General features: G+C 50.7%; 48 protein-coding genes (2 of these 48 running past the window's edge). 25 read left to right on the top strand and 23 right to left on the bottom strand.

The features are described 5' to 3' along the window. From ACKWCC_RS07210 to ACKWCC_RS07275, 14 genes are all read right to left on the bottom strand, one after another. Positions 1–809 carry the 5' portion of a glycosyltransferase family 2 protein gene (locus ACKWCC_RS07210; RefSeq protein ID WP_413995240.1) on the bottom strand. It extends 103 nt beyond the left edge of the window, so only the first 809 of its 912 coding nucleotides appear in the window; its start codon is at positions 807–809; its stop codon lies beyond the left edge, outside the window. Further along, positions 806–2,011, bottom strand: coding sequence for a glycosyltransferase (locus tag ACKWCC_RS07215; protein WP_413995241.1), 1,206 nt, complete (start codon positions 2,009–2,011; stop codon positions 806–808). The genes ACKWCC_RS07210 and ACKWCC_RS07215 overlap by 4 nt, the downstream gene beginning before the upstream one ends. 6 nt (positions 2,012–2,017) lie before the next feature. Further along, positions 2,018–3,502: an O-antigen ligase family protein gene (locus ACKWCC_RS07220; RefSeq protein WP_413995242.1), complete on the bottom strand. Its 1,485-nt coding sequence runs from the start codon at positions 3,500–3,502 to the stop codon at positions 2,018–2,020. 1 nt (position 3,503) lies between these two features. Next, positions 3,504–4,868, bottom strand: a complete 1,365-nt coding sequence (locus tag ACKWCC_RS07225) for a lipopolysaccharide biosynthesis protein (protein WP_413995243.1) — start codon at positions 4,866–4,868, stop codon at positions 3,504–3,506. 17 nt (positions 4,869–4,885) lie between these two features. Then, a complete protein-coding gene (locus ACKWCC_RS07230; RefSeq protein ID WP_413995244.1) occupies positions 4,886–7,264 on the bottom strand; it encodes an exopolysaccharide transport family protein in 2,379 nt (792 codons plus the stop codon). Between the two features lie 10 nt (positions 7,265–7,274). Then, the gene (locus ACKWCC_RS07235) at positions 7,275–7,985 is read right to left on the bottom strand and encodes a TolC family protein (RefSeq protein ID WP_413995245.1); all 711 of its coding nucleotides are present in this window, start codon (positions 7,983–7,985) and stop codon (positions 7,275–7,277) included. 25 nt (positions 7,986–8,010) lie between these two features. Then, complete coding sequence (locus ACKWCC_RS07240) at positions 8,011–9,231, bottom strand: sugar transferase (protein WP_413995246.1); 1,221 nt, start codon at positions 9,229–9,231, stop codon at positions 8,011–8,013. Next, a complete protein-coding gene (locus ACKWCC_RS07245; RefSeq protein WP_413995247.1) occupies positions 9,231–9,596 on the bottom strand; it encodes a response regulator in 366 nt (121 codons plus the stop codon). The genes ACKWCC_RS07240 and ACKWCC_RS07245 overlap by 1 nt, the downstream gene beginning before the upstream one ends. A gap of 755 nt (positions 9,597–10,351) precedes the next feature. Then, positions 10,352–12,127 (bottom strand): MutS-related protein, encoded by a 1,776-nt coding sequence (locus ACKWCC_RS07250; protein ID WP_413995248.1) that lies wholly within the window; start codon positions 12,125–12,127, stop codon positions 10,352–10,354. 42 nt (positions 12,128–12,169) lie between these two features. Beyond that, positions 12,170–12,526: an MmcQ/YjbR family DNA-binding protein gene (locus ACKWCC_RS07255; RefSeq protein ID WP_413995291.1), complete on the bottom strand. Its 357-nt coding sequence runs from the start codon at positions 12,524–12,526 to the stop codon at positions 12,170–12,172. A 5-nt stretch (positions 12,527–12,531) separates the two neighbouring features. Continuing rightward, a complete protein-coding gene (locus ACKWCC_RS07260) occupies positions 12,532–12,930 on the bottom strand; it encodes a Dabb family protein (protein ID WP_413995249.1) in 399 nt (132 codons plus the stop codon). Between the two features lie 212 nt (positions 12,931–13,142). Continuing rightward, positions 13,143–13,766, bottom strand: a complete 624-nt coding sequence (locus tag ACKWCC_RS07265; protein WP_413995250.1) for a DUF4230 domain-containing protein — start codon at positions 13,764–13,766, stop codon at positions 13,143–13,145. Positions 13,767–13,917: 151 nt separating this feature from the next. Next, on the bottom strand, positions 13,918–14,670 hold the full coding sequence (locus ACKWCC_RS07270) for a cyclase family protein (protein WP_413995251.1): 753 nt from the start codon (positions 14,668–14,670) through the stop codon (positions 13,918–13,920). An 805-nt stretch (positions 14,671–15,475) separates the two neighbouring features. After that, positions 15,476–15,631 (bottom strand): hypothetical protein, encoded by a 156-nt coding sequence (locus tag ACKWCC_RS07275; RefSeq protein WP_413995252.1) that lies wholly within the window; start codon positions 15,629–15,631, stop codon positions 15,476–15,478. 876 nt (positions 15,632–16,507) lie between these two features. Here ACKWCC_RS07275 and ACKWCC_RS07280 point away from each other — a divergent pair. Next, positions 16,508–18,382: a tetratricopeptide repeat protein gene (locus ACKWCC_RS07280; RefSeq protein WP_413995253.1), complete on the top strand. Its 1,875-nt coding sequence runs from the start codon at positions 16,508–16,510 to the stop codon at positions 18,380–18,382. 258 nt (positions 18,383–18,640) lie between these two features. Then, positions 18,641–20,731: a thiol-activated cytolysin family protein gene (locus tag ACKWCC_RS07285; protein ID WP_413995254.1), complete on the top strand. Its 2,091-nt coding sequence runs from the start codon at positions 18,641–18,643 to the stop codon at positions 20,729–20,731. Positions 20,732–21,239: 508 nt separating this feature from the next. Here the strand turns inward: ACKWCC_RS07285 and hemW are convergent. Genes hemW through ACKWCC_RS07300 form a run of 3 tightly spaced genes read right to left on the bottom strand, consistent with a single transcriptional unit; the run spans position 21,240 to position 23,566 of the window. Then, on the bottom strand, positions 21,240–22,475 hold the full coding sequence (gene hemW, locus ACKWCC_RS07290; protein WP_413995255.1) for a radical SAM family heme chaperone HemW: 1,236 nt from the start codon (positions 22,473–22,475) through the stop codon (positions 21,240–21,242). Between the two features lie 5 nt (positions 22,476–22,480). Beyond that, a complete protein-coding gene (ruvC, locus tag ACKWCC_RS07295) occupies positions 22,481–23,083 on the bottom strand; it encodes a crossover junction endodeoxyribonuclease RuvC (RefSeq protein WP_413995256.1) in 603 nt (200 codons plus the stop codon). A gap of 6 nt (positions 23,084–23,089) precedes the next feature. Next, positions 23,090–23,566, bottom strand: a complete 477-nt coding sequence (locus tag ACKWCC_RS07300; protein WP_413995257.1) for a hypothetical protein — start codon at positions 23,564–23,566, stop codon at positions 23,090–23,092. Positions 23,567–24,365: 799 nt separating this feature from the next. On the opposite strand from ACKWCC_RS07300, the gene ACKWCC_RS07305 reads away from it, so the two are divergent. From ACKWCC_RS07305 to ACKWCC_RS07325, 5 genes are all read left to right on the top strand, one after another. Then, complete coding sequence (locus tag ACKWCC_RS07305) at positions 24,366–24,578, top strand: hypothetical protein (RefSeq protein WP_413995258.1); 213 nt, start codon at positions 24,366–24,368, stop codon at positions 24,576–24,578. Between the two features lie 64 nt (positions 24,579–24,642). Beyond that, the gene (locus tag ACKWCC_RS07310; protein ID WP_413995259.1) at positions 24,643–25,434 is read left to right on the top strand and encodes a GLPGLI family protein; all 792 of its coding nucleotides are present in this window, start codon (positions 24,643–24,645) and stop codon (positions 25,432–25,434) included. An 84-nt stretch (positions 25,435–25,518) separates the two neighbouring features. After that, the gene (gene tnpC, locus ACKWCC_RS07315) at positions 25,519–26,985 is read left to right on the top strand and encodes an IS66 family transposase (protein ID WP_413995260.1); all 1,467 of its coding nucleotides are present in this window, start codon (positions 25,519–25,521) and stop codon (positions 26,983–26,985) included. An 8-nt stretch (positions 26,986–26,993) separates the two neighbouring features. Continuing rightward, on the top strand, positions 26,994–27,839 hold the full coding sequence (locus tag ACKWCC_RS07320) for a GLPGLI family protein (RefSeq protein ID WP_413995261.1): 846 nt from the start codon (positions 26,994–26,996) through the stop codon (positions 27,837–27,839). Beyond that, on the top strand, positions 27,836–30,469 hold the full coding sequence (locus ACKWCC_RS07325; RefSeq protein WP_413995262.1) for a TonB-dependent receptor: 2,634 nt from the start codon (positions 27,836–27,838) through the stop codon (positions 30,467–30,469). Before ACKWCC_RS07320 ends, ACKWCC_RS07325 begins: the two co-directional genes overlap by 4 nt. Before the next feature lie 156 nt (positions 30,470–30,625). On the opposite strand, the gene ACKWCC_RS07330 is transcribed toward ACKWCC_RS07325, so the two are convergent. The 3 genes from ACKWCC_RS07330 to ACKWCC_RS07340 all read right to left on the bottom strand — a co-directional run bounded on the left by ACKWCC_RS07330 (position 30,626) and on the right by ACKWCC_RS07340 (position 35,287). After that, a complete protein-coding gene (locus tag ACKWCC_RS07330; protein WP_413995263.1) occupies positions 30,626–31,774 on the bottom strand; it encodes a tetratricopeptide repeat protein in 1,149 nt (382 codons plus the stop codon). A 109-nt stretch (positions 31,775–31,883) separates the two neighbouring features. Beyond that, the gene (locus ACKWCC_RS07335; RefSeq protein ID WP_413995264.1) at positions 31,884–34,772 is read right to left on the bottom strand and encodes a TonB family protein; all 2,889 of its coding nucleotides are present in this window, start codon (positions 34,770–34,772) and stop codon (positions 31,884–31,886) included. A gap of 155 nt (positions 34,773–34,927) precedes the next feature. Beyond that, positions 34,928–35,287, bottom strand: coding sequence for a BlaI/MecI/CopY family transcriptional regulator (locus tag ACKWCC_RS07340; RefSeq protein ID WP_413995265.1), 360 nt, complete (start codon positions 35,285–35,287; stop codon positions 34,928–34,930). Between the two features lie 224 nt (positions 35,288–35,511). Between ACKWCC_RS07340 and ACKWCC_RS07345 the strand changes: the two genes are divergently transcribed. After that, on the top strand, positions 35,512–36,024 hold the full coding sequence (locus ACKWCC_RS07345) for a DUF456 domain-containing protein (RefSeq protein ID WP_413995266.1): 513 nt from the start codon (positions 35,512–35,514) through the stop codon (positions 36,022–36,024). Positions 36,025–36,082: 58 nt separating this feature from the next. Here ACKWCC_RS07345 and ACKWCC_RS07350 read toward each other — a convergent pair whose 3' ends face one another. Together ACKWCC_RS07350 and ACKWCC_RS07355 are read right to left on the bottom strand one after the other, a co-directional pair. Beyond that, complete coding sequence (locus ACKWCC_RS07350) at positions 36,083–36,637, bottom strand: nitroreductase family protein (protein WP_413995267.1); 555 nt, start codon at positions 36,635–36,637, stop codon at positions 36,083–36,085. Between the two features lie 20 nt (positions 36,638–36,657). Beyond that, complete coding sequence (locus ACKWCC_RS07355; protein WP_413995268.1) at positions 36,658–37,548, bottom strand: LysR family transcriptional regulator; 891 nt, start codon at positions 37,546–37,548, stop codon at positions 36,658–36,660. A 79-nt stretch (positions 37,549–37,627) separates the two neighbouring features. On the opposite strand from ACKWCC_RS07355, the gene hutH reads away from it, so the two are divergent. From hutH to ACKWCC_RS07385, 6 genes are all read left to right on the top strand, one after another. Continuing rightward, positions 37,628–39,199 (top strand): histidine ammonia-lyase, encoded by a 1,572-nt coding sequence (hutH, locus tag ACKWCC_RS07360; protein WP_413995269.1) that lies wholly within the window; start codon positions 37,628–37,630, stop codon positions 39,197–39,199. 107 nt (positions 39,200–39,306) lie between these two features. Continuing rightward, positions 39,307–40,566, top strand: coding sequence for an imidazolonepropionase (hutI, locus tag ACKWCC_RS07365; RefSeq protein ID WP_413995270.1), 1,260 nt, complete (start codon positions 39,307–39,309; stop codon positions 40,564–40,566). Positions 40,567–40,631: 65 nt separating this feature from the next. Continuing rightward, a complete protein-coding gene (locus tag ACKWCC_RS07370; protein WP_413995271.1) occupies positions 40,632–42,635 on the top strand; it encodes a urocanate hydratase in 2,004 nt (667 codons plus the stop codon). A 28-nt stretch (positions 42,636–42,663) separates the two neighbouring features. Continuing rightward, positions 42,664–43,623 (top strand): formimidoylglutamase, encoded by a 960-nt coding sequence (gene hutG / locus ACKWCC_RS07375; protein ID WP_413995272.1) that lies wholly within the window; start codon positions 42,664–42,666, stop codon positions 43,621–43,623. 646 nt (positions 43,624–44,269) lie between these two features. Further along, on the top strand, positions 44,270–45,433 hold the full coding sequence (locus ACKWCC_RS07380) for a hypothetical protein (protein ID WP_413995273.1): 1,164 nt from the start codon (positions 44,270–44,272) through the stop codon (positions 45,431–45,433). 150 nt (positions 45,434–45,583) lie between these two features. Continuing rightward, entirely contained in the window at positions 45,584–45,814 is a 231-nt protein-coding gene (locus ACKWCC_RS07385; protein ID WP_413995274.1) for a hypothetical protein, read from the top strand. On the opposite strand, the gene ACKWCC_RS07390 is transcribed toward ACKWCC_RS07385, so the two are convergent. After that, positions 45,804–46,709 (bottom strand): universal stress protein, encoded by a 906-nt coding sequence (locus ACKWCC_RS07390; protein WP_413995275.1) that lies wholly within the window; start codon positions 46,707–46,709, stop codon positions 45,804–45,806. The two genes, ACKWCC_RS07385 and ACKWCC_RS07390, sit on opposite strands and share 11 nt — an antisense overlap. A gap of 215 nt (positions 46,710–46,924) precedes the next feature. Between ACKWCC_RS07390 and ACKWCC_RS07395 the strand changes: the two genes are divergently transcribed. From ACKWCC_RS07395 to ACKWCC_RS07445, 11 genes are all read left to right on the top strand, one after another. Continuing rightward, entirely contained in the window at positions 46,925–49,318 is a 2,394-nt protein-coding gene (locus tag ACKWCC_RS07395; protein ID WP_413995276.1) for a heavy metal translocating P-type ATPase, read from the top strand. A 113-nt stretch (positions 49,319–49,431) separates the two neighbouring features. Beyond that, positions 49,432–49,632 (top strand): cbb3-type cytochrome oxidase assembly protein CcoS, encoded by a 201-nt coding sequence (ccoS, locus tag ACKWCC_RS07400; RefSeq protein WP_413995277.1) that lies wholly within the window; start codon positions 49,432–49,434, stop codon positions 49,630–49,632. Positions 49,633–49,638: 6 nt separating this feature from the next. Then, complete coding sequence (ccoN, locus tag ACKWCC_RS07405) at positions 49,639–51,843, top strand: cytochrome-c oxidase, cbb3-type subunit I (protein ID WP_413995278.1); 2,205 nt, start codon at positions 49,639–49,641, stop codon at positions 51,841–51,843. Between the two features lie 52 nt (positions 51,844–51,895). After that, positions 51,896–52,090 carry a CcoQ/FixQ family Cbb3-type cytochrome c oxidase assembly chaperone gene (locus ACKWCC_RS07410; RefSeq protein WP_413995279.1) on the top strand — a complete coding sequence of 65 codons (195 nt, stop codon included), beginning with the start codon at positions 51,896–51,898 and terminating at the stop codon, positions 52,088–52,090. Positions 52,091–52,132: 42 nt separating this feature from the next. Continuing rightward, positions 52,133–53,119: a cbb3-type cytochrome c oxidase N-terminal domain-containing protein gene (locus ACKWCC_RS07415; protein ID WP_413995280.1), complete on the top strand. Its 987-nt coding sequence runs from the start codon at positions 52,133–52,135 to the stop codon at positions 53,117–53,119. Between the two features lie 199 nt (positions 53,120–53,318). After that, positions 53,319–54,737, top strand: coding sequence for a cytochrome c oxidase accessory protein CcoG (gene ccoG, locus ACKWCC_RS07420; protein ID WP_413995281.1), 1,419 nt, complete (start codon positions 53,319–53,321; stop codon positions 54,735–54,737). 11 nt (positions 54,738–54,748) lie between these two features. Beyond that, positions 54,749–55,195 (top strand): FixH family protein, encoded by a 447-nt coding sequence (locus ACKWCC_RS07425; RefSeq protein WP_413995282.1) that lies wholly within the window; start codon positions 54,749–54,751, stop codon positions 55,193–55,195. Between the two features lies 1 nt (position 55,196). Beyond that, entirely contained in the window at positions 55,197–55,937 is a 741-nt protein-coding gene (locus ACKWCC_RS07430; protein ID WP_413995283.1) for a sulfite exporter TauE/SafE family protein, read from the top strand. After that, positions 55,918–56,424, top strand: coding sequence for a GTP-binding protein (locus tag ACKWCC_RS07435; RefSeq protein WP_413995284.1), 507 nt, complete (start codon positions 55,918–55,920; stop codon positions 56,422–56,424). Before ACKWCC_RS07430 ends, ACKWCC_RS07435 begins: the two co-directional genes overlap by 20 nt. Positions 56,425–56,541: 117 nt before the next feature. Then, complete coding sequence (locus ACKWCC_RS07440) at positions 56,542–56,943, top strand: group III truncated hemoglobin (protein ID WP_413995285.1); 402 nt, start codon at positions 56,542–56,544, stop codon at positions 56,941–56,943. Between the two features lie 110 nt (positions 56,944–57,053). After that, positions 57,054–57,671: the 5' portion of a nucleotidyltransferase family protein gene (locus ACKWCC_RS07445; protein WP_413995286.1), read on the top strand. It continues 261 nt past the right edge of the window; the window shows 618 of its 879 coding nt (coding positions 1–618); it begins with the start codon at positions 57,054–57,056; its stop codon lies off the right edge, out of view.

Raw genomic sequence — 57,671 nt, forward strand, 5'->3', positions numbered from 1 at the left:
TTCTTGGGCAGTGAAATGATATGAAAGTAAAGCATGGCCAACAAAAACCGGGAACCGCTGCTGTTGCGCCTTAAAAAAAGCACCCTGTTGCGGTTCAGGTAATAGGTTTTAAGCGGACTGTTCTTTCCGGTGGAGATGGACTCCTTATGCCAGATGGTGGAGTTGGGCTGGTAGTAAATGCTATAGCCGGCCTGCCTTACCCGCTCCGCAAAGTCGTACTCTTCGTAGTACAGAAAATAACCTTCGTACAACAGCCCCAATTCCCTGAGCACACTGGCCCTGATCATCATGCAGGCCCCGTGGGCATAGTGGGTCTGCTTGACCTTGTCATGCTGTCCGTGATCCACTTCCTTGTCCCCGTCACTTCCTCCCCTGGAGGTGATCGGGTTCAGGGCGGGGATTCCCGCATACTGGATCACATTGTCCTCGTGGAAATAGCGTATTTTGGAGCTGGCAATGCCAATCTTTTCATCGGATTCCATCAGGGACACCAAACTGTCCAGAAAATCCGGGGCCACCTCGGTATCATTGTTCAGCAGCAGCACATACTCCCCTTTGGCCTGTCTCAAGGCCAGGTTGTTGCCCCCGGCAAATCCCAGGTTTTCCTTGCTGATGATGAGCTGGATCTCCGGATACCCTTCCTTGATCATCTGCGGGTCCGTGGTAGGGGAGCCGTTGTCCACGATCAAGGTTTCAAAATTGGGGTAGGTCACCTGCCGTAGCGATGCCAACATTTCACAGGTAACCTGGGGCTGATCGTAGTTAACGCTAACGATGGACACCAAGGGTTGGGCGGGTCTTTTCTTCATGATGCTTTCTCTTGTTTTGCCCGTTCAATGGCACGGCCAATTTCCAATACGTTGTTCTCCCAAGTATGGCCTTGGGCAAATGCCATGCGCCGCTGTTCCCTATCCTCACTGTTCTCTTCCAATGCCCTCTCAATGAGTTGGATGTAATCGGTGGCCGTTTCCCCCAAATACACGTGGTCCTTGAAAATTTCCATGGTGGGGGTCTGGGTGGCCACAGTGGGCTTGCCCATGGCCAGGTACTCATCTATTTTCCTGGGATAGTTTCCTATGGTGAGGTCATTGACCAATTGGGGGTTCATGCAGACATCAAAATACTTGATGTAGGCCGGGAGCTCGTCCACATTCTTGCTTCCCAAAAAATGAACGTTGGGCAAGTGGTGCAGTGCGCTCCTTTTAAAGGCACCATCTTCCGGGCCAACCAAGACCAACTGCCAATCTGCCCTGGCCTTTGCAAGCTCCACCAACAGCTCAATGTCCAAGCGCATCTCGGTTAAAAAACCGATATAGCCGATCTTTACGCCATGGATGGTTGCCAGGTCCTGGGGTTCCTGGACACCGTTTTGCGAAAAAAGCTCCAGATCACAGCCCTGGCCCACATAGTAGGCGTGCCTGTTGTAGGGCTTGGCATAGTCCCTTAGATAAGGGGAGTTGGAGACCACAAGATCGGCAGACCTCATCGTTTCCGGCTCCAATCGCACCCCATGCCTCTTAAAATAGTCTTGGGTGATCAAATTGTCCCTGATGTAGTAAATGTTCAGTGCCGGCTCCAGCAGTTCCTTTAAATAGACCCCCCTGAACATGGAACTGTCATTGAACAGGATATAATCACTGAACCCGAGCTCCTGGGCAATTCTCCGTATTTCGGATGCCAGTCTCTTTGTGTTGAGCCTATTGAAATAATCGTACACTTTTTTGTTCTTGATCCAGTTGGCCGATTCAAAGACCATCTTGGGATAAAAAGACCAGAACGCATTGCCCAGATCCACCAGGCCACTGCTTCTTCCCTTTAGTACGGACAACCTCCTGAGGTCATTGGGATCCGTGAACCTTCTTTTTAGGAACTTCTTGCGATCCAAGGGCACATTTACGTAGATGACCCTGTTGTGCTGGGCAAGCACCGCAGCAATGTTTTTACAGTTGCTGCCTATGGATATGTCCCAGGACTGCATTCCCACAATGACAATATCTTTTCCTTTGATCATGGTAACTTATTTTTCAATTGGTTTGGGTAAATAATCTTCCTTTGGCCTTTCAAAGATCTCCGGAACGGAGATGATGGCCATAGTGGCGTAAATGAGCAGGGAATTGGGCATTTGGCCCAACACCTCGTTGCCGTAGGAGGCCACCATAACGCCGGCCATGCCCGCTATCAAGGCGCTCATCCGCAGCTTTGTTATGGGGTCCCTGATCCGGAACATCACTTTAAACGATGCCGTTCCAATGACGTAGAATAGGATGATGAGGTGCAGCACCAGACCCACAATGCCCATCTCTACCCAGATCATGACGTACCAACTGTCCGTGGCCACATGGGAGAGAAAGGCATGGGGCAAAAAACGCTGCGCCTTATCGCCACCATGGCCCACACCGCCGCCAAAGGGCCGGGAAGCGAGATAGGTCTTAAGAATGGCCTGGTTTTTTTTCCGGACCATCAAAGAAGGGTTGTTGGGATCGAAGCCGGTTCTCATTCTTCGTATCTGGTCATTGCCGTTGCCTATGGTGGTAAACTTAAAGAAGACAAAGACCAGGGCCACGAACAGCACACCGGCGGTGAGCACCTTGATGTTCTTTCTCAAAACGAAAAAGGTCATAAAACCAATAAAAGGAACGGCTATGGCTCCCCTGGTGCCCGATATGAGCATGCCATAGAGCCCAAGAACCCCAACCGTGATAAAGAATATTTTGGCCCTTCCCTTTTTGGTCATGGCATAGATCAGGGCCACGACGGCAGAATACCCTTGGTTTGCACCGTAGTTTCCGGCATCGGTATAAAAGCCAAAGATGCGCAGTTTCCCAAAGAGCACATGGGTCTGGGCGGCACCGCCATCCAGCCAGGCCTGCTCGGCAGCGTCCACACCAAAAAACAACTGTCCCATACCCTTGAAGGACGCCAGAATGGAAAACACGCCCCAGATGTACAAAAAGGTATCCAACCTCTTGTTGCTATCCATGAACATCAGGGTAAGGACCACCACAAAGAGAAAGTGAAACCCCGTGCTCCTGCCCGCGATCCAAGCCTCCGTGCTGCGGGCCTCGGGGTTCATGAGCTGAAAAATGAAATAGCCCAACCAAAGCACCGCCAAAAAAGTAACGGGCTTCCCGGCGGGCGACCAGTCCACCCGCTCCCTGAACCGGGAAAAAATCAAGGCCAAAAAGCTCAGCACCAAGATGCCGTCCATGACAAAACCAACGGGAAAGGGAAATTTTACATAGCGCGTGGAACCGAGTATCACAAAGTTGAGGACAATGGCAGAGTAAAACCCAAGAATTGGGTGCTTGAACAGGGCGTATGCATAGATGCCACCAAAGAAAAGGGCCAACAACAGCACCGCCCCGGCCACTTTCATCTTAACCAAGAGAAAGGCCAGGGCCACCGTTGCCAAGAGCACCCCTAGAATGGCGGTGCCACTTGCCAGGCCGGCAGAGCCGCACAGCTTGTCAAAGGGGTTTATATGGTTGGTTCCCGTATTCATTTTACTTGTTTGCCAGGGCATAGCGCCCATGCACCAGTTTCTTGAAATTGTTTTTGTAAAAATTCGCCCCACAAGAAAAAATGGCCCCGTAGGTGAGGTTTAACTCCTTGTTCAAAAAGTACATTCCCACCCCAATGCCGATCAAGGTAAAGGCAATGGAGGCCACGGCCACCAGAAGCAAGGATTCAAACACAAAGACTGCGATGAGGTCTCCCGTAACATTTGCCGCCACCATCACAAATACCTTGAAGGCGTTTACCTTTGGCCTGTTCACACTGTCCAGACCAACCCCGGTCATTCGGTCAATGGGCAGGAGCAGCCCATAAAGGGCAAAGACACGGACAATGGCCACCACATTGGATCCCATTTCCGGAGATGCCCGTAGATAGTGCTCCCCAGAGAGCATGAGCACCAAATACTCGGCAAAGACAAATACAAAAATGCTCATGGCCGCGAACAAATACGTCAACGCACCGGAATAGGTATAGAACAAATACCTAACCTGTTTTAGGTTGTCTTGAATACTGGCTTTGGACATTTTGGGAAAAGCGGTGGCCACAAAGCTCCGTAGGGGGATCTGGAGCAATTCGGTGAGCTTTAGGGGAATGCTGTACATAGCCACGGCCGCACTGCCCATGGGGCTTAAACTGATGATCACCGCATCTGCACTGACCAAGAAGTTGGTCCCTATCAAGGTAATGGTGGTGTATTTTCCAAAATTCAACAAGGTCTTGTTGGTCTCTGAACCTGCCCTGGTGATCAGCTTTGTGCCATCCCACCCCAGGACAATGGTGAGGCCGGAGGTGATGCCGTTAATGACGAGCAGGGTTATGACCAGCTCGTTCAGGGCCATTTCCACAAAAAAGAAATGGAACAGAATGACCAGAAAAAAAAGGCCACTGTTTATGGATTTTATGAGCAGCATACGATCGTACCTGCGATCGGCCTGCAAGACCACCAGCGCATTGTTCCAAGGCAGGTTGGCAAAGGCCAGTACGGGGTACCATTTAAAGAACAAGTTATAGGCAGAACCTGCAAGGGCATCATGAAACACCTGATAGCAAAGAGCGATGATGAAGGCCACCAGGACCGTGGCGCACAGTCCAATGAGGGCGTTGGAGCCTATGAGCTTGGTCCTTGAGCTCTGATCGGCACCGGACAGGAAACGTATGAGCCCGGTATTGGTAATGCCAAAACGGAACATTTCCACAAAAGAACCACCGGTAATGAACAGCACCCATTCCCCAAAGACATCCAGGGAAAGGCTCCGTGCCAGCAACGCAAAGCCAAGGAGTCCCAAAACGGCAATGACCACATTGCCCATCAAGGAAAGGAAGTTATCTTCGCGTGCCAATTTTTTGAACATATGCATGGGATGGTTTTCTATATCTGGCTTTTGGAAAGGAACTGGAAACGGAACATGGCCTTCAACTTTCTTCTGAACTTGTTCCTGGTCTTGGGCAGATCGCCCAAAACGGCCTCGGTCTCGTTAATTTGAACCCCGTTTACAATAATCCCCAATGTTGAGGCACAGGATTCCTTTAAGTACTTCAAGGCCATTTCATCGGCATCCGTCCAAACCCTATTGGAGCGGCACACCATGACGTTCAGATCTGCATTGAGCATTAATTCCGCAGGATATTTGTTGTGGATAATGGCCGGTAATTCAATGATCACAACATCTGGGGTGGCATTGGCAAATGTGCTGTCCTGGGCCAAAATGTCCTTGTAGCCCTTTGCGTTGTAAAAGGTATTGTCCAGCTTGTACGTGAAATATTCTGAAGACTCCAGGTAGTTGTCCACGGGATCCAAAAAAGGATTTCCAAAATCTATCCGCGTGTCCGGATAGCCTAACATCTTGTTTATGATAGAAGTTCTGGCAACTTCTTTCAGCGGGGGTCTTTTTTCGCTGTAATTCAGAACCAGTACCTTTTTGCCCTCTTGCTTCAAGGTCTTGGCCATATTGCCGGCCATGACGGTTTTGCCTTCCCATTTTTGGGTACTGAACACGGTGATGACCTTGGTCCGTTCTCCTTGGTGCAATTTGCCAACATGCTGCAATACGTTCTGGACAATGATGCCCAATAACCGTTCCCTGACAAAGGCCAAATTGGTGCCCCCGGTGTTCTGCACGATCTTTGGCATCATTCCCAAAGGTTCCAATCCCGTCTTCTTGGCCCCCTTGATGGAATTTTTGAGGGTATCATCAAAGTACTCCATGACAAAAATGACCCCAAGGGTCAATATGCCGCCCACCAAGGCGGCGGCAATGATCAAGATGGCCCGTTTGGTAGGGTTGGGCTTAAGCGGGTAAAAAGGGGCATCCACCGTTTTTAGGTTTGCAGAGAGCTCACTGTCCGTCAATTTTAGCTTGGCCAGGTTCAACCCGTGCAAAATTTCCAGATACCCTTGTTCCGCAACCGAGATCTCGCGTTCCAGTCGCTTCATATTGGCGCCGGCAGGGGCATAATTGGCGTAGGTTTCCTGAAACTGCTCTTTTTGGCCCTCAATGACCTTGATCTTTGCTTTTAGATCTTCGGTATCCACCGAGCTGGCCATCCAGTCCGGGAGCACTTTGGAAATGGGAAGGCCATCAATGGAATTCTGGTAGGTGTACATCTCGTCCACGCTGGTCTTTATGCCCGCGTCCAATAGCTTAATTTTTGCTTTGAGCTCCTGAAGTGTCCGCCTATCTGCCTCCGTACCTCCGGATTGCAGTTTGGCCCGGGCCATGCCCATTTGGAACTTTAGGTCTCCCAGTTCCTTTTTCTTTTCAAGGACATCATTGCTCTTGGCCTGTATGATCTCCTGGATCTTCAATTTCTCTTCCAATCTTTTGGATCCCGCCTGGATGCCCGCCAGGTCGGCGATCTTCTTTTTATAGTCCACCTCCAGCTCCTCCTTTACCACCGCCACGGCCTTGCTCTGCTCATAATAATTTATGATGTTGGATTTCTTGTTGAACTCCAACAGCTTGTTCTCCGCTTCCTTGAGGGCCTCCTTGGCCTTGTCCAGTTCATTCTCAAAATACTTTACCACCGCATCGGAGCTGTTCTCCTTGATGGCCTTGTAGTTAATGGTACAGACCTCGTTGTAAATGGCAAGGGTGTGCTGGCAAATGCCAGGGTCATTGGCCGTATAGGTGAGCTTGATCAAATCACTGTTGCCAATGCGCTGGGCCTTGACGCCCGATACGGCCTTTATGGAGTAATGGGCGTCATCATCAAAACTGAGCAGGCCATAGATGTAGTTGTCGCTGCTGCTGCGCATCAATTGCAGCAGGTTCTGTACCGTCTTCTCGTAGGCAAGGCGATCGATCTGTGGTGGAAGCGGATTGTTGATCATCCTTTCCCGGTCCAAGGTGGCCGGATCCACTTCCCCGGTTTCCACATAGGTGTACACCCGCTCCGGAACCTTGAGCCTAAGCTCGTTGTAGAAGGCCTCGGAAATGTACTTGGGGTCTGCCTCCGGCAGCATGAGGTGCAGGGCCAAGAGCCTTACCGCCACTTCTTCCTGGGTTTCCCTGGAATTGATGATGTTGATCAAATTATCAAAAGCCGTGTTGGTGGCCTGGTAGTTGAAGGTCTTGTCCATTTCAATGGAAGAACCGGAGGCCAGGCCGGTGTACAGGACGGTTTGCGAGGAATACTCAAAGGTGGGGTTCATGGTAAGGACCATGACCAACACCGCAAGCAGTATGGGCACCAGCAGCAAGAGCCGCAAGTGCTTTAAAATCAACCTAACAAAATCAATCACCGTCATGTTGCCACTTCTAGTTGGTTATCTCAAAAGCAAAGCCCGCCAATGTTTCCAAGCGTTGCTTTGCCGTAATGAACTGGGACATGGCCACTTCATACTCCTCTTCCATGGATGCGGTAATGCCTTTGATGCGCACATATTCGGATATGGGCACGATCCCGTTTCTAAATTCCTTTTCCACCATTTGCATGTTCACGGTGCCATCTCCCAGGGTTTTGGATTTTATGTGCAGGAGCCGCTGTTTCAACAACAAATCCTGGTACAGCGCTATGACGGCCTGTTTGATCTGCTCGTGCTCAAACTCGATCATTTTCTTGGCCGCTTCCATTTCGTATTGGGCCTGTTCAATTTGATTTCTTCTGTTGATGCCGGCAAACAAGGGGAACTTCACATAGACCCCAACACTGTAGTTAAACTGCTTGGTTGTGGTCAATACCTGTGAAAGGGCCTCCCCATCCTCGTTGCTGGAAAAATTGTTGAGGTTTCCATATCTGGAATCCACCTGAAGGCCCAGATTGTCGGACCAGCGTAATTTCTCCGAGGCCAGTGCGGCCTCTTTGGCCTTGACGTTGTTGCTCTGGAAGCCCACCATGGCACTCCGCTTCAAAACGGAATCGATCACCACCTGAAGCGGCGGAAAATTGAACTCGGCAGCCTGGAACTCCATATCTGCCGTAGGCGCTGTCTGCCCTTGTAGTCCGTTGATCGATAGCAGTAGGAACATCCATACTGGTGTTAACTTAAAAGGTCTACACATTCTCTTTCTGAAAAACAGCTTTAAACGTTCTGATGATGATCCACATGTCCATCCAAAAAGCGTATTTGCCATTTGCCCGTTCCACGTAGTCCACATCCAGTTGTTTTCGTTCCTCGGGAGACATCTTTGAGGTTCTCCCGCGGGCCTCTACCTGCCAGAGCCCGGTAATGCCGGCCGGGCCGTTAAAACGCTGTGTCCACTGGTCCGTGGTGAGCATTTCCGCCTCGTAGAGCGGCAGGGGCCGGTTGCCCACAATGGACATGTCCCCGCGCAAAACATTGACGAGCTGGGGCAGTTCATCTATGCTCAACTTTCTAATGATGCGCCCCACTTTGGTAATGCGCGGATCATTGTCAAACTTCACAAAGGCACTTTCCGTTTCCTTCTTTCGCCTTTCATGAAAAGTGGTCTCTGGCACCACCACATCGTCGCCGATCAACTGAACGTCATCGGCAAGGGCCCTGTGCTGCTCCCTTTTTTCTTCACTTTCGCCCTCTTGGCCATGATCCACGTATTGGTTCAGGTGCTCAAACTCCTTTAGGCGCTTGTCCGCATCGGGATACATGGAGCGCAGCTTTAAAAAGTTGAAGATCCGGTATCCGGTGCCCACGCGTTTGGAGATGTAGTACACCTTTCCCTTGGATTCCAGTCTAATGGCCGCGATGACCAAAAGCAGGAAAGGGGCGGCCAAGAGCAGCGCCGACCCCGCCACGACCACATCAAAGGAGCGTTTCCAAAAACCTATGGCATAGGTGTGCACATGGGGCGTATTGATCTTAATGCGCTGCTCCAGCAAGTTGCTCTTCAGGGCCCTAAGGAAGCGCACACGCTCCAAAATCTGATCAAAGCCTATGGGATAGGGAAAAAAATCGTCAAAACCATTTTCCAGGGCCAACCGTTTTTCTTCCTTGCCCAAGGACTTGCCCAGGTACACAAAAGGTACCGTGCCCACTTGTGTAAAATGGCGCTCCATAAAATGGCGCAACCGTTGCAGTTCCGGGCTTCCCGTACCATACTCGCAAAGCACCGCATCCACGGGCACCCGCGCGGGCCCCGGCTCTTCTGCCCTGCCCCCTAACCAATGAAGGGCTTTCTCCACGTTGCTCACCATGTGAATGGAGACCCCGCCCTTTGTTTCGTTCACCTCTTCCATCAATACTTCATAACTGCCTATGTAAAGTACCGATTGGGTGCTCTCCGTGACCATCTCCATTATTGACGCACCAAGAGTTTATCTACCCTGATCAAGAGCTCTTCCGGGTTAAAGGGCTTGATCATGTAATCACTGGCCCCCAACTTTAGGCAGGCGATGCGATCGGCACTGCTCTCGCGACAGCTGAGCACGATCACCGGTATATCTGCAAAGATGCCGGATGCCTTGAGCTGTTTTATGAATTCAAAACCATCCATCTCCGGCATTTCCAAATCGGTAATGATCAGATCGGGCAGGTTGCCCTGTTGCAACCATCCCAGCGCCCGTAGGCCGTTTGCTTGGGTATGTACCGTGTAGGAACGTCCCAGAAATTGGGCCACCAAGGCGCTCAGGGTCTCCTTGTCATCTACTACCAATATTTCCATAATCATTTAATTTGTAGGTTAAAATTATAACGCAATGTAGGATTTATATTACTTTATGGAATTTCAATGTTGTGAAGGCCCTAATACTTGTTGTGAGATTACATTTTGAGTTTACTTTTCTTACAAAAAGTCCGTTTCGTGCTTATTTTCCCACTCTAAACACCCCTAAAAACAGTAAAAACCGATATCGCTATCGGTTTTTACATCAGATTTGGGGGATGGGCTCCTGCCCTAACAGGCTCCCTTTTAACGGGCACCCGCTCAGGTATTGTCACCAACACGCCGATCCGGGGTCCCAAACTTAACCTAACATTATTTGAGGGCTTTTCGTTGCCCGGGTCAAAGGTAGCGTCTTGTGCCTTTGGGGCCGCAGCCTGCAAGACGAGTGGTGCACCCAAGTGCGTTGAACAACAAGTAACTGTAGACGAACGGTTGTTGGAACCCCAAGACAGATTTGCAGATGGACGGGGCATCCGGTGAAGGGCCCACCAAAAAGGGTTGGGCACCACTCCTTCCCAACGGTATGGGAAAATGCGGCAGGGCAAAGGGGACCGGAAAAACCGTTCCTGCAAGGTCTCTCTGGGTCACCTTATACCAGTTCTCGTTTGAAATGCAGCCCTAGAAATGGAATTATTTTTTTGGCCTGCGAAAATGAAAGATCAGGCATAGCCCAGCTACGGCTTATTTTTATTTTGAAGTAGGGCGTAAAAAGAAACCATTTATCGGCTTATTTTCAATTGGGAAATGGTATTAGGTCATTCGGGGAGCACAATGCCCATTTTTTTCAAGAGAAAGGAAGCGTTCATGTTCTTGCAGATGCCTTCTTTGAAGGTATAGTCAAAATGCAGTTCACCATCCACGATCTCGGCATCAAAATAATAGTTCTTTACCTGTGGGCGTTCCTTGGCCACCTCACAGAGGGTAAGGTCATGGGTGGCAATGATGCCGGTGCTCTTGGAAGCGGCCAATCTTTCCAGGAACTGTCTGGAGCCCTTGGCCTTGTCCACGCTGTTGGTGCCCTTAAGAATCTCATCCAAGACAATGAAATAGCGGTCCTGGGCGATCTCGTTCACCACAAACTGCAAACGTTTCAATTCCGAGAAGAAATAAGACGCATCGTCCGTTAGGGAATCCGTGGTGCGCATGCTGGTTATGAGCTTTATGGGCGTGTACTCCATGGACCGGGCACAGACGGGCAAGCCCATATTGGCCATGATGATCTGCAATGAGACCGTGCGCAGAAAGGTGCTCTTCCCGGCCATGTTGGCCCCGGTGACAATAAAAAACTCCCCCTGCCCAATGGCGTAATCATTGGCCACCCGCTTTTTGGGGTCCAACAAGGGGTGTGCCGCGGCCCGGGCCCTAATCTGCCCGTTATTGGTGATCTTGGGGTAGGTAAATCCCGGATGGTTAAAGGCAAAGTTCCCCAGACTTATGTAGGCATCAAAAAAGGCAATGGCCTGGAACCAAGCGGCCACCTCACCGCCGTGTTCCTTGATCCAGTCCTCCAATTTGCCAATGGTGGAGATACTGCGCAAGAAAAGACCGTTGGCCACAATGAGATAGACAATGTTATGGTTATCGTCCAAACTGTCCAAGAGCTTGGAAAAGCGCCCCAACAGGACAGAGGTCTTCTCGCCATTGCGCAGCAACCGCCCCCGCTCCCGGGACAGCACGGCACTTTTAAAAGGGGTGTCTTCCAAGATGGTGACCAGTTGATTGTACTGCTTAAAGGTATCCACGATCTTGGAGGTCACTGCGCCCAGGCGCATCATCCGCTTTGCGAACAAGCCGAAGAGCAACAGCCCAAAAAGCACCCAATAGATCAAATGGGCCTCTGACAGTATTTCCATAAAATAGGCGGTGAGCACGCCCACACTGGCCACGGAAAACACCAGGGGCACGTAGCGCATGGCCCTGGGGAGAAAAGGGGTATAGTCTCCCAACCACGTTACGATGCTCTCGGTACTTGTTTCCACCTTGGCCAAACCGGCCACCGCCAGGTAATCCTGTCGCCAGTCGGGCATTTGGGACAGTTCCCGTACGGCGGCCTGCTTGGCGGGGATGCCATCTATGGCATTGGCGGTTATCCATTGGGCCAATGCGGCGCTTCCGGCCGGCAGGGCGGTGCGGTTCATGTACTGATAGAAGGATCCCTCACCAAAGAGGTCAATGTCCCCACTAAAGTGATGGCCATCTTCTGCATGCTCCCCCCCGGAGGGCAGGTTGGCGTACCTACGGTGCAGCACGGCCACCTCCCGTTTGTTCATGGCCAAGAGGGCCTTGATCTTTTCCTTTTTGTACTGGAGGTTCACGTGGCGCCTCACCAAAAAGAGAAAAACGGCCGCGGCCAAAAAGAGCACGGCCACCAGCCACCTTGTCTGCCCCCAGAGGCCGTAGGCGGCGGCAACGGCCCCGAGAAAGACCAGCAGCCGCAGCATGCTGCTGGCGTACAGTTGTTTTTTTGCCCGGGCCAGTGCGGAACCATGGGCAGCTATTTTCTCCTGATAAAAGGTGTGCAGCTCTTGCATAAGGGAATGCGTTTCTTCCTAGGGGCAAAGATAGGCATACCCCTAGGAAAGGGCGGCCAGGGCCGCCTGCATTTTCTTGGTGAGCTTGGCCACCACCAAGGCATAGGAGTGATCTATGAGGGATCGGGTCAGGGCGGGGTCCAACTGCTCCATGTACACGGTGTTCCAGTGCACCTTGCTCATGTGCCAGCCCGCAATGATCTCCGGATGCGCCTCCCGAAGCTGAATGGCCCTTTCGGGGTCGCACTTTAAATTCACCTGCGGTGGCATCCGTTCCAGCCCACAGAGGGCGAACATTTTTCCCATCACCTTGAACACCAAGGTAACGTCGTCAAAGGGAAAGCCCTCGGTGACCCCTTTCTTGGCCAGGCAATACGTTCTAAGTTCCTCTACGTTCATAGGGGTCATATCCCGGTGGAGTCATAGACAATGACCTTTTCCCAAAGGTGGGCGGCCTCTTCCACAAATTTCTGGTGCGGCACCTCGTCCTGGTAGCGCTGTTGGTCCTCTGCCGAGGCAAAAGTGACGATGAGGGAATAGGTGAAGGACCCGTCCACCACCTCCCTGCTGGCTTGGGGCGGGGTGCCAATGAACTTGGTCTTGGCGTAGGCGGAACGCTCCAAAAAAGTACGGAGCGAAGCCTCAAAGGCGGCACGCTCCGCCGCGTTGTCCGGATTCTTGAGCCAAAAATACACCGTGTGGGCAAAATGGGGGTCAAAGGTCTGCATGGGTTCTTTGGTTTGTGCTTGGGCCATGTGTAGGCCCAAAAGCAATGTTGTGGCAAAAATTAAAAGTGTTTTCATAAGGTGTTCATAGAGATGAAAAAGTTATTCCTTGTTGAGACGCAAAACATTGCGTCTGTACAGGTGGAGATGCAAAAGAAATTGTTCCTCCTTGAGACGCAAAATATGGCTTCTTCTAGCTATAAATTCAAAAAAAAAATCCTCTTTTGTGTGGAGACGCAACATATGGCGTCTGCACGGGGAGGGCCCCGGAAAAGCCGGCCAGTGACCGTTCAGGTCTCCAATTTTTTCTTCTGTTCCTCGGTAATGTGCAGCGCCGTATAGTCCAGTTCCCAACCAATGGTCTCCACGATCTTTTCTATGAGCAACACGGTCTGCAAGGCCTCTTTCCGGGCCGTTTCCATCAGTCCGCTTTCGGGTATCTTTTCCATGATGTGCTTCCGGGCCTCCTGGTTCAGGGTGGTAAGGTCATCTGGTTTAAAGGTGTTGAACATGCCGTTCTTGATATCGTAAAAATCCAGCTCGGGCTCCAGGGAGAGCACCTCGGGTTGGGGAAAATTGGTGAGCACGATCTTCTTTTTGCCCTCATTGGCGTGCATGAGCACCTTTTGTAGATCGTAGCCGATCTGGGCCTTGGCCTTAATGACGATCAAGGCCTTTTTCTTGCTGGTGACCAAGCTCAAGAAATGCTCCTTGGTGTTTTCATATTTATAGATCTCGGCAAAATCCCCTTCCACCGAAATGAGCTTGCAGACACTCTTGATCTTTTCCAACAAGACGGTGCTTTGGTGGGAGGTAACCTCCTTGCGCTTCTTTTTGTTGAAGAATGTGAAGAGCCAGTACATACAAATGGCCCCTAGGATCAAGCCCAATAAGACTTCCAAAACATCGTTCATAATTGTTGTTTGCGTGGTTCACGTACGGGCCCAGACCATTGTTTTCCTTTCTTGTGCGGCTGGGCGCACCCCGGCCCCTTTTTTTCAAAAGTACAAAGACCGGGCCAATTGGCGTACGCCATACCAAATCCGTGCACAGCAGGCAAGGGCGCTACACCGGGTGGACAGGGAAGAGCACGGGCCTGCTGGGACTGGCATCGTTCTCAAAAGGGGCCAATTGCAGGTTTAGAAAATAGGGGCCGTCTGCAATGGCACTGTCCACAAAAACAAACTCCGTGATGGTGGCCCGGTCCCGCACCTTGCCCCCCACGTTCCAAAAGGCGCGGTGGGCCAATAGGGCGCCCCCGTCCTTCTCCTTGTCCACCGAAGGGAGGTCCACCAGCAAGTGCCCCACCCCCATCTCCGCCAAGAAACGGGCGGCGGCCTCGGAAAGGTAAGGCGGATCGGTATGGGCGTACTGCCGGCTGCGTTTGTCCCTGCTATTGGGCAAGGTGCGCAGCACCAGGGCCTCCGGGCGCTCTGAGCCTAGGGCAGATCGGAGTTGTTCTTCCGTGATGACCCGGTCGCCGTGCACCGAACAAGGCTCCAAGCTGATCAACTGGGCCATAAAAAAATAATGGCTCAAGCTCTGGTTCACGGAGACAACATGTTCCGTAATGTGGCCCACGCACTCGGTATGGGTGCCGTGGGCGTGCGGATTGAACCAGATGTCATTGAAATTGGTGCTGGCCCCGGCGGCCACACTGCCCACAAAACCATCCTCCCGGTGGGGCGCGATCTTGGGCGGCCCCACGTACCAGGCGGTAACGTTTTCCTTGCTTCCCCTTAGGGGCAGGGAAATGTCCAGGGGTTGGGAGAGGTTTACCTCGTATTGGCGGTTGTTGTGGGCAATGGTTGCTTTCATTGTTGGGATTGTTGCGTTATGCTTTCCAATGGTGCATTGAAGATAGCGATTAGAAATATGGGTTTTGAAAAAAGATTGGTTCCACACCACACGGGTTGCAATCCAAAACTTTACGGTTTTTTGAACTCACTTAATCCTATTTTGAGAAAGAACCGTTAGGATTTAAGCAAATGGATTCCATTGATGCTCAATGGCGGGAAATGGTGATTACCCTCCCTCGGTACAGGATAGTGGTTAAAGGTTTCAAGAAGCTATCCTTCAATCTCCGGGTGAAGGTCGTGAATCTTAAAGAAACCTCGAATAGCACAAAGGAAAAATACCATCATTCACAGCACCTCCATCGCAATCTGGATGTTCCGCTTAGGAAAGCATGGGCATAAGTATGTTTTTCAGGTGGTTAAAAAAGAAATGGCTTTAGCCTTATGGATGATATGCTCCTTTGTTCGAATCATTTGTTTGTGATGCAACGCTCCTAGAATGTACACTGAATCATTTTGAACCAAAAAATGTAAGGCGCAATAAAAACTAGAAAAATCTACGCTTCTTACAATACTAAAGTAGATCTGAAACAAATTATGGATTAGGCTTCAGATAATCAGTTTGGTTCTTGAAATCGATATCAAAAGCTCGTTCCAATCCTGAAGTTCGATCATGACCTTTTGCAATGAGAACATCCTTTTCGGCATCTTTTGAAACTATGATTTGATATGCCATTTCTGCTCATTACATCTTCAATTGTAGAAAATTCCATTTCGTAATGATCAAACTATGTTAAAAGTTCATCCATCATACCAGTATATTCCTTCTATGGAACTTCCAGCTTTTTTGCCGCTTCTATGGCTAAATGTCCTAGCCAATTTTTAAGACTACGGTTTTGTCTTTTGACCTCAGCTTTAAGTATGGAAACAACCGCTTCATTTAAATGTGGTTCTTTACGCACCATAACGATCAATGTTTGCATGTACAAAACACGTTTACAATACGTAAGGTAATGAATACCGCGGTTTACGAGAAGCGTAAAGATGGGCGGTGCGCCTATGTACGGGACTTGCCTGGCCGTACGCGTGCAGGAGCGAGCTGTGAAATAGGCGAAAGAAACACAGTAGAGACCCTTTGGCTGCATCTTGTAGTCATCAAAGGGAATTAATCCCAATGGAAGGAGGTGTTTTTCTATTTTTAATTCAATGTCTTAAAAGTTCCGTGGCACCTTAGACCCCGGTAGTTCATAGGGACAGTGGTCTGTAAATGACACTTTTTACCGAAAATTTCGCTCTGTTTTGGAGCGGTACCTGAACGAGTCCAAAACAAAGTGCACCGCATGTATTTTAGGGGCAGACCCTTTGAAAGGGAAGTGATATCGGGGAGTGCAGGATGATGATACTTTTTCGGATATTCCACTAAAAAAAAAGATGATGAAGGTAAACATCATGCCCATCAAAAGACATTGATTTTCTCAACAAACACATCGAACCCTGTGGTTATTTGGTTTTCCGGAATTGATATTGAAAATATTTCCCCAAGGTCATTTTCAAATATTCCAATGGGGTAACCCTTTATTTTAATGGTTTGTACTTCACTTGTTGAATCCAGCTTTTAAAAAGACTGCCGAAATAAAAAAGGTTGCTTATAGATAAAAGGTTGGCATAAGTTTTTTGGAATCCAGCTCAGACTAAGCGAGGTTCTTTTTTTGGGTATCCCAAGCAAATGATTGTGTTTTGATTAAATCTGTAATGTTCTCTAAAAAAAAGCCCTGTTTTTAGAAGATTCTCGGCAGGTTTTTAGCCACTGAAAATCAAATATTTAGTATTTTAGAAGCAGTATGATAAACCAACCTGTTATGAAATTAAAGCTTTTAGGTGTGTTGCTACCCACCTTTGTGTTCATGGTTTTTTTAAATGCTCAAAGCCAATCAAACATAGATAGTTTGTTGAAGGTTTATAAAGCTTTGCCCAATGATACCACAAAAGTGAATTTATTGGATGACATATTTGAATATTATCTGAAAATTGATACCCTTGAAGCAAAGCTCTTTTTGAATAAACAAATTGAAATTTCAGAACAGATAAATTTTATAAACGGTCTTGGCCGTAGCAACTTTAATTTAGGCAGGTATTATGAAAAATTAGGAAAAAACGCTAAGGCTATGACCCATTATGAGATATCAGATGGCTATTACAAAGACAATTCAAATGTTAAAGGTCAAGGACTTGCCAAGTATTACATGGCCAGATTAATTGGATTTGAAAAGGATGGGTATGATAAAAGCCTTAAAATGATGGAGGAAAACATCGAGTTTTACAGGAAAGTTCAAGATACTAGCCTGTTAGCATATACACTATACGATCAGGGCTGGAATCATCTTACAAAAGGCAATCATAAAATTGCACTGCAAAAGAGTCTAGCTGCTCTGAAAAATTTCAAATTATTAAAAAATGAAATAAAAGTAGCAAGTACTTTCTTTCAACTTTCTGCAATCGAATGTGAATTAAAACACGAGGAAGAGGCATTACAATATGCTTTTGAAGCTCTTGAATATTACAACCAGAATGGTGACAATTATAGTATACAAATTGGAGGAATATACAATACGATGGGAATCATTTACAACCAACAAAAACAGTATCACAGAGCAGATAGTATCTTCAACAAGGCCTTTGGACTAGCTAAAAAGGCTAACTTCAAGAATCTTCAAAAATTGGTTCTTTTTAACCACAGTGAAAGTTTTGCGGACAGGAAAGAATATGAGAGGGCACTTGAAAAAATAGAGACTTACATTGAAATTGAAAAAATATCAAAAGACAATCAACTGTCTTCCCTTAGCTTATTGGGCAAAGGAAGCATTTTAGTAAATCTAGACCGTGTCTATGAAGCTAAAAAATATTTGGATAAAGCTTTGGAAGCAGCTAAAATAGAAAATGTTAAACCTAGGATTGCAAAAGCCTATATGAATCGCGCGAAGGCAAATGCGTTGTTAAATAACTACAGGGCTGCTTACAATGACCATAAGAATTATACCCTTTGGCAAGATTCTATTTACAACAAAACAAAATCCCAGCAAATTGAAGAAATGCGGGCCATCTTCGATACCGAAAAAAAAGAACAACAGATTGCCCGGCAAGAAACGGAAATCAACCTGTTGGAAGAACGCGCAAAAGTAAGCCGTCTTCAAAAATTACTTTTAGGTGGTGGTCTTGGATTATCACTTGTGGCCCTTGGTTTTGGATACTATGGTTTTCGGCAACGAAACCGACGCAACCAGCTAGAAAAAGAAAAGGTGGAAACAGAACTGGCCTTTAAAAAGAAAGAACTGACCACGCACGCCCTTCACTTGGCCAAAAAGAACGAAATCTTGGAACAAGTAAAACAAAAAGCCAAAGAACTGAAATCAACGGAAAATGTGGAAAAAGGCTACCAGACCTTGGTACAGACCATCAACTTCGACCAACAAGACGACAAGGCCTGGGAGAATTTTACGCAATACTTTGAGGCGGTACATAAAGATTTTGCGAAACAGGCCATGGCAAAATACCCCGATATCACCAAAAATGAACTCCGTCTCATGGCCTTGATGAAGATGAACCTTTCTTCAAAGGAAATTGCCAATATCCTCAACATTTCATCTGACGGAGTCAAGAAAGCCCGCCAGCGCTTGAGAAAAAAAATGGACCTTTCACCAGACGATTCCCTCGAAACCACAGTCATGGCCATTTGACCATCTGTTCTCCTTCCTCCTGAACACCCAATAAAATAAAGGGACTCCAGGCTGTACCCTTTTTGTACCCCCCTCTTAATTTTAGCGTACCCCTTTCGTACCCCCTGTTTTTTTCAAAAGCCAAAGTAAGCAGATTAGGTTTGTGGTGTTGAGATTCAACATTCAAGTTTTGTGGTCTTGCTCGGTTAGGTACTGCAGACCAAAACTGGGCAAGTCACACAAAACCAAACAAATTGCTTCACCACAAAACAAAACATGATGAAAACGTACCATAGTTTTTTTAAAGTAATAGTATTTGTAGTTTCATTGAGCATTAGTTGCACCTCGTGCAGCAAAGATGAGACCCCGCCAACAACAGAAATAGCGGATACCGATCAAGACGGCATTGCCGATGCCGATGACAATTGCCCCAATGCGGCGGGGCCCGCCAGTAACCAGGGTTGTCCTGAAGAAGAAGAGAGTAGCCTCACTTTTGCCGATGTCATTAACCTTGGGGCCGATCCTGAAGACTTCCCCACCCAACGTACCGAAGAAGAGGTTGGGGAACCTACCTCTGAGAATGAAGATATTACACGTACGTCCGAATCAGGGAGTACAATTACCGAGCGCTTTATCTGTACCCACAGAACGGTGAACGTTCTTGACGGTAATGGGGAATTTCCACTTTTTGACACCAATGCGGATGTCATTTTTCCAGGCAACCTGTTACAGGGCAAAACCTTACAGAATGCCACGCCCGCACCCATAGTGGTCAAACGTGCCGGGGGCACCATTTCCTACAATTTGAACAATGGCAATCTAAACTCCTCTTTCGATGTTGTAGAAGTAAAGAAAAGTACCATTCAAGACGGCATGAACAATATCATCGCCAGTTCAGGTGATGTAGTGCCCGCCAATTTTGATTTGGAAATCGTCCAAATTGAATCAGAAAGCCAATTGGCGATTGAATTGGGCATTGATGTAGAAACCTTGGCAACCAAAACGTCTGGCAATATGTCGTTCAGCCAAGACAAATCCTATAACAGAACATTGGTCAAATTAACCCAATCGTATTATACCATGAGCTTTGATTTGCCAACGAGTCTAGACGAGATTTTTGACGAAAGTGTAACTCCCGAAGATTTGGCGGTCTATGTGCAGGAAGATAACCCTGCCACTTTTATTTCTTCGGTCACCTATGGGCGTATATTTTATATGTTGATAGAATCGACCTCTAGTCGTACGGAAATGCAAGCGCAACTGAACCTTGCTTACGATGGTGTTGTGGCCCAAGTTGAGGGCAGTTTGGAAACCAGCTATATGCAAGAATTGAACGACCTTAAGATCAAGGTAATCGCGTATGGTGGTGATGCTAGTGGAACCTTTAATCTTGCTGGTGAGAGCAGCGTTGCCGAGATTGCCAACAAAATAGCCCAAAGCACCGATGTACGGGCCGGGCTACCTTTGTCTTATGTGGCAAGAAGTGTAAAGCGCCCGGATCAAATTGTAGGCGTAAAATTAGCTACCGAATATGATATCGTCAATTGCGAGCTAAAAGGGGTATTGCCCCCACAGGTGTATCTAGAATTGGTTGACTTGTTTAAGGATGATGCCGATGGTGGCGGTATTGGTGCGATGACACACGTTGGATCGAGCAACATCTTGGTTTTTAGCAAGGCTGGTGATAAATACGCCTGGTTCAATGGCAATAGCGGAACGGTAAAAGGCGTGTATGGTATCAAAGACAATGATTCACCTTTAGGTATTGTGCCATTGGACAATGTTGGCGCTGGGCGATTCAGGTTATTTGGAGGGTTTTTGAAAAATGAGATTGAACTCATTGATAAGACTGGATTAAGGCTAGTTAAATTTTGGTTCGACCCTATTTTTTCCGGTACATTCACTAATGCTGATGCACCCATTCGTTTTGGAACCTTTCAAACAGGAGGTAATGCAGGCAATGACAACATTTTTTTGCTGAATACCGTATACAATGAATACGATAATTTTCAGTTTGGCCAACAAGGTATTGAGGCAGCGCTTCACTTAGGGGGAGTAGACGACCTACGTTCTACCTTCTTTGGTAAACCCGGTTCACAATTTCAAAATATTCGTGTTATCAAGCCCGTTTTTGGTGATGATATTGTTTCATATACAGACCCAAGAGATACGAGGAACTGGATATACAATTCCAATAATGCTCTACCTTTTGAAAAAGTAGGTGCGGCATGTTATATTCAAATTGGGAGCGAATATTATTATTTGTTCGTGAATGATGCGGGCAATGAGCTAGCCTCGGGCACCCTAACCGTATTTTCGGGACAAAATTTGCCCACGGCACAGTTTGATGCACCCTGGGTAATCAATTAAAAAGGCCCAAAATGATAGAATAAAAAAGCGGGGCCATGGCCCCGCTTTTATTATTTACACACTTTGTGAAATAGTCCCATAAAATAATAAGATATCTGTATCCATTCAACTTCATCATAAAACCAAAAGACTTTCTAACTATTGAAAACTAAAAATAAACTATAATATTTTCCCTCCAACTTTATTTTTCAATAGACAGTAGGCAGCATCATAGTATGGAACATTACCATTTGCCCGAGTTCGAGGAAAACAGGGATGGTTGCGCTGTAGTTCCGATGCCCTTATCGTTTTTTTTGGAAGGAGGCAATAGGCCTGGAAACCAGAAACATGGTTGGCCACAACGTTGTTGACGCTCCTGTGCCTGCAATCCAAATGGTGTATTGAAGATTCCTATACGGTTGCAAATCGCCGCAAAAAGGACGGCTGCCCTGGCGTTGGCCCGATAAGAGAAGGCCTCATTTTATTGGGGGTTGCGCCCTCATCAAGAAAGGCCAACACCTGACCCGGGCTAACCCTTTGTCAACTGCCCATCGCCGGTACCGGCACCGGCATTTGGGGCCCAATTTAGCAGGAACAGATCGGCCGCAATGCCATCGGCCAAGAACCTTCCCTTTTTGGTGGCCAGGAGCAGGTCGCCGTCCCGGTACAAGAGGTGCTCTGCCAAGAACTTTTGCGCCTGTAGCTCCAAGTGCTCCCGGTACTTGGGCCCAAAATCACCTGCTACCTTGGCCAGGGAAACGCCCCAAATGGTGCGCAGGCCCGTCATCACGTACTCGTTGTACTTGTCCGCCACGGAAAGGGTTTCAGTCTCCATGGGGAGCACCCCCCGCTCCAAGGCCCGGATGTATTTGGGATTGTTGTTGATGTTCCATCCCCGCCGCTCCCCGTCATAGGAGTGCGCAGAGGGGCCAATGCCCATGTATTTCTTTTGTTGCCAATACGCGGTGTTGTTCTTGCTGAAGTAGCCCGGTTTCCCAAAATTGGAGATCTCGTAACAGCAATAGCCCGCGGCCGTGAGCGTTTGGTCCAAGATGTTGAAATGGTGCTGGGCCTCCTCGTCCCCGGCCGGCTGCACCAAGCCCTTCTCCACAAAACTGGCCAGGGCGGTCTTGGGCTCCACCGTGAGCGCGTAGCTGGAAATATGGGGCACACCAAAAGAAAGGGCCTTTTCCAAATTGGCCCTCCACCGGGCCTCGTCCATTTGGGGCATGCCGTAGATGAGGTCTATGGAAACATTGTTAAAATGTTGCTGGGCCAGGGCCAGGGATGTGGTGGCCTCTTGGGCGGAATGGGCGCGGTTCATCAACCTTAAATCGTCCTCAAAAAAAGACTGTATGCCAAGGCTCAACCGGTTCACCGGGCTTTGGGCCAGATGCACCACCTTTTCCTCGGTGAGGTCGTCCGGATTGGCCTCCAGGGTAATTTCCGGATGCCGGGCCACCCTATAATGGGCGTGCACGGTCTGGATGATGTCCCGTATCTCTTCCGTGGTCAGTACCGAGGGGGTGCCCCCGCCAAAGTAAATGGTCTCCACCGTGATGGCCGCAAACTCGCCCTTGCGCAGGGCCAGTTCTTTTTTCAGCGCGGCCACCATGGCCTCCTTCTTTCCCATGGAGGTGGAAAAATGAAAATCGCAATAATGGCAGGCCTGTTTGCAGAACGGGACATGGATGTATATGCCGGCCCCCTCCGCCCCCAAAGGGGAAACCACTACCGATGCTGATGACCCTTGCTGCTTTGGCACAGGTTCTAGTTTTTGTTTTTTCCAAGGTGTACCTGTAGGGAATGCTTTGCGCCGCCCTTGGGCATGGGTTGGCTGTTCTGTTTCACAAAAGCCCCCCAACCGGAGTAGCTTTTCCCAACGTCCACGCGCCCCGCTTGGTAGAAATGGCATACCGCGGCGGCAAGGCCATCCGTGCTGTCCAGGTTTTTGGGCAGGGATTTTAGGCCCAGGGTGCTCTGCAGCATTTTGGCCACCTGTTCCTTGCTGGCATTGCCGTTGCCGGTAATGGCCATCTTTATCTTTTTGGGAAGGTACTCCGTAATGGGGATCTCACGGGACAGGCCCGCCGCCATGGCCACCCCTTGGGCCCGGCCCAGTTTTAGCATGGACTGTACGTTCTTGCCGTAGAAGGGCGCCTCAATGGCGATCTCATCGGGGTGGTGGGTGTCTATGAGGGAAATGGTGCGCTCAAAAATGAGCTTGAGCTTGGTGTAGGGATCGCTGTACTTCTGCAGCAGCAGCTCGTTCATCTGCAAAAACTCCATCTTCTTGTTCACCACCCTTATGAGCCCAAAGCCCATGATGGTGGTGCCGGGGTCTATGCCCAATATGATTCTTTCGTTTGCCAACCTCTTCTATTTTGGGACCAGTTGAATGGGAATGCGGTATTTGGTGCTCACGGGCATGCCCTGCTTTAGGGCCGGGGCAAGCGCGGGCAGGTTTTTTAGGCTCTGGGACACCATACCTTGGAAACTGGGCATCTTTTTCAACAGCTTGGGGTCCATCTCCATTCCCTTTACAATGATGTTGCCCTCGGTGTTCACCACAAAGATAACGGTTACCTCGGGGTCCACGCCCTGTTCCAGCGTAAATTCAAAGGTTTGCAGGGTTTCCTTGAAATGGCGCACCAGTGTCTCTTCAAAACAGCTTTTCTGCTGAGGTTTGCCGGCGGCTTCATCACAGGTGTAGAACAGCGGATAGGCATCCACGGAGTTCCAGTCGATCTCCTGGAGCCGATCGCGCACCAGCTCTTGGGTGCGCCGTTCCTTGTTGCCAAACTGGGAACAGGCCACCAACAGCAAGCCCATACAACCAAGTGCAAATCCTTTCATGCCCTTACGATCAAGGCGGAAATTACAAATTTTTGCCCACCCGGGGCTCTTAGGGAACGGATTTGTTCCTTGTGCGCCCAGATGGGCTTTTGGGCCATTTGCCGGAAGTAGGGGGTTGATGCCCTGGTTTGGCCAAGGCCCATCCTCAATCTGGCGGATGTGTTGGACTTTCGTGATGAAGGGGTAAAGTTCTATGGAATCTGGACTTTTGCCGCCGGGGCATGACCATCGCCACGCTAATTGAGTTAAAGGAAAAAGGTGGTCGGTTTTGCAAGGATGTAAAGTTTTAAGGGAATTTTTAAGGCTTCCTTTGGGTTCAATGGCTGTGCCATATTTTTGGAGACAAAAGTTTTTTTAAACCTGGGGATGATCTTGCGATACCCACCATCGTTTTAGCACCCCAAAACCGTTGGGGTCGCCGGTCCTAGATGAGTGCCGACAACCTGTTGGGACGATGTTGTTTTTTGGAAGTTGAAGGAGCGAACCCATAAAAATAATAAGAAAAAGCTCACATTTTAAGATAAAACAGCTCATTTTTCTACTATTTCCTTGGAAATGATAAGGTTTTTCTCGGTGAAATTCCATTTTTTTTTTTTCAACTTTAGCCAACTGATTGAGCTCACAGTAGGTAGCCATTTTAAAATTGAACAGATTAATTGAAGTACATCCTACTTACGGAATAGCCAAAAAACACTGATTAAGTCTGAAAACAATTGAAAATTTGACTGCCACAAGGTCTTGAAAAGCCGAAACAGGGACCCAAAACCCGAAAGTAGGCGTCATTCTAAATTGTTCTAAAATGAAAAATGTATTTTTTACCTTAGCTTTTGTTTTTGCAAGCACACTTAGCTTTGCAAAAAATGATACAGCAAGCACCCCCTCCGAAGAGATGCTATTTATGGAATGTTTTGATTTTAATGATTCTTGTGGAGGAGCATGGGAGGTTTGCCACGAGAATGTAAGCACCGTTGAATTAGTAGCCTTCTTATGGGAATGGGATGGTGGTTGCTAGTCTTTTTTTTCACCCCAGTAAGACTATTCTTGCTGGGGTAATAAAAACTTTAAAACCAGTTCAAATGAGCCCTAAAATTTTAAAACTAGTATTTCTGACTGTTCTTGCCACACAGCCCATTTTATCCCAAACTAACTACCGGATACACTATCAACTGAATTTCCAAATAGATTCCACAAATTCAAAAATCACGGACAGCGATATCATGTATCTTGACGTCTATGGAAATCAGAGTTCCTTTTTTCAATCGAAATCAACATTTTTAAAAGATTCCATCTTACGTTCCAAGAATCCCCAATCCTTATTTAGCATTACCAAACCCAAGTTTAACTACTGCATAAGAAAAGATTATGGTACCGATAAATTGGAAGCTTATTATGACTATACGACGTTTAAATTTAAATTAATAGACAATGTCCGTTTAAATTGGAAGATCACAAATGACACTACAAAAGATATTCTGGGCTACAAAGTAAAAAAAGCATCGGTATCCTTTAAGGGTCGCGACTACACAGCGTGGTTTACCGATGAAATCTCCATACCGGATGGGCCTTATAAATTCAATGGATTGCCAGGTTTGATTTTGGAGATATACGATAGTGAAAAACATTATCACTTTACGGCATTCTCGCTACAAAAAATTAAAGAGCACAAATGGTATATTGTTACCGAGGACTATACGTCCATTACCGAAAAAGAATTCAATGACTTTCAAGAAAAAATCAAGAAAAAACCTTCACTGATTTTAAACAATCCAGGCATTCGCATACCTAAACAAGGCTTGGACAAATACGATAGGAACCACAAGGAAAGAAACAAACATAAAAACAACCCCATAGAAATCAACCATTTATGAAGCAGTTCGTTTTAGGTTTTTATGATGTCGGGCACTATGTTACAAATCATAAATTATGAGTAACTATTCAGGTTTTAAATGGCAATGGGCCACAAACTGCCGGATAGCCCAAAAACAATCAAAAAAAAGCGGCCCAAATTTGGATCCTATGGAACTATTTCGGATCTTTCGGGAAAAGGCAAGGACTTGACCGACAGGGAGCTTATGGAGGGCCTCACGGCCCGTTTGGACGTATTGGAGAAGGAGAACGCGGCACTGCGTATCCGGGTCTGCGAACTTGAGGGACGCCTGGCCGGATACGAGAACCCCAAGAACAGCCGCAACAGTTCCGTGCCGCCGTCCAAGGACGAGAACCGCCCCAAGAAGAACCAAAGCCTCCGTCGAAGATCGGACAGGAAAGTCGGCGGACAGCCGGGACATGGTGGAAGTACATTGGACATGGCCTCGGCCCCCGACAACGTAATCGACCACGCCCCCGATTTTTGTGGCCGGTGCGGCAAGGGCCTCTCGGGCATTGCCGGGGAGACGGTGGCCAGAAGACAGGTCGTCGATATCCCGCCCGTTGCCCCGCACCATACCGAGCACCGTGTGCTGAGAAGGGAGTGCACGTGCGGGAACCTTTGCGAGGGCTCCTTCCCGGAGAACGTAAGGGCGCCCATAAGCTACGGCCCCAACGTACAGGCGACGGCCGCCTACCTGCACGCCCGGCAGTACCTGCCGGTGGCACGGACGGCGGAGTTCTTCAGGGACTTCTGCGGCCTGCCGCTCTCACAGGGCACCGTGATCAACCTATTGAAAAAATTCACGGCAAAGTCCGCCCCCGCCTACGGGCTGATCGCCAAAAAGGTAATGGGCGCGAAGGCCGTCGGGGCCGACGAGACCGGGATAAGGGTCGACGGGGGGAAGGGCTGGTACTGGGCCTGGCAGTACGGATCGGCAACCTACATCGTGTTCTCCGAAAACCGCGGCATCGCGACGATCGAAAAGAACTTTCCCTCGGGCCTTCCCAACGCGGTACTCGTGCACGATTGCTGGACGAGCCATTTCCGCACCGCATGCAGGACCCACCAACTTTGCACCGCGCACCTGTTGCGAGAACTTGTCTACTTCACCGAACGTTACGCCTCTCAGTGGGCGATGGAGTTCAGGGAACTGATCTACCGCGGCCTGAAGCTCAAGAAAAAGAGCGATCCGGACGGATACGGCGCACCGATCCCCGAAAGGGACGGGATAAGGGAAAAAATGTCGTCCCTTCTGGATAGGCCGTTGCCCGAAGGACATAAGGATCTCAGGGCGTTCCATAAACGGATGATAAAATACGCGGACTACATCTTCGCCTTCCTCCACCACTATGAGGTCCCGCCGGACAACAACTCCTCGGAGCGGGCCATCAGGAACGTAAAGGTAAAACAGAAAGTTTCCGGTCAGTTCAAGACCCCCGAAGGTGCACAGTCCTATGCGGTCATAAGATCGGTCACGGATACCTGTGTCAAGAACGGACAGAACGTTTTGGGTGCATTTAAAACTATCGCTAACTTACTACCTGAATAGTTACAATTATGATTATCAAAGAGCACAACATCCAACTAATGTTCCTGTATATTATCCTTTCAGTGACCATTTCCTTTGCGCAAGGGAGCGAGGGTGCTGATGCCGCGGTAAAATATCAATTTAAATACCGCTTGACCCATCAGGCCGATTCCGCGGATGTAAACAGTTTGGAGAGCGAAGAGATGCTCTTGCTGGTGGGCGATGACATCTCCAAGTTCCAGAGCTTGGGCGCCCATCTAAGGGACTCCATTACCCGGAACATGAACAAGGAAAACCTTAACTCCTTGAATTTGATGAACCTTATGGGCAGCGTGCCCAAAACCAAATTCAAGGAAATTGTGTACAAGGACCGCACCAAGGACAAGATCACCTATCGGGAACGTATTTTTAAGGATAATTTTGAATACCAAGATTCCCTATCACTTTTTAACTGGGAAATAAAAGGGGACGTAAGGAACATAAACGGTTACGATTGCAGAAAGGCCACCACAGCCTTTGCGGGCCGGCAGTATGAGGCCTGGTATGCCCCCGAAATTCCCATTAGTGACGGACCCTACAAATTCAACGGTTTACCGGGTTTGATCGTGAAGATCCAGGATGCGGACCACCATTACCTGTACGAGCTCATCGAACTTAAAAAAGTGCCCCGGAAAACCATTGCCTTAAACAAAGAGGACCATATAGTGACCACAAAGAGTGAGTTTTACCGGGTAAAGAAAGAGTTCTACAACAATATTTTCAGTAAATTGGAACAAAGTGGCATTCGTTTGGATTTTCAGGACGCTTCGCAAAAAAAGAACACGGCGAGGGCCCTGAAGAAAAGAAACAATCCCATAGAACGCACCCATGGATGAGACAGAGCATCTTTTTGCTTTTTTTGTTTGCCTGCCATGGGGCCGCTGCCCAGACCACCATTAGCGGCCAACTTACCGATGCCTCCGGCCTACCCATTGCAAATGCCAGTGTGGTGGCAAACAAAACCGGAACCACGGAACTCATTGCCTACGACATTAGCAATGGTGCGGGAAACTACAAGATCACGGTGGTGTCCGCGGAGGAAAATTTTGACCTTGAGATACGCAGTATGGGCCACGCCACGCTGGCCACCACCATAGCCAACCAAAACGGCACCCACAATTTTACCCTGCAGGACCAGCCCACCGAACTCGAAGAAGTGGTGGTAGAGGCATCTCCCATTGTCCGAAAGGGCGATACCCTTGATTATTCCGTGCATTCCTTTGCCAAGGAACAAGACCGCACCCTGAAAGATGTCCTGCAGCGGATGCCCGGCATAGAGGTCCTGGCAGACGGCAAAATACTGTACCAGGGCACCCCCATAAACAAGTACTATATAGAGGGGCTGGATCTCCTGGAGGGCAAGTACGACCTGGCCAACGAGAATTTGCCCTACCGGGAAGTGGCCAAGGTCCAGGTGCTGGAAAACCATCAGCCGGTTCGTGTTCTGGACAGCCTGGTCCATTCGGACAAGGCCGCACTGAACATTAAGCTCAAGAACGAATACACCGTAACGGGGCAGGCAGCACTGGGCTCCGGGATGGCCCCCTTGCTCTGGGACGCCAATGTTACCCCACTGCTCTTTACCAAAAAAGAACAGCTGCTTGTCTCTTACCAGGCCAACAACACAGGGACCAACTCCGCTGCCCAACTAAAGAGATTGACCATTGAAGATCTTCTGAACCAGTTTGAAAACAATACGGAAAAGAAAGACTGGTTGGGCATACAGCAACTGGGCACGCCCAACTTTTCAGAAGAACGCTGGCTGGACAACAATGTTCACTTGCTCACCGGCAATTATTTGCACAAACTGAAAAACGACTATGAACTAAGGCTAAACACCTCCTATCTCAATGACCGGCAGCAGCAAACCGGTGCCACCAGCACCTTGTTCTTTACGCCCACGGACACCATTGCACTGCTGGAACAAAAAAACAATGAACTGTTCCACAATTCGTTGGAGATGAATCTGACCCTGCAAAAGAACACAGAAAAAAATTACCTAAAAAACAGTGTACAGTTCCAAGGCTTCTGGGACGGTCAGCGCGGAAACATAAGCACCAACGGGGTCCCGTTGCTCCAAGATGTGGGCAACCGGCATTTTAGGCTCTCCAATACGTTCCAGGGCCTTTTTAGGCTGGGAAAGCAATTGACCACTCTAAACTCTTATGTTGGCCTGAACCGAACGCCACAAACGCTTGGGGTAAGCCCGGGCCAGTTCCAAAATCTATTGAACAATGGCGATGCCTACGAGGAGGTGTTGCAAGAGGTGCACCTGCGTACCTTCCACACCAACAACTCGCTGGGTCTAACAAAAGGCTGGAAGCACTTTAGTTTCTCTCCCTCGGTGGGTTTCCAGTTTGAAGACCAAAACCTTGCCACCACCATGACCACCTCGGAAAACCAGGGGCTGCCCGCTCTGTTTGGCAACGACCTGGACTGGAGAAGGAGCAAGTTGTACGTTCTCCTGAAATCGCAGTTTAAAAAGGAGGGATGGCGCCTGGAACTCACCACCCCGGTCAATTTTCATTCCTATGGGATAGAAGATGGGGCCTTGCTGGAAAGCGAATCCTTGAACCTGCTCACCTTTGAGCCCAGGTTGGCCGTGGTCCGTGACGCCAATGCCTTTTGGAAATATAATGCCTCGGCAAGCCTCACCAATACCTTTGGCACCATAGACCAGTTGCACTACGCCTATATTTTAAGGAACTACAGAACCATACAACGCATAAACACCCCGTTGCCACAAATTGCAAACACCACCATAACGGGGGGCATCTCTTACCGTAACCCCATAACATCACTGTTCTGGAATGTGCTGCTCACCCAGACCTCCAGCAAGCACAACCTCTTGTACCAAACCCGGGTGCTGGATAATGGCACAACGGAAATACAGGCCGTGGAACGGGACAATGACAGGATAAACCACAACCTGTCCGCCAGGGGCAGCAAGTACTTTGGTAAACTGAACACCACCGCCACGCTCAACGCCAATGCCGGACTGCAGCGCTTTGTACAGATCATCAATGGGACCACAACCGACATAGACAATGAAAACCTTGGTTTTGGCGCCAAACTGGACACGGATTTGGCCAATTGGCTAAATGTGGCCTACGAAGCCCACTGGATGTTTTCCAAAAACAGGGTACAAGGCCAGCCCAACAATACCATTTTCCAACAATCCCATCTGCTAAACCTAAATTTCTACCTGAAAGAGAACCAATTTTTTGGACTGAATACGGAATACCTGAGGAACGAGCTGCTTTCCGGAAATGCCGAAAACCTATTTGCCGATTTCCTTTACCGCTATACCTACAAGAAGAAAAATATTGATGTGGAACTGAGATGTGCCAACATCTTCAACACCCAAACCTATGGCACCATCAACATCAATGAATTCCGTTACGTGGAAACAAATTTTCAATTGCGCCCCCGCCAGGTGCTTTTTGTCCTACGGTTTTCAATATAGCCAAAAGGAAAATGCCATGGACGCCCCCTCTCCCGCCATCCGGCAAAGACTGCCTTGGTTGCCCGGGAAAAAGTGCGGCAAACCACTAAAGACCGATCCGTGCCGGGGAGTGCCGATCCGTTGATCCGGTGGGGCCGACACCAAAATTGGGAATTTTTACCCACCGGGAGGTCTCGCGGAATGGATCTGCTCCTTAAGGGCGGTAATTCGTTTTTGGGCCATTTGCCGGAAGTAGGGCATTTGGCCCCCAAATTTATCCATGTACTTCTCAAAATGGTCCAGTTTCATCTGGGGATCATCATAATGGCGATCTATGAGCATGCACAACCTAAAGAACAGCATGCCGTCCTCGGGGGTTTCCTTAACGGCCGATCGCAAATGGGCCAGGGCCTGTTCCAGATCATCGTTTTCACGGGCCAGGACGGAGAGGGCCATGTGGCCCTTGGCCAATAACGGCCTTTGCAGCTGCATCCCCTTGCGCACCCAAAGGTGGGCAGAATCCACCTGTTTGTTCTTACGGTACACTTCCGCCAGGGCATAATGGTGGTGGGCATCGGAATCATCGATCTCCAACAACTCTAGGTAGCGCTTCTTGGCCTTTTCAAACTCCCATGCCTTGTAATGGCTGTGGGCCAATTTTTCATAGACAAAGGCCTTTTCCTCGCCCAGGGCCAACACCTTTTCAAACCAGGGAATGGCCTCTTGGTACCGATCATAGTTATAGAGCACCAGGGCCTTGAGGTTCACCAGGCCCACATCATCTTCATAAAAGGCCAGGCCGCGCTCTATGTAGGTCAGGGCTTGGCTGGTCTCGCCTTTTCCGGTATGGTGGCGGGCCAACCGAAAAAGGCTCCTTAAATGGGTGCTGTCCTGCTCCAGTGCGCTGGCATACGCCTCCTGTGCGGTCTCCATACGGCCCAGTTTACGCTGTGCCTCGCCCACAAAAAAGTGGTTTTCCGGATTGTCTGCCCAAGCCTTTGCCAAATACTGAAAATGCCCCAACGCCTCTTCATGGCGGTGGGTTTTGAACAGGAGCTTGGCCAGCTCAAACCGCGCCAACGGCAAGGTGCTGTCCGCTTCCACCAGGGCACCGTATTGGGCAATGGCCTTCCCCGTATGGCCCATGGCGGTATAGGCCCGGGCCATCTGTAGGCCCGCCTTGCTGGTGCCCAGCCCGGCATAGCTGTTAATGGCCTTGGCGTAATGCCCCAGGGCAAAAAGGCTATCTGCCTCCTTGACCGCGGCAGACTGCCCGCAGACCGTGGCATGGGCAAGGAACAGCACAAAAACGACTACGTTTTTCATACAACAACAGGTATTGTTTTTTTTGGATGGTCACAAGCACTATCATGCCCCTTTGGGGCTTGTCTTTTTAGCTTAGGGCGGTTGATATGCCTAATTTAACGACCTCAACTTATTTCTTCTTTTTGGCGATGACCTCAATGACACCATTCTGGCCCCGTTCCCCGTACAATTTAATGGCCGCGTCTCTCTTTAGGACATTGATGCGTTTCATGGTGCTGGGATCAAGGGTCTTTAAAAGGTCCATGCTGCTCTCCACGCCGTTTAGGAACACCAACGGCCCGGCATCGTCTCCCAAGATCTGGGCCAAATCGTCTTTGGTGGGCCGGTAGTTGGTCTTGTCCTTTATTTCAAAACCTACGGGCTCCCAATCCGTATGGTCAAAGACCAGGACATCTCCCGTGCGCACTTCCAACCTGAACTTGCCCTGGGCATCGGTCACTTTTTCAAAGCCCTTGTCCCTTGTCCCAACGTTCACCCCTGGCAAGGCCTTTTTGCCGTCCGTGACCTTACCGGCAAGGAAGCGTTTTTTACCGTCTTGGTAAGTGGCGGCCGTTACCACCGGCCCTTTTGTCTTAGTTCCATCCGCAGTTATGATGGCCAGTTGCTCTTTGTTTTTAATGGAGGTCAATATGGAGTCCTCCATCCTCTCAATACGCGCATCCACACTTTTAAGTGCCGGATTGTTTTCATCCATGGTTTTCAACAATCGCTCGCGTTCCTCCAACAATGTCCCATACCCTCCCCGGTCACCGTTCTTGGTGGCTAAGGTATCGCTGGGCTTCAACTTAAAATAAATGGGAATGGCATAGGGAACCTTTACCTTTTTTCCCTTATCCCTGCCCGGGGTCATTTGGGGCAGTTCCCTTATGATGCGTTCTGCCTCGGCTTGCAGCAGCCAGTGGGGCGCACGGCTCTTGATATCTGTTATCTTCCCATTTTTCGCAATGGTGAAAAGAAGGCTTACCATCCCTTGGATGCTCTGCTGTTCTGCTTCCTTGGGGTAACGAAAGTGCTCTGCAATGTGTTTTTGCACCATCTTGCCAAAGCAGGCCCTTTTGTCTGCGGCATCTTCACAGCCCGGGAAGATGGGAACTTGCTCCGCAACCGCAAAGGGCACGTTTTCCGCTAAAGCATCACGCTCGTTCCCAGCACCGGCATTCTGCAGCTTAAAGGTTAGGGGCATGGAGTACAAGACCGCCACCTGCTTGCCCTTGTGCCTGCCGGGCTCCATCTGCGGCAACAGGTCCATGATGCGTTTTGCCTCGGCCTCCAATAGCGGGTCCGGACCCTTAAGGCCCACAGCGCTCAGCGCACCATCTTTCCCTATGGTCAAGGTGATGCCCACAAGCCCCTGTATGCCCAACTTTTGAGCCCTTGGCGGGTAGCGAAAATGCTGGGCAATGTGCCGTTGCATCATTTTTTGGAAGCACGCCCTTTGGTCACCGGCACCCTCACAACCGGGGAATACGGGCACCTTGTCCACAGCGCCAAAGGGAATGGAATCGCTCGGGGATTGTTCCTCTGGGGCGGTAAGGCGGCTTTTTGTTCCCGCATCACTTACAAACACCTCAAAGGCATGGCTGCCGTCTGTGAGGATAAGGCCACTGTGCGGGCTGGTGCCATTCTCAAAAATAGCGGCCAGGTGTTGGTTAAAGCTACGTATCTCGGCACCGGTAAGGTCTTTGGCGTCCCCTACCTTAAACACCAGACTGCCTTGGGGAAAAGTGTTTTTGTTCTTCAACAGCTTAATCCGGGTGCCCGCGTTCTGAAACCCATTGCCCAAGGAAAATTCCACGTTTTGGTCCAAAAACTGAAAGGCCTCGGCGCGTTGTACATAGCGCTCATAACTTGGGGTAGAAGTCCCTGAATGCGTACTAATTCCATTGGGCTTAAAAATTGACATTTTTGCCACCTTACCCGGACTGTCCATAAACTTTTCCAACCACATTTCTCTCAAAATGGCTGCTTTAAAAAAGCGATACTTCGAGATTACTTCCCCTTCGCTCTCGGTCAGCTTTTTATCAAAATCCAAATACACGTGATCAAGATCTCCCTTTTCCTTGATTTCATCTTCAATCTCTTGGTTGATCTGGGCAATCAATTCGGCATCGGAGCTGGTCTGTTCTTGTGGCATCTCTTTTTCTTCGGTATCTGCCGAGGTATAGGCCAACATCCCCAGCACCAAGGGCAGCAAGAGGAGGTACTTTAGTTGGTGTACTTTCTTCGATTTTGATTTCTGTAGCATCACGATTCGTTTTTTGATCAATGATTTTTTATATAATTGATTCACAAAGGAGATGTGCTGGGTCTGGAAGGCCCGGGAGAGCAGCAGATCGTAATGGGCCCTCCGCTCTGCCTTGGGCACTTGGGCATCGGCAATGAACTCGTGCAGTTCTGCGATCCTGTTTTGATAGACATACACCAAGGGGTTGAACCAGCCCACGATTCTCATCAGCTCAAAGAACAAAAGATCGAGCGTATGTCGTTGTTGTATATGCACGAGTTCGTGCTTGATAATGTTGGCATGTTTGCGTTGCAGTATTTTATCACCCAAAAATATCGACCTGAAAAATGAAAACGCCATCTCGCTGTTGGCAACGACAATACGGGTAAAATTTGGAAAACGCTCCACATGGCCGTTCTTGCCAAGGCGATACAGCTGTACCAATTTGTATCCAAAATAAACGGTGGCCAGGAGCATGCCAAGGTACAAAACCCCTTCCTGCCAAGAAATTTGAAACCCCGGACCTGCTTGTCCCGCAACGGTGGCACCAACATGGTCCATGTTCCAAAGAAATTCCGGATAAACCACATACTGTTCGGGAACCGAGGTCTTCAAGGCCTCGATCTTTATCCAGGGGAGCACCAGCGAGAGCACGTAGGTGCCCAAGAGATAGGCCCGGTTCCATTGGAAAAAGGTCTCCTTTTTGAGGAAGAAGTCATAAATGACCAAAAAAGCCAGCTGAAAGGCCATACACTCTAGGATATATTGTACCATGATGGAGATTTTAGATGTTAGACTTGAGATTTTAGAGCTAGGTCCGTCCGCCAAAGGCGGACTGGCAAAGACCTTCAAAAACAAACATTATCTTGACTCTTGTTTCTTGACTCTTGTTTCGTGGCTCTTGTTTCTTGTTTCTTGATTCCATCTACCTATTCCTCTTCCCTAATGTCCTTTAAGATCGATTCCAGTTCGGAAAGGCTCAGGTCGTTCTTCTTCATAAAAAAGGACACCATGCTCTTAAAGGACCCCTGAAAATAGCCATCGACCAATTTGTTGATGCTCTGGTTGCTGTAATCGGCCTTTTTTACCAAGGGAAAATAGACATGGCCCCTGCCCTGTTTGCGGTGGCCCACAAAACCCTTGTCCTCCAGGATGCGCACAATGGTGGATACGGTATTGTAGGCGGGCTTGGGCTCCGGCAGCTCCTCGATCAGGGCGGCCACGTTGGCGCTTTCCAATTGCCACAGCAGCTGCATTACTTCTTCCTCTGCCTTTGTCAATTGTTTCATAGGGATGGTTTTCATTGTCCGAACACAAATATAACTAAATATTTAGTTTAAACTAATTTTTTAGTTAAAATGTTTTGTGTCGATGGGCCTCCGTATAAGAATTGGCGCAAAACCCTGACAGGTGGGGAGCGGCACCCGTGCACAAGGCCCCGCGGGCCAACCAAATTACGTGTGCCCTGGCTGTAACAAAATAGCCCTATATTAGTCCCATAGAAAAAGACCGTATGGACATTGTTTTATTGATTCTTGGTTTGCTGTTGATGTTGGTGGGCATTCTGGGCAGTTTCCTGCCCGTGCTCCCCGGCCCGCCCATTAGCTGGTTGGGGCTGTTATTGCTGCACTTGAGCAGCGCAGTGCCCATGAACTGGTGGTTTTTGGGCACCACTTTGGCCATTGCCCTGGTTATTCTTGCCCTGGACTACGTGATTCCCGCCGTGGGCACCAAAAAGTTCGGGGGCACCAAATCGGGGATGATCGGCACCACGATCGGACTCCTGGTGGCCCTTTTCTTTCCTTTGTTCGGGCCCCTGGGCATCATTATTTGGCCCTTTATTGGCGCCTTGGTGGGAGAGCTGATCAACAAGGCCGATAAAAAAACCGCCACCAAGGCCGCCTTTGGATCCTTCCTGGGCTTCCTTACCGGCACCTTTTTGAAGTTCTTGGTGGCCGTGGTCTTTTTGGGGCTCTTTATCTCCAAGGCTTGGGAGCACAGGGCCGTGTTCTTTCCCTTTCTATGAACAGGGCACGTCCCCGACCTTGGGGCACGGAAGACAAAGGCCGGCCCTTTGCGCCGCCCTATTCATGCCACACCACCTTGTCCGCGATCGGCTCCCGGGCAACTTCCGGAAGCGCACCGTCATAATGGCCCATGTAGAAAAAGCCCAGGCAGCGCTCCCCATTGTTCAATTCAAAGAATTCGTCCATATATTGTATCAATCCGGGAGAGCTCCAGTAGGCGCCAATGCCCATTTCGGCACAGCAGAGCCACATGTTCTGCACGGCCATGGCCGTGGCGGCCACCTCCTCCCACTCGGGCACGCTCTCTGCGGGGTCGCGCTGCATGCAAATGGCAATGACCACGGCCGCCTTGGACGGATTCTCCAACAGCTTCTTGATCTTGATCTTCTTGGGCTTCTCTTCCGTTTCCTGGTACTTGGTGGCCAAGAAGGTGCCCAGGGCGTCCTTGGAATTCCCCAAGAGCACCTTAAAACGCCAGGGTTCGGTCTTTCTGTGGGTGGGCGCCCAATTGGCCGCCTCCAATATGGTTTCCAGATCCGCCCTGGAAATGGGCCGATCGTTGTACTGCCTTGGAAAGACAGAGCGTCTTTGCCTAATAAGTTCTGTTATCATCTGTCACGGTTTTAACGGGTTCAAGATACATCCAACAACACGTCCAGGCAATTTTTTAAGACAGGATTGGGATTGTCCTTTCTGTAAACCACGCTCAGCGTGGCCCGCTGCGGAATGTCCTTTAACTCTATGTGCTTTACCCGCATCTGAAATCCCCTGACCAAGGTGGTGGGGATGATGGCAACGCCCAATTTGTTCTCCACCAGTTTAAAAATGGTCTGTGCGTGTACGCTCCTGTGGCGTATTTTGGGCCGGAAACCGGCATCGGCACAGATGCTCATGATCACCTCAAAATAATGCGGACTGTACTCTGGCGGAAAGAGGATGAACTCCTCGTTGGCAAAACGGGCCATATCCTGGAACTCCCGGGTGAGCATGGGATAGCTCTCCGGCAAAATCAGGGAAAAGGTGTCTTCATAGACGGTTCGCATGCGCAGCCCGGCGGGCACCTTTTGCAAGCGCACAAAGCCCATGTCCAGTTCGTCGTTCAACAGGGCGGCCACCTGGTCTTGGTTGGTGCGCTCTTCCAAGACCGTCCTGATCTTGGGAAAATGATCCCTTAGCCCAACCAAAAGTTGTGGGATCACATCCTGCATGGCAGACCCCAAATACCCTATGCGCAGCTCACCGGTGTCCCCCGCACCCACCACCTGCAACTGCCGTTTGGTTTCCTTGAGCTCATTGAACAGGGCCTCCGTGCGCTGTTTAAGATAATGGCCGGCGGGGGTGAGCCGTACCTTTTTCTTGTCCCGCACAAAGAGTTGGGCCTGCAGCAAGTCTTCCATCTGTTTGATCTGCCTGCTGAGACCGGGCTGGGAAATAAACAGTTTCTCCGCCGCCTTCCTAAAGTGAAGTTCTTGTGCCACGGCCAGAAAATAGGCATAGTGCCGTAACTCTACTTGATAATCCATAGGTATTGATTGTAAACAGAAATAGTATTGGCAATTATCAAAACTAATGAATAATTTTAAAAACCAAAAACAAGACACCATGACAAACGCGGCATTCCATCTGGGCCAAGGGCACCTTACCGCCGGTCTGGCCCTAAAAATGGCCCAGGGGTCCCTTCCCTTCACCCTCACCCCAGAAAGCAGGGAAAAGGTCCTGTCCAGTGCGGCGCGGGTGGCCAAGATTGTAGCGAACGGAGAAGTGGTCTATGGTGTCAATACCGGTTTTGGCCCCTTGTGCACCACCACCATATCTAAGGAGGAGACCCGTATTCTACAGCAGAACATCCTAAAAAGCCACAGCGTGGGCGTGGGGCCCTCCATAGCCCCGGAGTTGGGCAAATTAATGCTGATCCTCAAGGTGCACTCCCTGGCCAAGGGGTTCTCCGGCATCCGCTTGGAAACCTTGGAGCGCCTCATCTGGCACGTGGACAACGATTGCATTCCCGTGGTGCCCTCCCAAGGCTCTGTGGGGGCCTCCGGCGATTTGGCGCCCCTCTCCCACCTGTGCCTGCCCCTGATCGGCCTGGGCAAGGTGCGCTATCAGGGAAAGGAGATGACCACCGCCGCCCTTTTCCAAAAAACAGGTTTGCGGCCCTTGGCCCTGGGACCCAAGGAGGGACTGGCCCTGATCAACGGTACCCAGTTCATAGCCGCCCATGCCGTAAAAACACTGGAGAGACTGCACAACATCCTGGAGCAGGCAGACGTGATCGGAGCCATGATGATCGAGGGCCTTCAGGGTTCGGTACGGCCCTTTTATGCCGCACTGCACGCACTAAGACCTTACAAAGGGAGCGTGCACGTGGCCCAGCGCATCCATAACCTTCTCCAGGGGAGCGAGATCATGGAAGACCACATAAATTGCGAAAGGGTACAGGACCCCTACTCCCTGCGCTGCATTCCCCAAGTGCACGGGGCAAGCAGAAATGCCTGGCTGCACCTAAAGGAACTGCTGGAAGTGGAACTGAACGCGGTCACGGACAACCCGGTGATCTTGGAGAACGGAGACCCCATAAGCGGTGGCAACTTTCACGGACAGCCCCTGGCCATGGCCCTGGACTACGCCTGTTTGGCCGCCTCCGAGATGGGCAACATCTCCGATCGCCGCATTTATTTGGCCTTGGAGGGCAATAGCCCCGGAGTGCCCAAATTGCTCATGGAGGACACCGGCATCAACTCCGGCTACATGATCTTGCAATACACCACGGCGGCCCTGGCCAGTGAGAACAAAGGTCTTTGTTTTCCGGCCAGTGCGGACAGCATACCCACTTCCCTGGGCCAGGAAGACCACGTGAGCATGGGGTCCATTGGCGGTAGAAAGGCCCTGAGGGTGATTGGCAACGTGGAAAAAATATTGGCCGTGGAACTCCTGACCGCGGCACAGGCCTTTGAGTTCAGGAAGCCCCTGAAATCTGGCGCCTTCTTGGAAGAGGTGCACCGACAAATACGGAAACGGGTGGCCTTTGCGGAAAAAGATAGGGTGTTTGCGGAAGACATTGAAAAAGGCATCGCCATGGTCAGGGAACAGACCTTGCTCAAGGCCATTGCATCGGTGGAACGGGCCAGGGGCCTATCGCTGGGCACCCAGTTCTCGGAAACGTTCAGATTATGACGCCCTTTACTTCCCCGGGAAACGGGGAACCCCTTGCCGCGGGGAACACGTCGGCACATCAAGACAATGCAACCCATTGGAACAAGACACAAACAAAACAGCATGCCATGGCTCATTTAAAACTCCTAGGTCCCTTTACCCAATTGCTCCCCATGAACGGGCTGCCCAAGAAAGGGGCGCTCCATGACGCACAGCTGCCCGTGCTCCAAAATGCCGGTATCGTGATCCAGGGAGCCCACATCAAGGACATGGGGCCCTTTAACGCCCTTAAGGAAAAGTATCCCCAGGCCCACCTGGACTTTTTGGAGGGCCCGCATACCGGGCTGCCCGGTTTGGTGGACCCCCATACCCATATTTGCTTTGGCGGGTCGCGGGCCAAGGATTACGCCCTGCGCAACGCCGGAAAATCTTACCTGGACATCGCCAAGGCCGGAGGTGGCATCTGGGACACCGTGACCCAGACCCGGATGGCGCCCGAAGCTGCACTGGTTAAGAGCACCTGCTCCCTGGCCAAGAGACATCTGCGAAACGGCACCACTACCCTAGAGGTGAAAAGCGGCTACGGTCTGTCCGTCCGGGAAGAACTGAAAATGCTGCGCGCCATACAAAGCGCCAACCAGCAGCTCCCCATGGACCTTGTGCCCACCTGTCTCGCCGCCCACATGCACCCCAAGGACCACAAGGGCAGTCCGGCCGACTATCTGGAGGAGATGTCCCGGGAACTGTTGCCCCTTGTAAAAAAGGAGCACCTGGCACAACGGGTGGATGCCTTTATTGAAGAGAGCGCCTTCTCGCCGGCACAGATAGCCCCCTACTTTAAAAAAGCCAAGGAACTGGGCTTTGCCCTTACCGTGCATGCCGATCAGTTCACTGCGGGAGGAAGCCAGGTGGCCGTGGAACTGGGGGCCCTGAGCGCAGACCACCTGGAGGCCAGCGGGCCCCGCGAGATCGATCTCTTGGCCCAGAGCAACACCGTTGCCATGGCCCTTCCCGGGGCCTCCCTGGGCCTGGGCTGCGCCTTTGCCCCGGCCAGAAAACTCCTGGATGCCGGGGCATGCCTGGCCATTGGCAGCGATCACAACCCCGGATCCGCGCCCATGGGCGACCTCCTCACCCAAGCGGCCGTTTTGGGCGCCTTCGAGAAACTTACCAATGCAGAGGTACTGGCCGGCATTACGGTCAGGGCCGCTGCGGCCCTAAACCTAACGGACAGGGGGCAGTTGGGCCAAGGAATGTTGGCCGATCTGATCCTCTTCCACACCGCAGACCACAGGGACATTTTGTACCACCAAGGAAACCTAAAACCCTGTGTGGTGTACAAAAGGGGGGAACGCGTGTACGACAAACACAGGCAAAAAAACCATTAAAAAAGAACCCCTAACGCCCCACTGCTTAAAACACAAGTGTTTAACAAGCCCTTAAAACGAGTAAAATGGACTTCAAGAAACAAGTGCTACAGGGCATTCCCGAAAGCCTTCCCCCAAAAAAAGAACGCTCCGGCACAGTGAGCCATGCCCCCAAACGCAAGGACGTGCTCACCGCACCCGAGAAAAAACTGGCCATAAGGAACGCCCTGCGCTACTTCCCAAAAGCCTGGCACGGCATCCTTGCCCAAGAGTTTGCCGAAGAGCTGCGGCGGTATGGGCGTATCTATATGTACCGGTTTAGACCGGACTACGAGATGCATGCCCGCCCCATTGACCACTACCCGGCCAAAAGCACCCAGGCCGCGGGCATCATGCTCATGATCCAAAACAACCTTGACCCCGCCGTGGCCCAGCACCCCGAGGAGCTCATTACCTACGGGGGCAACGGGGGCGTGTTCCAAAATTGGGCCCAGTACCTGCTCACCATGCGCTACCTGGCCACCATGACCAATGAACAGACCCTGCACCTGTACTCCGGGCATCCGCTGGGCCTTTTCCCCTCCTCCAAAGAGGCCCCGCGCGCCGTGGTCACCAACGGCATGATGATTCCCAACCACTCCCAACCGGACGACTGGGAAAAGTACAATGCCCTTGGGGTGACCCAATTTGGCCAGATGACTGCCGGATCCTACATGTACATTGGGCCACAAGGCATTGTGCACGGTACGGCCATTACCCTGATGAACGCGTTTAGAAAGGTCCTGAAACCTGGGGAAACGCCCACCGGAAAGATCTTTCTCACGGCAGGTCTTGGTGGCATGAGCGGTGCCCAGCCCAAAGCAGGGAACATTACGGGCTGCATTACCATCTGTGCGGAAGTAAATGCCACAGCCGCCAAAAAAAGGCACAGCCAGGGCTGGGTGGACGAGCTGTTGGAAGATATGGACGCCCTGGTACGGCGCACCCAAGCGGCCAGGGCCAACCAAGAGGTGGTCTCCCTGGCCTACCTGGGCAATGTGGTGCATGTCTGGGAACGCTTCCTTGAGGAGAACATTCCCGTGCACCTGGGATCGGACCAAACCTCGCTGCACAACCCTTGGGCCGGCGGTTACTATCCGGTAGGGCTCTCTTTTGAAGCCGCGAACCAGATGATGGGCAACGATCCCGAACGTTTCCAAGAACTGGTCCGTGCCTCCCTGCGCAGACAGGTGGCGGCCATAAACCGGCACTGCCAAAAGGGGACCTATTTTTTTGATTATGGCAATGCCTTCCTGTTGGAAGCCTCCCGGGCAAACGCCGATGTGTTGGCCGCCAATAAGATCGACTTTAAATATCCCAGCTATGTCCAGGACATCTTGGGGCCTTTGTGCTTCGATTACGGTTTTGGGCCCTTCCGCTGGGTATGCACCTCCGGAGACCCAGAAGACCTAAAAAAAACGGACAGCATAGCCCTTAAGGCACTGCAAGAAATGCGAAACGATGCCCCTGCGGAAATAAGGCAACAACTGGAAGACAACATAAAGTGGATCATGGAAGCCGATGGGAATGCCCTGGTGGTGGGTTCCCAAGCGCGTATTTTATATGCGGATGCCGAAGGGCGCGCAAACATTGCCCAAGCCTTTAACCGGGCCATTGCCGCGGGAGAGATCTCCGCACCCATAGTGCTGGGCCGGGACCACCATGATGTGAGCGGCACGGACTCCCCCTACCGGGAAACCAGCAATATTTACGATGGCAGCCAATTCACGGCCGACATGGCCGTGCACAATGTCATTGGCGATGCCTTCCGGGGTGCCACCTGGGTCTCCATACACAACGGCGGTGGCGTGGGCTGGGGAGAGGTGATCAATGGCGGTTTTGGATTGCTGCTGGACGGGTCCCAACAGGCTTCGGAACAATTGAAGAACATGCTCTTCTACGATGTGAACAACGGAATCTCCAGACGGAGCTGGGCACGCAACCCAGGGGCCGTGTTTGCCATAAAACGGGAAATGGAACGCAGCCCCGGCCTGGAGGTGACCCTGCCCCAGATGGTGGAAGATTCCCTTTTGGATGGTATTTTTGAATGATGGCACAACTTCTTACAAACCGGACACAATGAAAGGACATACCGCGGCAAAACGGGATTGGTGGCAAGGGAGGTCCTCGGGACAGCAGTGGTGCCTGCACGAAAAGGTGCAGCTGCCGCCCCTGCCGTACCGCAATGCCCCAGGAACCCCCAAGGCCATTGCCCTGGTGGGGTACGCCTGCGATGAAGGGGTGCGCAGGAACCTGGGCAGACCGGGTGCAGCCCATGGCCCGGATGCCATACGCTCCCAATTGGCCAAAATGCCCAACCACTTAGATCGGGAAACGGCCCTCTTGGACCTGGGCAACCTCAGCGCCCCGAACGGCGATATGGAAGCGGCACAGCAAAACCTGGCCCAAGTGGTGCAGAACATCTTGGGACACACCCATTTTCCCATAGTACTGGGCGGAGGGCATGACCTGGCCTATGGCCATCTTATGGGTTTAAAATTGGCCCTGGGAAAGGAAAAAAAGCTGGGCATCATCAATTTTGATGCGCATTTTGACCTGCGAAACAACGGGCACGGCAACCATTCCGGCACACCGTTTTTTCAATTTGCCAAAGACTGTGAACGCGATGCATCCGGGTTCCACTATCTCTGCCTGGGCATAAGACAGGATGCCAACCACCAAGAACTTTTTAAGACGGCAGAGACCCTAGGGGCACAATTTGTGCCCCAAGAACATTTTAACATGCACTTTTTGGAGCACGTGCAACTGCGGCTGGTCCAGTTCATGGAAGATGTGGACCTGCTTTATACCACCATAGACCTGGATGGTTTTTCATCGGCCTTTGCCCCGGGGTGCAGTGCGGCATCGCCCATGGGCTTTTCACCGGACATTGTCCTGGAGTGCCTAAAACTTATCCTGGCATCCGGAAAGGCCGTAAGCCTGGACATTGCAGAAATGAACCCGGAATACGACAGGGACCACCAAACGGCCAAACTCGCGGCATCCCTGGTGCATTTTGTGCTGCACCAATTGCCCTGACCGGTTTTGGGGGAAGGCCCTAAAACAAAAAAAGCCCTCCAAAATGGAAAGCCTTTCATTGGTTACAACGCTTTCGCGCCAAACACAAAGTGCCCCAAACAATGCATGGAACACAACACAACAGTACAAAGATAGGAAAGCATTTTTGTTTTTCACCGAGGATGGCCCAAAAATTGTTTGCGGCAAACCCTTGCCAGCATACCGCTAGCTGCTCATTGAAAAGCCCAACTCCTTCCTTAAACCCGGATGATGCATTGGACTTTTGTAATGAGGGTGCAAAGGCCAATAAAATCAAGACTTTTGCGATTGAGGCACCCGCCTGAATGACAGGGTCGGGCAGGCCCGCCCGAACGTATCGTTCGGTAGGGGCGGGTAGCCACCGCTATGGTGATTGAGCGAAAGTCAGCGCAGCGATTGGTTTTGCACGTATTTGTGACCGTAATACCTGCCCGTTCCTTTCAGGCGGGGAACTTCTAATGCATAATCTGGGTTAAAAAGATCAAAATTCGGATAAACGCACCTTCACGGCCCGTTTACCCCAAGAAGGGCACCAACGGCCGAAAATACATAGGAGTGCACCGACCACCGCCCTATCTTTGCCCTTATGGTCCCAAATGTTTTTATGGCTTTTTCACGAAACCGGGCAATGCCACTTCTTGCCCTGCTGGCTTTCTTGTTTTCCTGTGCCCCGGAAGATTTGGAAGGGCTGGAAGGGGAACTCCTCACCGTGACCGAGCCCGCCCTTGATGCCGAGGGGATGAAGGAGCCCGCGGCCAAGCCTGAGGATGCCGTAAAGAATTGGATCTATGCCATGGCGCACCCTTCGGGCCTTCTGGAGAGTGCGGAGAACACCAATTTTGTGTCCCTGTACGACAATGCCCTGGCGGCCATCTTCTTTATGGAAGAAGGCCACAGACAGCGGGCCGAACGCATTTTTGATTTTTTCGATGCCCGAATGGAAACCGAACTGTTGGCCGGCACCGGCGGTTTTTTCCAGTTCAGGGACGTTACCGGCGGCCAGGGAAGCAGAAGGTGGCCGGGGGACAATGCTTGGCTCCTTTTGGCCCTGAACCAATACCATTATCGGTATGGAACCCACAAATACAAGGAATTGCGCGATCAATTGGAACTATGGATCCGTTCCCTACAGGAAGCGGACGGGGCGCTGGTGGGAGGCTACAACGAGGACGGCACCGTCATTCCCAAGGTCACGGAGGGCATGATCACCGCCTTCAAGGCCGTGCCCGGCCATGACCACTTTCACCGGAACCTACTGAAATACCTAAAGCACCACCGTTGGGACGAAGAGCTTAAAATTCTCCTCTCCTGGCCCGAAAATCCCAGTTATGCCCACGCCCTTGACGTGCACACCTTGGGCAGCCTGATCTTTCCCGGAATGGCCCCCACGCTCCTGCCAGAGGCACAGCGCTTTAAAACCACCCAGACCCTTTTGGTGAACGGCACCCAAATACAGGGCTACTGCTTTGACGAGGACAGGGATGTCATTTGGCTGGAGGGCACGGCACAGATGGCCGTGGCGCTCAACGCCCACAAAGACCAAAGTGCAAAGCAGCGTCTGGTACGGGAAGTTGGCGCCTCCGTCATGGGCAGTGCCCTGCACCCGGGAACGCAAGGCGTGCCCTATGCCTCCAACCACGGCAGCAACTATGGCGCGTCTCCCTTATGGGACCACGCCGCCACCGCCCCGGCCCTATCGGCCACCCTCTGGTACATCTTTGCAAAAGAGGGCATCAACCCTTTCTTCTCTGATGCTCCCGGCAACATCCCCGAAGAGGACCGGTTCTGGTAATTTTTGTTGAAACAATTTTAGATTTAGTTTAACAGTATGTTCCGGCCGGTTTGCCTACCTTGGAACCAACAGGATGGTCTGGATGCCGCTGCTCCCTTGTTTTCTCAAGGGAAAAACGGGCAATGGAATATCCTCCAAAAAAAAGATGTTATGAAGAATGCCATGGGCAACAGCGTGGGCCTTACCACGGTAACCTTGATATTGGTGGTGGTGATGGCCACCTTGGACTTCCCCTACAAATGGGTCTTTTTTGCCACTGTCATAGGACAGGGACTACTGATATGGATGGTGTACAGTGTGCTTACGGACAACTACAAGACCAACAAGACCTTTGAAGATTTTTATGAAGACGCCCCCATAAGGGACCGATCTACCCCATAGCCGTTACCGAAGATTCGCCCATCCTGGATTTGTTGCTCAGCTTCATGCCCAGCTCCGGGATCACCAAGAGCGGGTTCTTGGTGTGGAAGGCCATACGTTTCACGATGGGTTCGCGGGTCAATCGCTCCACATAACTGTGCTGATAATTGAGCATGGCCAAAAGGTGTATGTCCAGTTCCTCCGAAAAGAGTTCCAGGGTCTTGGACACGGAAGTGACCTCGGAGACCGTATGGACGTAGTGCTCCACCTCCTTAAGGTATTTGCGCAGCATGTCCAGGTTAAACTGTTGCATTTCCGTCAGGGCCTTGATCTCATACTGCACGTGCACGATCCGGATCACGGATCTAAAGCTTTTGGCAAGTTCCAGCATGGGGGCCAGCTCGGATTTGGTGTAGAAACGGTTAAAATCCGTGGCAAAGGCAATCTCAGAGGGCTTCACGTAATCAAATCCTGCAGGGATGGCCAAAACGGGACACTCCTTCACGGCTTTGATGATGCGTACCGTATTGCTCCCCATGAACACTTCTTCCATGCCACTGGCGCCCTTGGTCCCGGTAACCACCAGGTCTATGCCGTAGGTGGAGATACTGCTCACCACCTCATCCACCAAAAGGGAAAAAGAAGAGAGGGTCTCAAAGCGGTGCTTGGGGTTGGGAAGCTGCTGCTCCACTTTTTCCAATAAGGTCTCCAGACCTTTGTTGGAGCACTGATGTGCCGTATTGGTCAGGATCCCGTTCTCCATGGAGGCCGCCATGAACCTACTGTTGGATATGGCCGGGGTATAGGTGTTGAGCAAATAAAACGTGCACTCTTCTTCCCTAAAAAGGTAAAGCGCGTAGCAGAGGGCATTCCATGCATTCTCTGAAAAATCTGTGGGAACCAATATTTTTTTCATCTGTACTTGCTTTTTTCCTTGGGCCAAAATTACCGTGGATCACCAGGGCAAACAATGATAATTGTCAGCTTTGACATTTTAACACTCCCAAGGGAACATACCACCGGGCATGGAACAAAGATAGGGCCGCACCCCAGCGGCAAAAGATGATATTTATCATATTTGGTGTGCCATATTATGCACAATTTTGTCCCCAGGTATAAGCAATAGTGTAAATGGAACAGACCAAATGTTATCATTGTGGTGATGATTGCGCAAAAAAACCAATTGTACATGATGAAAAGTCGTTTTGCTGCAACGGGTGCAAAATGGTCTATGAGATTTTTGCTTCCCATGACCTATCCCATTATTATGAGCTACAGCAAGCTGCAGGCGCCACTCCTAAGGAAATTGAGGGCAAGTACGATTTTCTCGATACTGATGCTATTGTTGAAAGACTGACCGAGTTCAACGACGGAAGCATCCAGATCGTGAACCTCTACGTTCCGCACATTCACTGCAGTTCCTGCATCTGGATCTTGGAGAACCTGAACAAGCTGGACCCCGCCATTACCAACTCTCAGGTTAATTTCCCGAAGAAAACAGTGCGCATCACCTATCACCTGGACAAAATTACCCTAAAGGAATTGGTGCTCTTGCTCTGCCGCATTGGTTACGAGCCCTACATAAGCCTGGAAGATATGGGGGAGCGCGCCACTTCCGTGGACCGTGGCCTCATCTACAAGCTGGGCGTTGCCGGCTTTGCCTTTGGCAACGTCATGTTCCTGTCCTTTCCGGAATACTTTGACCTGAACAGCAGTAAGGACAGCGGTGGCGAATTTTGGCTCAACCAGTACCAGGACGTCTTCCGCTGGCTCATGTTCGCATTTTCCCTGCCCGTGGTGCTCTATGCGGCCCGGGACTATTACACCACCGCCTATAAAGGACTGCGCACGGGCATACTCAATATGGACGTGCCCATTGCCCTCGGGGTTACCGTACTCTTTGTGCGCAGCACCCTGGAAATCATGTTCCACTGGGGGCCCGGCTTTTTTGACAGCCTTACCGGACTCATCTTCTTTCTTCTGTTGGGCAAGTTCTTTCAGCAAAAAACCTACTCCTTCCTGTCTTTTGAGCGCGACTATAAATCCTATTTCCCCATTGCCGTTACGGTCATTGGCGATGAAGGTGAAACGGCCGTGCCCGCCCACGAGGTAAAGGAAGGCGATCGGCTGCTGATCAGGAACGAGGAAATCATCCCCGCAGACGGGGTCCTGCTCAGTGAGGCCGCCCAGATAGATTATAGCTTTGTGACCGGGGAGGCGGTGCCCGTGCAAAAGAACAAGGGCGACAAGATTTTTGCCGGCGGAAGGCAGATCAACGGGTCGCTGGAAATGGAGACCCTGAAAACGGTCTCCCAGAGCTACCTCACCGGACTGTGGAGCAACAGTGTGTTCCAAGAGGACAAGACCACAAAGTTCCAGGCCATAACGGACCGTATTGGCAAACGGTTTACCCTATCGGTGCTCACCATTGCCTTCACGGCCACCTTTGTCTGGCTCTTCATTGACCCCTCCATGGCCCTCAACGTCTTTACCGCCGTGCTCATCATTGCCTGCCCCTGCGCCATTGCCCTGGCCTCCCCTTTTACCCTGGGCAACATACTGCGCATCTTTGGCAAGCGAAAATTCTACCTCAAGGACGCGCAGACCATTGAGCGGCTGGCCCAGATCGATATGGCCATTTTTGACAAGACCGGCACCATCACCACCAACCAGAAGAGCAAGGCGGTCTATGAGGGCATGCCCCTGACGGCAGCCGAGGAATCCCTGATGAAAAGCACCCTTCGCGCCAGCAACCACCCCTTGAGCAGAAAGCTCTACGAACTGCTGGCAGCCCATGACATTGCCACCCTGGACGAATACCAGGAACACGTGGGCCAGGGCATCTCTGGCACCAAGGGCAAGCGGAACATACGGATAGGGTCCGGCGCTTTTACGGGCAGCTCTGACACCACGGACCAATTGCAGACCGCCGTGCACATAAGCAGCAACGAGGGCTACAAGGGCAGTTACGTCTTCCAGAACCAATACCGCGAGGGCATAGAAAAGCTCTTTTTGGAACTGGCCGGCGAAATGGACACCGCCGTCATGTCCGGAGACAATGCGGGAGAGCAGGAACGCTTGGGGAGACTGCTGCCCAAGGGCACCCAGATGTTGTTCAACATGAAACCGGAGCAAAAGATGCACCGCATACGAAATTGGCAGGAGGAAGGCAAAAAGGTCTTGATGGTGGGCGATGGACTAAACGATGCGGGGGCACTGGCGCAGAGCGATGTGGGCATTGCCATTTCCGAGGACATCAATGTATTTTCCCCGGCCTGTGATGCCATTCTCGATGCCTCGAAATTCCAATTTCTAAAGGAATACATACAACTGTCCAAAAAAGCCATCCGGATCATTAAATGGAGCTTTGTGCTCTCCTTGGCCTACAACGTGGTGGGCATCTATTTCGCCGTTACCGGCCAATTGGAGCCCGTGATCGCGGCCATTTTAATGCCCTTGAGCTCCATAAGCATTGTGGCGTTCACCACCATCGTGTCCAATTATGTCTCAAGGAAATTGCCGTAAGGGATCCGGGCCCGTGGAGATGTTAAAATAAAAAAGAATCATTGGAAACCTGACAAATATCATTTTTCATGCTGGGGCGTCCCAGTAGTTTTGTCACCATTATTCAGGTAGGTATGAGTGTTATTTATGTGTTATTGGCCATCAGCGTAGTTGTGGCCATCATCTTCTTTGGAGCGTTCATCATTTCCGTGAAAAGCGGACAATATGACGATTCCTATACGCCCTCCGTGCGCATGCTCTTTGAGGATGAACTGGTAAAGGACACTACAAAGGACAAAACCGCCCCAACCAACAAAACAGAATCTAATAACTAATCAATTATGGAAGTACAACAGTTCTACTACGACAACAAGGTCGTGAAAAAGTTTCTCTACGCCACTTTGCTCTGGGGCATTGTGGGGATGAGTGTAGGATTATTGTTGGCCTTTATGTTCCTCTTCCCGAACATAACGGACGGCATATCCTGGTTAAGTTTTGGCCGTTTGCGCCCACTGCACACCAATGCGGTGATCTTTGCCTTTGTGGGCAATGCCATTTTTGCCGGGGTGTACTACTCCACCCAACGCCTGTTAAAGGCGCGCATGTTCAGTGATTTCTTGAGCAACTTCAACTTTTGGGGCTGGCAGTTGATCATTGTGGCCGCGGCCATAACCCTACCCTTGGGCTATACCACCTCCAAGGAATACGCAGAACTGGAGTGGCCCATAGACATTGCCATAGCCTTGGTATGGGTGGCCTTTGGGGCAAACCTCATTGGCACCATGATCAAGAGAAGGCAGCGCCACCTCTATGTGGCCATTTGGTTCTACCTGGCCACCTTTGTCACCGTGGCGGTACTGCACATCTTTAACAGTTTGGAACTTCCGGTGGCGGCGCTAAAGAGCTACTCTGTCTATGCTGGCGTACAGGATGCCCTGGTACAGTGGTGGTACGGGCACAACGCCGTGGCCTTCTTTTTGACCACGCCATTCTTGGGCCTTATGTACTACTTTGTGCCCAAGGCGGCCAACAGGCCCGTTTATTCCTACAGACTTTCCATTGTCCATTTCTGGTCGCTCATCTTCATCTACATTTGGGCCGGACCGCACCACCTGTTGTACTCCGCACTTCCGGATTGGGCACAAAACTTGGGCGTGGCCTTCTCCGTGATGCTGATCGCTCCCTCTTGGGGCGGTATGATCAACGGCCTGCTCACCCTAAGGGGGGCTTGGGACAAGGTGCGCACCGATCCCACCCTGAAATTTATGGTGGTGGCCATTACGGGCTACGGCATGGCCACTTTTGAAGGGCCCATGCTGTCCTTGAAAAATGTAAATGCCATAGCCCACTTCAGTGATTGGATCATTGCCCACGTGCACGTTGGCGCCCTGGCCTGGAACGGCTTCCTGGCCTTTGGCATGATCTATTGGATGGTGCCCAAAATGTTCAAGACCAGACTGGCCTCGGTTGGCCTGGCCAATTTCCATTTCTGGATCGGCACCCTGGGGATCATCCTCTATGCCCTGCCCATGTACGTGGCCGGTTTTACGCAGGCCCTGATGTGGAAAGACTTTAACCCGGACGGCACTTTGGTGTACGGGAACTTCTTGGAGACCGTGAACGAGATCATGCCCATGTACTGGATGCGCGCCATTGGCGGCACCATGTACATCGTGGGGGCCGTTGTCATGCTATACAACATTGTGGTGACCATAAAGTCCGGCCAGAACGTGGAGGACGAACTGGCAGAGGCCGCCGCACTCACCCGTGTATCCGGCAAGAGAACCGTGGGAGAGACCTTCCACACCTGGTTGGAGCGCAAGCCCATACAGCTCACCATCTTGGCCACGGTGGCCATTTTGATCGGGGGCATCGTACAGATCGTGCCCACCCTTTTGGTAAAATCCAACATCCCCACCATAACCAGCGTTAAACCCTACACCCCCCTGGAACTGGAAGGCCGTGACCTCTACATCAGGGAAGGCTGTGTGGGCTGTCACTCCCAAATGGTGCGCCCCTTCAGGAGCGAGGTGGAACGCTACGGCGAATACGCCAAGGCCGGGGAATTCGTGTACGACCACCCCTTTCTTTGGGGAAGCAAGCGTACCGGGCCGGACCTCTTGAGGGTGGGCGGCAAGTATTCGGACAGCTGGCACTTTAACCATTTCTACGATCCACAGACCACCTCGTCCGGATCCATCATGCCCTCCTATTCGTGGCTCATCAAAAACGAGCACGATCGCGGCGATATCAGGGCCAAAATGGAAGCAATGGTGACCTTGGGCGTACCCTACTCCCAAGAGGAGATAGACAATGCCGAGGCCCTTATGGATGCCCAGGCCGCACAGATCGAGAAGAACCTTTACAGCGATCCGGACTTTGTGCGCTCCTACGAAGCGGACAAAGCCTATGCCCAAGAGAACGGCGAGGAGTTCATAGAGATGCGGGACCGTGAAGTGGTGGCCATGATCGCCTACCTACAACGTCTGGGCACGGACATAAAAATCAAGGAAACGGACGAACTGCTCAGCGAAAACAATAAATAAGAAAGACGGTGGGCCCCGACCTTTAATGGGCCTTCGATAAAAACATCACATCATGCTAAAATTTGTAAAAGGATATATGGAAGACATAGAGGGCATAGCCTCCTATCCCATCTTCTCCCTACTCATTTTCTTTGTCTTCTTCATGTTGCTCTTCTGGTGGGTCTTTACGGCCTCCAAGGGCTACATAAAGGAAGTAAGCGAAATACCCCTGGACGAAGACGAAACACCAACGTCCCAACCACAATGAAAGCACCTTGACCAACAACCTAACCCTTTAAAAAAACAACAGATGAAAAATATGATACCTTGGTGGATCAGGATACCACTTATATTCTTTGCGGTTGCCGGACTGATGGAGTTCTTCATTGATTCCGGGGAGCAGCCCGCCTTCCTGGCCTATCCCATGGCCGGAGTGTTCCTCATTTTTGTACTGCTTTTGCTCATTGGCATTGAGTTGATACTCATTTCCATAGAGAACGTGCTCTTCCAGACCCTTTCCGAAGAGGCCAAAGAGCGCTACCTGGCCTCCACAGCCCCCAAAAACCTGGAGTGGAAATGGGGCAAACAGATGTACAAAAAGCTCTTGGGGTCCAAGCCCATGGAAAAAGAGGGCGAAATTATTCTGGACCACAACTATGACGGCATCAAGGAACTGGACAACAACTTGCCGCCATGGTGGGTGTACATGTTCTATGCCACCATCATTTTCGGGGTGGTGTACATGCTGCGCTTTCATGTCTTTAACGACTATGACCAGGACACCGAGTACCTCACGGAGGTGGCCATAGCCCAAGCGGAGATCGAGGAATACAAGAAAAACGCCAAGGACCTGGTGGATGTGAACACCGTGGAGCTCCTTACGGACGCGAGCGACCTCAGCGCCGGCAAGGCCATTTACGAAGCCAGTTGTGTGGCCTGTCACATGGCGGACGGCGGTGGCGGCATTGGCCCCAACCTTACCGATGAATACTGGATCTTGGGCGGGGGCATCAAAAATGTCTTCAACACCGTCTCCGAGGGGGGTAGGGCCGGAAAGGGCATGGTGGCCTGGAAACAGAGCCTTAAGCCCCTGGAAATGGCACAGGTATCCAGTTACATCCTCACCTTTCAAGGGAAGACCGCGGCAAACCCCAAGGAACCCGAGGGCGAGATTTGGATAGACCCGCACATGACCTCCCCCGAGGCCCCGGCAGTGGACTCGGTGAGCATTGAGGTGGAAGTGGACACCCTGGAGTACCAAGAGGTCATTGACCAGGGCGGTACCGTTATAGAATAATCACACCAAACCAACGGGAGGCACCTCCTTTGCAAGGGTAGGCACGCAAGTACGATGGCGCGCCCGCACCGATCAAAAAGGGGCGCTATGGCAAGGCACCCGCCCACTGGAGAGGATCTCGAGGGGCAAGGCAACAAAAATGAACTAAAAAGAAAAAAAACAACCATCCCTTTAACCACGTGTACCAAATACTGTTTTAATGGCACAAGATCAGGACAATTTTAGGGATTCAATAGGGACCATAAACGAGGAAGGCAAGCGCGCATGGGTATTTCCCAAAAAACCGAGCGGCAGGTTCTACGAGTACAGGAAGTATGTGAGCTATGCCCTGCTGGCTTTTTTGATCGCATCCCCGTTCATTAAGATAAACGGCAACCAGTTCTTGATGTTCAACGTACTGGAGAGGCGGTTCAATATTTTTGGTTTTCCGTTCTGGCCACAGGATTTTCACCTGTTTGTGATCTCCATGATCATCGGGGTCATTTTCATTGCCCTGTTCACCGTGGCCTTTGGCCGTATTTTCTGCGGATGGATGTGCCCACAGACCATCTTTATGGAAATGGTCTTTAGACGCATTGAATATTGGATAGATGGCGACCGCGGCGCACAGATGAAACTGGACCGACAGCCCTGGAACGCACAGAAAATAAAAAAGAGGGCCTTGAAATGGACCATTTTCTTTGTCATTTCCTTTGTGATCGCCAATGTGTTCCTGGCGTATTTGATCGGGAGCGACAAACTGATCAGCTATATCACGGACGGTCCGCTGCTGCACTTGAGCACCTTTGTGGCGCTCTTGGTCTTTACCGGGGTCTTCTTTTGGGTCTTTGCCTGGTTCCGGGAACAGGTGTGCATCATTGCCTGCCCCTACGGCCGCATGCAGGGCGTGTTGCTGGACAACAAAAGCATTGTGGTGGCCTATGACCACAAAAGGGGCGAAGCGGAAAACGGCCGGAAGAAATGGCGCAAGAACGAGGACAGACAGGCCCTTGGACACGGCGACTGCATTGATTGTTTTCAATGTGTGAACGTGTGCCCCACGGGCATAGACATCAGGAACGGGACCCAGTTGGAATGTGTTAACTGCACCGCCTGCATCGATGAATGCGACACCATCATGGAAAAAGTGAACCTGCCCAAGGGACTGATCCGTTACGCCAGTGAGGATGAGATTACCAAAAAGGAAAAATTTAAGTTTACGCCAAGGCTCAAGGGCTACACGGCCGTACTGGGCATCCTGACCGCGGTCTTGATCGGCATGCTCTTTCTAAGAAATGACCTGGAAGCCAACATTTTGCGCCTGCCCGGGCAATTGTACGAACACAAGGAGAACAACATCATAAGCAATGTGTACACCTTTAAGTTGTTCAATAAAACGGTCAAGGACGTGGAAGATGTCTCCTTTAAACTGTTGTCGCACAAGGGAACCATAAAAATGGTGCGCAAAGAGCAATTTCTGGTGCCCGCCCAGGACCTGGCAGAAGGCACGCTGTTCATTGAGATCAACAATGCCGCCATTAAAAGCGATAAAGAAAAGGTAAAAGTGGGCGTTTACAGTGGCGATAAATTGATCGAGACCACCATAACCGCCTTTATGGCTCCACGGAGCTACAACTAAAAAGAAATGTCATGAAAATTAATTGGGGAACGGGAATTGTTTTGGCCTTTATAGGATTTATTGGGTTTATCCTCTTCTTTGTGGTGCGCATGTCCATGGAGAGCAATGCCAGCCATGAATTGGTCACGGAAGACTACTACAAACAGACCCTGGCCTACCAAGAAGAGATCAATGCACAGAACAATGCCCGGGACAACAAGGCCCAACTCACCACCAAAAGATTGGACGGTGGCATTCAACTGTCCTTCCCCGAACAATATGAACCTAAGAAAATCACAGGAACAGTGTCCCTATACAGACCATCTAATGAACACTTGGATTTTGACTTACCCATAAGTCTGTCCAATGCACATTTGCTCATACCTGACAAACGTTTGTTGGATGGTCGTTGGGACATTTCTGTTTCCTGGGAGTATGAAGGTAAAAAATACCTACATAAAGATAAAATAACCTATTGAAATGATCTATTCCGCCCTCATACTGGGTCTTATGGGCAGTTTGCACTGCGTGGGCATGTGCGGGCCCATTGCCTTTATGCTGCCGGTGGATCGCAACAATGGCGCAAAGCGCTTTGGCCAGACCCTGCTCTACCATCTGGGACGGCTATTGGCCTATGGCACCATAGGGCTCGTATTTGGGCTGTTGGGCAAGGGGCTCTATGTGTTTGGCATGCAACAGAAGCTCTCCATTGCCATTGGGGTGCTCATGATCGCGGTGGTGCTCATTCCCTACCGCACCTTTAATAAGTACAACCTCTCCAAGCCCCTTTACAACATCATTGGGAAAGTAAAGAACAAATTGGGCGCGGAACTCAAGAAAAAATCCCCGGACACCTTCCTTACCATTGGGTTTTTAAACGGGTTTCTTCCCTGTGGCCTGGTGTACATGGCCCTGTTTGGCGCCATGGCCATGGGCAGTGCCGGCCAGGGCAGCCTGTACATGGTCCTATTTGGCCTGGGCACCATCCCTTTGATGACCACGGCGGTCTATCTGGGCGGTTTCCTCAAGAGCCATACCAAGCAGCGCATACAAAAGCTCATTCCCGTATTTGTCATTGCCATGGCCTCCCTTTTCATCTTAAGGGGCCTGGGCCTGGGCATCCCATACGTCTCCCCAAAACCCGTGGCGCAGATCAGCGCCACCAGCGGAATGGAGTGCCACACCAACACCCCTGGAGCCCATGAGCCTACTGCCCAATGATATTGTCCTAAGGCCCAGGTTTCAACTGGAACCCCAGGGCGAGAAAGAAGCGTTGTTGGCCCATTTTGAAAAAAGCGACCACCCCCCCTTTCTCATTAAAAGATCGGACGATCACCTCTTCATTAAGTTCAATGGGGACGAGATCAATTTCTGGTCGCCACAACTGCAGTTGGAAATTGTGGAAGACCACGACCATAAAACCAGGATCTATGGCCTCTTTGGCCCCAACCCCACCCTTTGGACCTTTTTTATGTTCCTGCACTTTGGGGTGGCCACCATTTTTGTGATCCTCGGCATTTGGGCCTACTCCAGTGCCGCGCTGGACAAGCCCTATGCGCTGCAAGTGGGCCTTATGGCCTTGATGGTGGCACTCTGGTTTGCCCTCTACGCCTTTGGCCGTTTGGGCAAGCGCAAGGGAAGGACACAAATGGAAGAACTGCACCGCTTTATGACCGAAGAGCTGGCCAAGGCGGGCGCTGCCACCTGAGAGCGCCCATACCCCCATCGCCGGCCCGTTTCAACACAGCATTGCAATGCCGTTTTTTTGGTGAACCCGACCCTTTACCCCTATCTTAGTGCTGTACTTGAAAACAAGGACCACGATATGACGGCAACAGGGAAGAAAGACATTGGCAACAGGGAAGACGTGGCCCTTTTGGTGAACACCTTTTACGCAAAAGTGCGCCAAGACCAGGTGCTTGGCCCCATCTTTAACGACATCATAACCGACTGGGAGGCCCACCTGACCTTATTGACCGACTTTTGGGAGACACAGCTTTTCTTAAGGCGAAAGTACACCGGAAACCCGGTCACGGCCCACCAAAAGGCAGATGATCGGGTGCAGGGCGGGATCACCAACGAACATTTTGGCCTCTGGCTAAACCTTTGGTTTGCCACCATTGATGCCCTTTTTAATGGGGAAACGGCCTGGATCGCCAAGAACAGGGCGCAGAAAATGAGCACCATGCTGTACATAAAGATCTTTGAGCACCGGGCATCGCAATGAGGCCGTCCGTAAGAACATAAGGGCGATGCACCCCATTATTGGGCATTATATCCCACCAATAAACGGATTTTGGAAACATTGTCTATTTTTGCGGGCATAAAATGCAATCTATGACACTACTATTAATGGCCGCCGGCAGCGGTAGCCGATACGGAAAACTAAAACAATTTGACGAACTGGGGCCCAAGGGCGAATTCTTGATGGAATTTGCCATTTACGATGCCATAAAGAACGGTTTTGGGCAGATCGTGGTCATCACCAAGGCCGAAAATGTTTCCTTTTTAAAAGACCATCTGAGCCAAAGACTGCCCCAAGACGTAAGATTGGATGTATTGGCCCAAGAACTGACCGATATTCCGGAAGGGGCCAGTTTTAGCGGGGAACGCAAAAAGCCTTGGGGCACCGCCCATGCGGTCTGGACGGCAAGAAATGTCATTTCCGGCCCCTTTACCGTACTCAACGCGGACGATTTCTACGGACAGGCCGCCTACCAAAAGGCCGCCGAGTTCATGCGGGGCAACCAGACGGACTATGCCCTCTTGGGCTATACCCTGAAAGACACCCTTTCTGAGCATGGCTCCGTGTCCCGCGGCGTTTGTGAAGTGGATGGAGACAACCTCATCGAAGTGCAAGAACGTTTAAAGATTGTGCAACAAGGGGATGTTTTAATGGACGAGGATTCCGGGCTTACATTTACCGGGCACGAACAGGCCAGTATGAACTTTTGG

The sequence above is a fragment of the Maribacter aquimarinus genome (assembly GCF_047345505.1).
GTDB lineage: Bacteria > Bacteroidota > Bacteroidia > Flavobacteriales > Flavobacteriaceae > Maribacter.

Bases quoted from the DNA above. Each gene is read 5' to 3' on its own strand.
- ACKWCC_RS07225 (WP_413995243.1), bottom strand. From the start codon at position 4,868: ATGTTCAAAAAATTGGCACGCGAAGATAACTTCCTTTCCTTGATGGGC.
- ACKWCC_RS07370 (WP_413995271.1), top strand. From the start codon at position 40,632: ATGGACTTCAAGAAACAAGTGCTACAGGGCATTCCCGAAAGCCTTCCC.
- ACKWCC_RS07265 (WP_413995250.1), bottom strand. From the start codon at position 13,766: ATGAACGATGTTTTGGAAGTCTTATTGGGCTTGATCCTAGGGGCCATT.
- ACKWCC_RS07260 (WP_413995249.1), bottom strand. From the start codon at position 12,930: ATGAAAACACTTTTAATTTTTGCCACAACATTGCTTTTGGGCCTACAC.
- ACKWCC_RS07340 (WP_413995265.1), bottom strand. From the start codon at position 35,287: ATGAAACAATTGACAAAGGCAGAGGAAGAAGTAATGCAGCTGCTGTGG.
- hutH (WP_413995269.1), top strand. From the start codon at position 37,628: ATGACAAACGCGGCATTCCATCTGGGCCAAGGGCACCTTACCGCCGGT.
- ccoN (WP_413995278.1), top strand. From the start codon at position 49,639: ATGGAAGTACAACAGTTCTACTACGACAACAAGGTCGTGAAAAAGTTT.
- ACKWCC_RS07440 (WP_413995285.1), top strand. From the start codon at position 56,542: ATGACGGCAACAGGGAAGAAAGACATTGGCAACAGGGAAGACGTGGCC.
- ACKWCC_RS07430 (WP_413995283.1), top strand. From the start codon at position 55,197: ATGATCTATTCCGCCCTCATACTGGGTCTTATGGGCAGTTTGCACTGC.
- ccoG (WP_413995281.1), top strand. From the start codon at position 53,319: ATGGCACAAGATCAGGACAATTTTAGGGATTCAATAGGGACCATAAAC.
- ACKWCC_RS07275 (WP_413995252.1), bottom strand. From the start codon at position 15,631: ATGCAAACATTGATCGTTATGGTGCGTAAAGAACCACATTTAAATGAA.
- hutG (WP_413995272.1), top strand. From the start codon at position 42,664: ATGAAAGGACATACCGCGGCAAAACGGGATTGGTGGCAAGGGAGGTCC.
- ACKWCC_RS07285 (WP_413995254.1), top strand. From the start codon at position 18,641: ATGAAAACGTACCATAGTTTTTTTAAAGTAATAGTATTTGTAGTTTCA.
- ACKWCC_RS07270 (WP_413995251.1), bottom strand. From the start codon at position 14,670: ATGAAAGCAACCATTGCCCACAACAACCGCCAATACGAGGTAAACCTC.
- ACKWCC_RS07380 (WP_413995273.1), top strand. From the start codon at position 44,270: ATGCCACTTCTTGCCCTGCTGGCTTTCTTGTTTTCCTGTGCCCCGGAA.
- ACKWCC_RS07330 (WP_413995263.1), bottom strand. From the start codon at position 31,774: ATGAAAAACGTAGTCGTTTTTGTGCTGTTCCTTGCCCATGCCACGGTC.
- ACKWCC_RS07240 (WP_413995246.1), bottom strand. From the start codon at position 9,231: ATGGAGATGGTCACGGAGAGCACCCAATCGGTACTTTACATAGGCAGT.
- ACKWCC_RS07305 (WP_413995258.1), top strand. From the start codon at position 24,366: ATGAAAAATGTATTTTTTACCTTAGCTTTTGTTTTTGCAAGCACACTT.
- ACKWCC_RS07345 (WP_413995266.1), top strand. From the start codon at position 35,512: ATGGACATTGTTTTATTGATTCTTGGTTTGCTGTTGATGTTGGTGGGC.
- ACKWCC_RS07310 (WP_413995259.1), top strand. From the start codon at position 24,643: ATGAGCCCTAAAATTTTAAAACTAGTATTTCTGACTGTTCTTGCCACA.
- ACKWCC_RS07425 (WP_413995282.1), top strand. From the start codon at position 54,749: ATGAAAATTAATTGGGGAACGGGAATTGTTTTGGCCTTTATAGGATTT.
- ACKWCC_RS07410 (WP_413995279.1), top strand. From the start codon at position 51,896: ATGCTAAAATTTGTAAAAGGATATATGGAAGACATAGAGGGCATAGCC.
- ACKWCC_RS07280 (WP_413995253.1), top strand. From the start codon at position 16,508: ATGAAATTAAAGCTTTTAGGTGTGTTGCTACCCACCTTTGTGTTCATG.
- ACKWCC_RS07235 (WP_413995245.1), bottom strand. From the start codon at position 7,985: ATGTTCCTACTGCTATCGATCAACGGACTACAAGGGCAGACAGCGCCT.
- ACKWCC_RS07355 (WP_413995268.1), bottom strand. From the start codon at position 37,548: ATGGATTATCAAGTAGAGTTACGGCACTATGCCTATTTTCTGGCCGTG.
- ACKWCC_RS07230 (WP_413995244.1), bottom strand. From the start codon at position 7,264: ATGACGGTGATTGATTTTGTTAGGTTGATTTTAAAGCACTTGCGGCTC.
- ACKWCC_RS07215 (WP_413995241.1), bottom strand. From the start codon at position 2,011: ATGATCAAAGGAAAAGATATTGTCATTGTGGGAATGCAGTCCTGGGAC.
- ccoS (WP_413995277.1), top strand. From the start codon at position 49,432: ATGAGTGTTATTTATGTGTTATTGGCCATCAGCGTAGTTGTGGCCATC.
- ACKWCC_RS07220 (WP_413995242.1), bottom strand. From the start codon at position 3,502: ATGAATACGGGAACCAACCATATAAACCCCTTTGACAAGCTGTGCGGC.
- ACKWCC_RS07390 (WP_413995275.1), bottom strand. From the start codon at position 46,709: ATGAAAAAAATATTGGTTCCCACAGATTTTTCAGAGAATGCATGGAAT.
- ACKWCC_RS07415 (WP_413995280.1), top strand. From the start codon at position 52,133: ATGAAAAATATGATACCTTGGTGGATCAGGATACCACTTATATTCTTT.
- ACKWCC_RS07255 (WP_413995291.1), bottom strand. From the start codon at position 12,526: ATGAACGTAGAGGAACTTAGAACGTATTGCCTGGCCAAGAAAGGGGTC.
- ACKWCC_RS07395 (WP_413995276.1), top strand. From the start codon at position 46,925: ATGGAACAGACCAAATGTTATCATTGTGGTGATGATTGCGCAAAAAAA.
- tnpC (WP_413995260.1), top strand. From the start codon at position 25,519: ATGGGCCACAAACTGCCGGATAGCCCAAAAACAATCAAAAAAAAGCGG.
- ACKWCC_RS07385 (WP_413995274.1), top strand. From the start codon at position 45,584: ATGAAGAATGCCATGGGCAACAGCGTGGGCCTTACCACGGTAACCTTG.
- ACKWCC_RS07250 (WP_413995248.1), bottom strand. From the start codon at position 12,127: ATGCAAGAGCTGCACACCTTTTATCAGGAGAAAATAGCTGCCCATGGT.
- ACKWCC_RS07300 (WP_413995257.1), bottom strand. From the start codon at position 23,566: ATGAAAGGATTTGCACTTGGTTGTATGGGCTTGCTGTTGGTGGCCTGT.
- ACKWCC_RS07325 (WP_413995262.1), top strand. From the start codon at position 27,836: ATGAGACAGAGCATCTTTTTGCTTTTTTTGTTTGCCTGCCATGGGGCC.
- ACKWCC_RS07350 (WP_413995267.1), bottom strand. From the start codon at position 36,637: ATGATAACAGAACTTATTAGGCAAAGACGCTCTGTCTTTCCAAGGCAG.
- hutI (WP_413995270.1), top strand. From the start codon at position 39,307: ATGGCTCATTTAAAACTCCTAGGTCCCTTTACCCAATTGCTCCCCATG.
- ACKWCC_RS07245 (WP_413995247.1), bottom strand. From the start codon at position 9,596: ATGGAAATATTGGTAGTAGATGACAAGGAGACCCTGAGCGCCTTGGTG.
- ACKWCC_RS07335 (WP_413995264.1), bottom strand. From the start codon at position 34,772: ATGGTACAATATATCCTAGAGTGTATGGCCTTTCAGCTGGCTTTTTTG.
- ACKWCC_RS07435 (WP_413995284.1), top strand. From the start codon at position 55,918: ATGAGCCTACTGCCCAATGATATTGTCCTAAGGCCCAGGTTTCAACTG.
- ACKWCC_RS07320 (WP_413995261.1), top strand. From the start codon at position 26,994: ATGATTATCAAAGAGCACAACATCCAACTAATGTTCCTGTATATTATC.